The sequence below is a fragment of the Geodermatophilus sp. CPCC 206100 genome (genome assembly GCF_048569675.1).
Lineage (GTDB): Bacteria > Actinomycetota > Actinomycetes > Mycobacteriales > Geodermatophilaceae > Geodermatophilus.
The window spans coordinates 112,896-169,198 of sequence record NZ_JAQISV010000008.1 but is presented as its reverse complement, the minus strand read 5'-3'; the positions used below and the strand labels follow the sequence as shown (position 1 = coordinate 169,198).

Sequence of the window (56,303 nt, the reverse complement as noted above, 5' to 3'; positions counted from 1 at the left end):
GCCACGGGGGACCTCCTGAGTGATCGAGAGAGCGGGCGATCACGGTAACCGGGACCAGCGGTGGCGCGCGACGTGAGAGGCCCTCCGCGGTGCGGGAGACGGCGTCGGGTACCCTTGCCGAGGCGCGCGGGTCCGTCCCGCCGGTCCCCCGTAGCTCAATTGGCAGAGCATGCGACTGTTAATCGCAGGGTTATTGGTTCGAGTCCAATCGGGGGAGCACCACCGCAGGTCGGGGCGACGTCGAGACGGTCGCCGACGATGCGGTCCCTCCCCCTCGCGCCGGTGACGCCCGGCCGGCCGACCACGCTGCTGATGGCGCCTCCATCTCTCGTGCGCCGGGTCGCCGGCGGCGGATCTGCTTGACCCTCGTGCGTCGTCCCGGACAGAGTGCGAGCCGCCCGCTGGTGGCTCGGCAGCTGGACTGCCTCGCCGGCCCGTCTCCCGAGGAGTCGACATGTCCCGTTCCGACGTCCCGAGCTTCGACTACGTCGTCGTGGGCGCCGGCACTGCCGGCTGTGTCCTGGCCCGGCGGCTGCTGGACGCCACCGACGGGACCGTGCTGGTCGTCGAGGCCGGCGGGCCTCCCGATGGGCTGCCGACCGTGGCCGACCCGACCCGCTGGGTCGAGAACATCGGCGCCGCCCACGACTGGGGCTACGTGTACACGCCGACCGAGCACACGGCGGGCCGCAGCCTCTTCCTGTCCCGCGGGCGCGTCCTCGGTGGGTCGGGCAGCACCAACGCCCTCGTGTGGGTGCGCGGGCAGCGGCGGGACTTCGACGGGTGGGCCGCTGCCGGGAACACCGGCTGGGACTACGAGTCGGTGCTGCCCTACTTCCGGCGCAGCGAGGACTGGCAGGGCGGCGCCTCGACCTACCGCGGTGCGGGAGGACCGGTTCGCCTCGAGCGGTCCGGGGCCGAGCACCCGGTCGCGTCGGCGCTGATCGAGTCGGCCCTCTCCTACGGGATGCCCTACCTCGACGACGTCAACGTGCCGGAGCCGGTGGGTGTCGGCCCCATCAACATGGCCGCCGTGGGCGGACGGCGGACCAGCACGTGGACGGGGCACCTCGAGCCGGTCCTGGGCTCGGACCGCCTCACCCTGCTCACCGGAGCGGAGGTCACCCGGCTGCACCTGGCCGGCTCGCGGTGCACCGGTGTGGAGTTCGTCCAGGACGGCCGCACGACGCAGGTGACGGCGACCCGCGAGGTGGTGCTCAGCGCGGGCGCGATCAACAGTCCCAAGCTGTTGCTGACCTCCGGGATCGGGCCCGCCGACCAGTTGCGATCGGTGGGTGTCGAGGTCCGGCACGACCTCCCCGGCGTCGGCGCCAACCTGCAGGAGCACCCCATCGTGGCGGGGCTCTGCTTCGCGGCGGCCGAGCCCCTGCCGCCGTTCCAGGACAACCTCGAGGGCAGCGCGGCGTTCTGGCGCAGCGACCCGGCCCTGCCGGTTCCCGACCTGCAGTTCGTCTCGGTCCAGATCCCCTACGTCTCGCCCGAGATCGCCGCCCGCTACCCGGTGCCGCCGAACGCGTTCGTCCTCGCGCCCGGGCTCATGGTCGTCCGCAGCCGCGGTTCCCTCCGCCTGACCGGCGCAGCCCCGGACGCCGCCCTGGACATCCAGCCCAACCTGCTCGCCGATCCGGCCGACGTCGCGGCCCTCGTGCGCGGCGTCGAGATCGGCCTGGAGCTGGCGGCGCAGCCGGCCTTCAGCAAGCTGATCGGTGCGTGGGTCGCCCCGGACCGGCCGCTGGACGCCGCCGGCGCCGAGGACTTCGTTCGACACGCGGCGATGCCCTACTTCCACCCGGTGGGAACCTGTGCCATGGGCGTCGACGAGGCCGCGGTCGTCGACCCCGAGCTGCGGGTGCGCGGGCTCGAGGGACTCCGCATCGCCGATGCCTCGGTCATGCCGACCATCACCTCGGCCAACACGAACGCCACGACCGCGATGATCGCCGAGCGGGCGGCGGACCTGATCGCGGCCGGCTGACCGGGGTGCCCGGCACGGGAGGAGAACGGTGCGCCACCAGCTGACCGTGAACGGGGAGCTCGTCGACGTCGAGGTCGCCGGCCTCGAGCCGCTGAGCACGGTGCTGCGCGGGCAGCTCGGCCTGACCGCCACCAAGGTGGCCTGCGGACGGGGGGAGTGCGGCGCCTGCACGGTGCTCGTCGACGGCGGGGTCCGGATGTCGTGCACGACGCCGGCCGCGCTCGTCCGGGGTGCTGTCTGGACCAGCGAGGGCCTGGCCGACCAGACCCGCGACCTGCGCGCGGAGTTCGCCGACCGCGGCGCCTTCCAGTGCGGCTTCTGCACGCCCGGGCAGGTCGTCTCGGCGCAGGCGCTGCTGCGCGAGGGGCTGCCCGCGGACGACGTCGAGCGGCGGCGGCACGTGCGCCACCGGCTCTCCGGCAACATCTGCCGCTGCACCGGCTACCAGGCCATCGTCGACGCCGTCTGCGCGGTCGCGGACCGGCGTGCCACGGAGCCGGCGTGAGCGTCGGCGAGCGGGTCCGGCCGCTGGACTGGGAGGCCCGCAGTCTCGGCACCCTCCGCTACACCGCCGACCTCACCGGGGAGCACCTGCACGCGGCGGTGCTGCGCTCGCCGCACCCGTACGCCGAGATCCGCTCGATCGACGTCCGGCCGGCGCTGCGGATGCCCGGGGTGCACGCCGTGATCACCGCTGCGGACTTCCCACCCGGCGTCACGTACCTCCACCGGGGCGCGCCACTGTCCGACCGCCCGCCCCTGGCCTCCGGCGTCGTCCGGCACGTCGGGCAGGAGGTCGCCGCCGTCGCGGCCGACACCCTTGAACTGGCGCGCGCCGCCTGCGCCGCGATCCGGGTGCGCTACCGGGTGCGCCGCGCGCCGGTGACCGTGCGCGAGGCCCGCGCCCCGGACGCGCGGCGCCTGCACGAGCGCACGACCGACGAGCCGAACGTCTCGATGCTGCTCGACGTCGAGTGGGGCGACGTCGCGGCCGGCCGCGCCGCGGCCACCGTGTCGACCACCGGCAGCTTCGTCTACCCGAGCCTGTCGCACGCCGTCATGGAACCCAACACGACCCTGGCGTCCTGGCAGGACGGCCGGGTCGAGCTGTGGACGTCGACCCAGGCGCCGTGGTTCATCCAGAAGGAGGTCAGCCACCTCCTCGGCATCCCGCACGACGACGTCGTCCTCCGCGAGGTGGCGGTCGGTGGCGGCTTCGGCTCCAAGTCGAAGATCTCCGAGCACGAGGTGCTCGCCGCGGCCCTGTCCCGCGCGGCGGGCCGGCCGGTCCTCCTCGAGCAGTCACGCGAGGAGGAGTTCGCCAGCAACAAGCCGCGGCACCGCTTCGAGACGACCCTGACGACGCACGCCGACGCGAACGGCGTCCTCCGCGCGCTCGAGGCCGATGTCACCGTCGACAACGGGTCCTACAACCACATGGGGACGTCGGTGATGCGCGTCGGCGTCATCACGCTCGGCTCGATGTACCGGCCCGACGGCGTCCGCTTCACCGCGCGGCTGGTCGACACCGCCACCCAGCCCGGCGGCCAGTTCCGCGGCTACGGCACCCCGCAGGTGTCGCTGGCCATGGAGAGCCAGGTCGACGAGATCGCCGAGCGGCTCGGCATCGATCCGCTGGAGCTGCGGTTGCGCAACCTGCCCGACGAGCACACCACCACCCTCTGCGGCTACGAGGTCGGCACGAACCGGCTGGGCGACTGCCTGCTCGCCGTCCGCGACGCGATCGGGTGGACGGCGCTCAAGACCGAGCGGCGGCCCGGCCGCGGAGTCGGTGTCGCGGCCGGCTCGCACGGGTCGGGTGCCTACGCCTACGAGTTCGCCAACCGCGCCGACGCCGCGATCGACCTGTTCGACGACGGCCGGGTGCGGGTGCGCTACGGCGGCGCCGACGCCGGCACGGGCCAGAGCACGATCCTCGCCCAGGTGGCCACCGAGGAGCTCGGTGTCCCGCTCGACCGGGTCGAGGTCTTGTCCATGGACAGCGACCGCACGCCGTTCGAGCTCGGCGCGTGGTCGTCCCGCGGCACCCACATGACCGGCTCCTCCGTCGGGCAGACCGCGCGGGAGCTGGCCGCGCAGGTGCTGGCCCTGGGGGCCGCCAAGCTCGGCACGACGGACGTCGCGCTCCGGGACGGCGCCGTGGTCTCCGACCAGGGGTCGGTCGCGCTCGCCGACCTGGTCCGCCTGTCCCCGGACACCCGCGACGGCGTCTGGTCGCACGAGTCGAGCTACCTGCTGGACGGCACCGAGCCGCTGTCGCCGGCGAAGAGCACGGCCAACCTCTCCCCGTCCTACGCCTTCGCGGCGCACGCCGCGGTGGTCGACGTCGACCGGCGCACCGGCGAGGTCTCCGTGGTCGACTACGTGGCCGCGCACGACGTCGGCCGGGCGATCAACCCGACGATGGTCGAAGGGCAGATCGTCGGCGGCGCCGTCATGGGCCTGGGGGGCGCGCTCGGCGAGGAGACCATCCGGCAGGACGGCCGGGTGGTCAACACCAGCTACCTGCACTACGCGATGCCGCGTTCGGCCGACGTGCCCTCGGTGCGGCCGATCATCGTGGGCAACGTCGAGCCGGCCGGCCCGTACGGGGCCAAGGCGGTGGGGGAGATGTCGATCATCCCGCCGGGTGCGGCGGTCGCCAACGCGGTGTACGACGCGGTCGGGGTGCGGATCCGCTCGCTGCCGATCACGCCCGACAAGGTGCTGACCGCGCTCGCCGAGCAGGAGGGGCGCCGGCGGCGGTTGCACCTCTGGCGGCGGCCGTCGACCTGGTGGGTGACGGCGATGCGGGCGCTCTACCCGCGGGGGCTGCACGCGGGACTGCACCGCTGGGGCACCAGGATCGGCCGTGGCGTGGTCCCGGTCGGCGTCCCCGTCCCGCCGGAGGTGGTCGTGCCGACCCGGCTCGACGGCGCGGTCGCCGCGGTCGCCGGCGGCGGGGTGCCCGTGGGCGGTGCCTCCGACGTCGTCGTCGAACGCCGCCGCCAGCCTCGCCCGGCGCCGGTCCTGGTGGCGCTGACCGGCGTGCCGACACTGCGGGCACTCCGCCGCGACGAGGACGGCGACCTCCACGTCGGCGCCGCGGTGACCCTGGCGGAGCTCGCCGCCGCGGCCCGCGAGCACGGCGTCCCCGCGCTGGCCGACGCGGTGGAGACCATCGCCTCGCCCCAGATCCGCAACGCCGCGACCGTGGCCGGCAACCTCGTGCAGGAGAAGCGCTGCTGGTTCTTCCGCAACGGCTTCCCCTGCTACAAGCGCAACGGGGTCACCTCGCCCTGCTACGCCGTCGAGGGTGACCACCGTTTCCAGCACGCGGCGATCGGCGGGCACCGCTGCCAGGCCGTGACGCCGTCCGACCTGGGCACCGTGCTGCTCGGCCTCGACGCCACCGTCGTGGTCGCGCACGGAGCACGGCGCTCACTGGTGCCGATGGCCGAGTTCTACACCGGACCCGGCGAGACCTGCCTGCGCGAGGGCGAGCTGGTCACCGAGGTCGTCGTCCCCGCGGCCGCGCTGGCCCGCACGTCCCGGTTCGAGAAGCTCGCGCTCTACACCGGCGACTTCGCCACCGCCGCAGCAACGCTCTCCGTGGCCCGGGACGGCGCCGGGACGTGGACCGACGTCCGCGTGGTGCTCGGCGCGATGGCGCCGACGCCGATCCGGCTGCCCCGTGCCGAGCGGGCGCTGACCGGACGGGCGCCGTCGGTCGCCGAGGTCCGGGCCGCGGTCGACCGCGCGCTGGACCGGATCGGGCACCCGCTGCCGCGCAACGGGTGGAAGCTCGACGCGGCCGCGGGGCTCGTCGAGCGGGCGGCCGACCGGCTGCTCGCCGGGTGAGGGCCTGACCGCAGGGGGAACCGCCGGCACCCGCGCCTCGCGTCAGGGATCCTGTCCGGGTGCCTGCCGTCCGTCGCCTCCCCTCCCGAGCCGCGCTCCTCACCGAGCCGCCGCGCGCCGGCCTGGACGTCGCCGCCCTCGCCGCCACGTGGCCGTTGTTCGCAGCCGCCCGCCGCGGTGACGGCCACCCGGTCCTGGTCCTCCCCGGGCTGATGACCGGCGATCCCGCCACCCTGGTGCTCCGGACCGTGCTCCGCGCCCTCGGACACCACGTGTCGGGCTGGGACCTGGGCCTCAACCGCGGCCCGACGAGCCGCGTCGTCGATGCGTTGCGCGCCCACCTCGACCGGCTGCACCGGACCTCGGGACGGCGGGTCAGCCTGGTCGGCTGGAGTCTGGGCGGGCGCTACGCGCAGGAACTGGCCCGGGCCGCGCCGGGCAGCGTCCGCGGACTGGTCACCCTCGGGACGCCGGTCGGGCGAGGGGCACCGTGGGTGCGCACGGCCTCGGGGGTCGTGGACCGCGGAACCCGACGCCTCCGCGGGGCTGCCGGGCTGCCCCGGCCCTGGGCCGAGCGCGGCGCCCTGCGGGTGCCCGCGACGTCGGTCTACACCCGGGCCGACGGGATCGTGCACTGGTCGTCGTGCCGGTACGAGATCCGCCCGAGGCGGGAGAACGTGGAGGTGCGCGGGAGCCACCTCGGCCTGGCCTGCAACCCAGCGGTGCTGTGGCTGCTGGCCGACCGGCTGGCGATGGCCGAGGGCACCTGGACACCGTTCCGCCCCCCGCTCGGACTCCGGGTGCTCTTCCCGCGCAGCCGCTGACACCGGGAGGCGCGCACTCTCCGCCCCGGCACCGTGGCTCTCTGTCGCTGTTCCCTCGCATTGGGGGTTGGGCGAAACCGGAGGTGCTCCGTCACGATGGCTGCTCAGGGGCATGGAGGAGTGGAACGTGCTGGAGCAGCGACACCCGGTCGGGGCCACGCGTCGGCGCCGGTTCGCCATCGTCGGCCCGGCGTTCGTGGCCGCCATCGCCTACGTCGACCCCGGCAACTTCGCGACCAACTTCTCGGCCGGCGCCGAGTACGGCTATCTGCTCCTCTGGGTCATCGTCCTGGCCAACCTCATGGCGATGTTCGTGCAGAGCCTGTCGGCCAAGCTCGGGCTGGCCACCGGGATGTCCCTGCCGCGGCACTGCCGGCAGCAGTACCCCCGGCCGGTCGTCTGGGGGCTGTGGGCCCAGGCCGAGCTGGTGGCGATCGCGACCGACCTCGCCGAGATCGTCGGCGGTGCGATCGCGCTGCACCTCATCTTCGGGATGGACCTGTTCGTCGGCGGGTTGGTCACCGGGGCCTGGGCGTTCCTCCTGCTCGCCCTCCAGGCCCCGGGGGACCGGCGCTACATCCACGCGGTGACCGCGTATCTCGGCCTGATCGTCTTCGCGTTCCTGCTGCTCGTCCTGACCGCGGACATCGACGCCTCCGCCGCGGTCAGCGGGCTGGTGCCCCGGATCGACGACCAGGGCAGCCTGTTGCTGGCCGCGGGGATCCTCGGCGCCACCGTGATGCCGCACGCCATCTACCTGCACTCGGCGCTGGTGACCGACTCGCCGGAGGCCCACACGGTGACGCAGCGGGTGAAGGCGCTGCGGGCACAGCGGATCGACGTCACGGTGGCGATGACCCTGGCCGGGCTGGTGAACGTGGCGATGCTGCTGGTCGCGGCCGCCCTGTTCGCCGGCACGTCGCTCGGCGACAACGCGCTGGAGGGCGCGTACGAGGGGTTCGGCCCCTTCAGCGCGGCCGCGCTGCTGTTCGCCGTGGCCCTGCTCGTGTCGGGTTTCGCCTCCTCGAGCGTCGGCACCTACGCCGGCCAGGTCATCATGGACGGCTTCCTGCGGCGCCGGATCCCGCTGTTCCTCCGCCGGGCGCTCACCATGCTCCCCGCGCTGGTGGTCCTGGCGCTCGGCGTCGACCCCACCTGGGCGCTGGTCGTGTCGCAGGTGGTGCTGTCCTTCGGGATCCCGTTCGCGCTCGTGCCGCTGCTGATGCTGACCCGGCGCCCGGACGTCATGGGAGAACTGGTCAACCGGCGCCGGACGACCGTGGTCGCCGGTCTGGTCACCATCGTGATCCTGACCCTGAACGCGGTGCTGCTGGTCCTGCTGTTGTCGTAGGGGTGCCGCCGGCGGCTGGGACCGGTGTCGCCCGACGTCGTGGCGGCTCGCCGCCGTCGGTGCGTCCTCACCCCTGCGGGTGACGGTGGGGTCACTCCACTTCCGAGTCCGGCGTCTCGGGCCGATCACCTGATCGTGGAGAGGTCCGGACAGGCGACGACCGCACAGCGGCGTCCCGTCCTCGCGGTGTACCTGACCATCGGTCTGGCGGCTCTGTTCGCCACCGGCGTCGGGGATCGCCCCGACGGCGCGGTGTGGGACAGGACCTACGACGTCGTCCTGTACAACCTGCCCTACCTGGCCGCTGCCGCGGCCTGCGTCGCGGCCGCGCGCCGGGTGCGGGCCGAGCGGATCGCCTGGGCGGGTCTGGGTGTGGCCCTGACGTTGAGCGCGATCGGCAACGCCCTGCGCGTGCTCGCCGCCGGCGTCGAGGGCACCGGCCCCTCGTCCGCGCTGGCCGACCTGTTCTCCCTGGCCGGCTACCTGACCATCTACGTCCACGTCGTCGGCCTCATCCGGGCCCGCGTGCCGCGCTTCCACTCCTCCATGTGGCTCGACGGGGTCGTGGGCGCCTTCGGCACCCTGGCCGCCGGCGTGGGCTTCCTGCTCGGCCCCTACCTGTACCCCGGCCCCGGCGAGCGGGCGGTGGGCGCCATCGAGCTGGTCGGCCCGGTGACCAGCGTGCTGCTGCTGGCCACCCTCGCGGCCGTCGGCTCGATCCTCGGCGTCCGCCTGGACCGCACCCTGCTCACCGTGACCCTCGGGCTGTGCTGCATGTGCGCCGCGGACATGATCCTGTTCACCCTCAAGGTCCGCGGCGCCTACGTCGACGGCGGGCCCCTGGAGCTGGGCTGGCTCGCGGGCATCGTCTGCGCCGCCGTCGCGGCCTCCGGGGCGCGCAACCGGCGCGCGCCGGTCAACCGCAACGGCGGCTCGCGGATCGGCTGGCGACTGCTCGCCGTGCCGCTGGCCTGCATCGTGGCCAGCCTCGTCGTCCTCGGCTCGGGGTGGACCCACCCGATGCCGCCGGTCTCGGCCTGGTTCGCCATCCTCTGCGTGCTCGCCGGGATCGCCCGCATCGCCGTGACCTTCCGGGAGGTGCGTGCCTTCAACGAGGTCAAGCAGGAGGCCCGCACCGACGAGCTCACCGGCCTGGCCAACCGCCGCGCCCTGATCGAGCGCGCCCAGGAGATGGTCGACGCGTCCAGCGCCGGCCGCCCCGGTGCCCTGCTGCTGCTCGACCTCGACGGGTTCAAGGAGGTCAACGACAGCCTGGGCCACGCCGCCGGCGACGACCTGTTGCGGCAGGTGGGGCCGCGGCTGCAGCGCGCCCTGCGCGGCGACGACGTCCTCGCCCGCCTCGGCGGTGACGAGTTCGCCGTCCTGCTGCCCGACACCACGGCGCCCCAGGCGCAGCTCCTCGCCGAGCGGCTGCGCGACCTGCTGCTCGAGCCCTTCACCGTGGGCGGCACGCGGCTGCACGTCGGCGTGAGTGTCGGCGTCGCGACCATCCCGGTGCCGGCGACCGGCGTCGAGGACCTCCTGCACTGCGCCGACATCGCCATGTACACCGCCAAGAGCGCCCGGGGCGGCGTGCAGCTGTACGTCCCGGACCCGATCACGGGCAAGCCGGGCGGCGACCGCCTCCGCACCATGGAGGAGCTGCGGACCGCCCTCCACGAGGGCCAGATGGCCGTCCACCTCCAGCCGCAGCTGGACCTGCGGGACGGCGGCGTCTCCGGCGCGGAGGCCCTGGTCCGCTGGAACCACCCGACCCGCGGGCTGCTCGCCCCCGGCGAGTTCCTCCAGGCCGCCGAGCAGGCGGGGCTGCTGCGCACGCTCACCGACACCGTGCTCGAGCTGGCCCTCGAGGCGGCCGGTCGGTGGTGGGGCGAGCACCGCGTCCCGGTCTCGGTCAACCTGTCGGCCGCCAACGTGACCGACCTCGACCTGCCGCAGAAGGTCGTCGCCGCGCTGAACCGCCACGGGCTGCCGGCGCAGGTGCTCACCCTCGAGCTGGTCGAGGACACCCTCATGGCCGACCCCGAGCGGGGCCGCGCCGTGCTGGGCAGCCTGCGTCGCATCGGCGTCCGGACGTCGATCGACGACTACGGCACCGGCTACAGCTCGCTGGCCTACCTGCGGACCCTGCCGGCCGACGAGCTCAAGCTGGACCGCAGCCTCACGGCGGACGTCGATCGCGACCCGCGCGCCGCGTCGATCGTGCAGCACACCGTCGCGCTCGCCCACGACCTGGGCCTCAGCCTCGTGGCCGAGGGGGTGGAGACGGTCTCGACCAGCGCCGCGCTCGCCCAGCTGGGCTGCGACGTCGCCCAGGGCTACGCGATCGCCCACCCGATGCCGGTCGACGCCTTCCTCGCCTGGCTCGAGGCCGCCGACTCGGCGCTGCTCGACGCGACCCTGCTCCCGCAGCTGAGCCGGGAGGGCGCTGCCGACTGACGCCGACACGCGGCGTCGTGCAGCGCTTTCCGCTGTCACTCGGACACGATGGGTGTGTGTGCCCTCCTCCTGCTGCCAGTGAACTGCTCCGTCCCCGCCTCCTCGGGGACACCCTCATCCCGCCGCAGGGCGCCGCCGAGCACTGGCGTGACCTCGCGCCGGGCATCGTTCGCCAGCGCTTGGTGATCGAGGGCATCCCGGCCCGCCCGATCGGCGACGAGCAGATCCGGCGCTACCTGTCGGCGCTGTCCCGCGAGGTCGACATGGTGCAGCTCCTCGAGCCGGTGACGCACCGCTCGGACCTCTACGGCTGGGCCGGCTGGATCCACTGGGAGACGTCGGGCGCGCACTTCTACGCCTGGGAGCAGCCGCAGCTGTTCTTCTCGGTGGACCTGTACACGTGCAAGGCCTTCGACGTCGACACCGCCGTGTCCTTCACCCGCCGGTTCCTCGACGCGGGCACCGTCGTCGCCAAGTCCTTCTGACGTGCCCGTCCGCCTGCTGGTCGCGCACACCCCCGCCGAGCGGGACGCCGCACGCACGGTCGAGGGGCGGGTCTTCCTCCAGGCCTTCGGCAACACGCCGGAGGTGATGGAGCAGGAGTACGGCCCGTTCGAGGCGCGGTCCCGCTTCGTCGTGGTGCTGGACGAGGACTCCGGGACCGCCCTGGGCGCCGCCCGGCTGATCCTCCCGGACCCCTCGGCCGGCCCGGTGAAGACGCTGGCCGACGTCGCCGGCGATCCCTGGCGCGTCGACGTCGCGGACGCCCTCGGACGGGCGGGGCTCACCGGCGGGCCGGTGTGGGACGTGGCGAGCCTGGCCGTGGACCGGCGGTTCCGCAGCGGTGCCGGCGGCGCCGAGCTCACCCTGGCCCTCTGTCACGGCATCCTCGAGCACCCGCGGATCTGCGGCGCCGAGGGGCTGGTCACCGTCCTGGACGACAAGGTGCTCCGGCTGCTGCGGGTCATGGGGGTGCCGTGGGCTCCGCTGCCCGGTGCGGCGTCGCGGCCCTACCTGGGGTCGCCGGCCAGCACGCCGTGCGTCATGCGCGTCGACGCCGTGGGGGAGAGCATCCGCGCCCGCCGGCCCGACGTCGCCCCGGCCGTGGTGGACGGCGTCTTCGGCTCGATCCACCTCGACCCGGCGGACCTGGCGCCCGGCCGCGGCGCCCTCCTCCCGGAGGTCGACCCACTGGTCCCGCCGGGGCACCCGCTCGTGCCGACCGCCTGAGCGGCCCGGCCCCGCGAGCGGCGCCGCCCCTCAGTCGCGGTGGCCGTCGACGCCGGGCAGGTCCAGGCGGCGCACGCGCGCGGGGTCGGCGACGACGTCGATCTCGGCGATCCGGTCCTCCTCGGTGACGGTGAAGCCCATGACGGCGAACGGTCGGCCGTGTGGCCCGAGCACGGCGCCCGCCGACCCGTTCACCAGCACCGGCCGGGCCGTCCGGGCGGGTCCGGAGAAGTCGAGGGCGCGTGCGGCCACCGCCCGGGCTCCGCGGACCTCCCGCGGCGCTCCCGGAGGGACCTCGCGGTCGGCTCGGAGCACGACGGTGGGGTCGAGCACGGCCAGCAGCGCGTCGAAGTCGCCGTCGCGCGACGCGGCGAGGAACGCGCTCACCACCCGGCGCTGGCCGGCCCGGTCCGCCGCCGGGACGGGCGCACCCCGGACGCGCCGGCGCGCCCGGCTCGCGAGCTGGCGAGCCGCCGCGGGCGACCGCTCCACGATCGGGGCGATCTCGTCGAACGGGACGGCGAACACGTCGTGCAGGACGAAGGCCAGCCGCTCGGGCGGAGCCAGCTCGTCGAGCACGACGAGCAACGCGAGTCCGACCGAGTCGGCCAGGAGCGCCTCGGACTCGGGATCGGTCCCGTCGTCGCGGGCGACGACGGGCTCGGGCAGGTGCGGGCCGAGCGGCTCCTCGCGGCGATGCCGGCGCGAGCGCAGCGCGTCCAGCGAGATCCGGGCGACGACGGTCGTCAGCCAGCCCCGGAGGTCGTCGACGCCGCGGACGTCCGAGCGGCTGAGCCGCAGCCACGCCTCCTGCACCGCGTCGTCGGCCTCGCTCGGGGAGCCGAGCATCCGGTAGGCGACCGCGCGGAGGTGCTGCCGGTGCTCCCCGAAGCGGTTCACGAGCTCCTCGGACTCGTCCACCACCACCTCGCCTCCCCCGTGCGACTCGGTCCCCACGGAGAGGAGACGCCGCCACCGCGACGGATGTGACAGCGGTGCGGGACCGCGGCGCGACCGGGCCGGTCACATCCGCCCGACGGCCACCGTCCTCCAGTCGACCGTTCGTGCGGAGGAGGGCACCGATGGATCGTTCCCGCGCCACGTCGACCTGGCGTCCCGAGGGACCGCGCGCCTCGAGCGCAGGGGGCCGGCCCGCTGCCGGCAGCGGACGGGCCGAGCGGTGAGTGCCGCCGCGGTCGCGGTCGTCGTCGTCACCGCGCTGGTCAACGCCGCGGTGGCCGTCGGCGATCTGGTGCGTGCGCAGTTCGTGCTGGCCACCGCCGCCGATGTCCGCGTGCCGACCTCGTGGCTACCCGCCCTGGGAGCGGCGAAGATGGCGGGCGCCGCAGGACTGGTCCTCGGGCTGCTGGGGGTGCGGCTCATCGGCATCGCCGCCGCGGTCGGGCTCACGCTGTTCTTCGTCTGCGCGATCGGCCGCCACGTGCAGACCGGCGTCCTGCGCAGCACCCCGTTCCCGGGGGCCTTCCTCCTGCTGGCCGTGGCCTCCCTGCTGGTCCTCGTCGACAGCTGACGACCGCCGCCGCGGGGCGGCGCGGCGAGAGTCGGACTCCCACCCCGAGCCCGGTTGACGGCGCACGCCCGCGCGGCCAGAGTATGACGTGCGACACTAGTTCGGACGCGGACGAACGACGGCTCGTCCAGGCTGGCGGGCACGGGGCGACATCGTCCGGGCGGCTCGTCACCGGGGGTGCCCGTCCCGATCCGCGGCCCGTGGTGCGCGTCGAGTCCAACGGCGAAAGGACACTCCCACGTGACGACCCTCTCCAGGGCGGACAGCCTGCGCGCGGTCAGCCACCCGGTCTACAGCGACCGGAAGCTGCGGCTGGGCACGTTCTCGACCAACGTCAGTGGCGGCTGCACCATGACCACCATCGACGGCGTGCTGACCGCGGACTGGGACAGCACCAGGACCCTCGGCCTCCTGGCCGACGAGATGGACTTCGAGGCCATCGTGCCGGTGGGCCGCTGGCGGGGCTTCGGCGGCCAGACGGACTTCAACGGCTCCGGCTTCGAGTCCTTCACCTGGGCGGCGGGCATCGGCGCGGTGACGTCACGCTCGGGTGTGTTCGCGACCTCGCACGTCCCGACCATCCACCCGGTCATGGCGGCGAAGCAGGCCGCCACGATCGACCACATCACCTCGGGACGCTTCGCGCTCAACGTCGTGACCGGCTGGAACACCCCCGAGATCGAGATGTTCGGGGCGCCGCTGCTCGACCACGACCTGCGCTACGAGGTCGCCGTCGAGTGGCTGGACATCATCAAGCGGCTCTGGACCGAGGACGAGCCGTTCAGCCTCGAGGGTCGCTTCTTCACGGTGAAGGACGCCAGCCTCTCCCCGCACCCGGTGCAGCGGCCGCACCCCGTCGTCATGAACGCCGGGGGGTCCCCGGCCGGCATGCACTTCGGGGCCAAGCACTGCGACGTCACCTTCATCACGCCCGGAGGCATCACCGAGCCCGCGGCCATGGCCGAGAAGGTCGCCCACTTCAAGCGCCTGGCCCGGGAGGAGTACGGCCGCGAGCTGCTCGTCTGGACCATCGCCTACATCGTCCAGGGCGAGACGGAGAAGGCGGCGAACGACTACTACGACCTCTACGTGAACCAGAAGGGGGACTGGGAGGCGGTCTCCAACCTGGTCGCCACGCTGGGGATGAACTCCGGGTCGCACCCCCCGGAGACGATCGAGGCGACCAAGCGGCACTTCGTCGCCGGATGGGGCGGCTACCCCCTCATCGGGACCAAGGAGATGGTGGTCGACCAGCTCGCGGCGCTCGCCGGGACGGGGCTGGACGGCGTGCTGCTGTCGTGGCCCCGCTACATCCAGGACATGCAGACCTTCCAGAAGGAGACCCACCCCTTGCTCGTGGAAGCCGGGCTGCGATGAGCGCCCTCTCCGAGACCGACAACTGGGCCCGCGTCGAGGAGCTGCTGGCCCAGGACTGGCGGCTGCTCGTCGACGGCGAGCTGGTCCCCGCCACGGGCGGGCGGACCTACGAGGTCACCAGCCCGGTGAACGGGCAGCGGATCGCGTCGGTGCCCGACGCCGACGCCGCCCAGGTCGAGGCCGCGGTGCGGGCGGCCGCGGCGGCCTTCCCGGAGTGGCGGGCGACCGACCCGATGGACCGGGCCAGCCTCGTCCTCCGGATGGCGGACGTGGTCGAGGCCCACATCGAGGACCTGGCGCTGCTCGACGCGGTGGACGGCGGGGCGCCGATGGCGGTCATGGCCGGCGACGTCCAGCTGGCCGCGGCGTACTGCCGCTACTTCGCCGGCCTGGCGCTGGAGATGAAGGGCTACTCGCTGCCCTCGACCAGCGGAGCGCACTTCACCGTGCGCCAGCCCTACGGCGTGGTCGCCCGGATCATCCCGTTCAACCACCCGATCCTGTTCGCGGTCAAGACGCTGGCCACCCCGCTGATCGCGGGCAACTGCGTCGTCCTCAAGCCGGCCGAGGTGACCCCGCTGTCGGCGCTGCACCTGGCGCGGCTGCTCCAGGACGTCTTCCCGCCGGGCGTGGTGCAGATCGTGCTGGGCAACGGCCCCGAGGTGCCCCGCGCGCTCGTGCGGAGCCCGCTGGTCCACCGCATCGGGTTCACGGGCAGCGTGCCGACCGGGCAGCACATCCTCCGCGACGCCGCCGACAGCGGGGTCAAGGAGGTCAGCCTCGAGCTCGGCGGGAAGAACGCCCTGGTGGCCTATCCCGACGCCGACCCCGAGGAGGTGGCCGCCGGCGCGGTCCAGGGGATGAACTTCACCTGGTCGGGCCAGTCCTGCGGGTCGACCTCGCGGCTGGTCGTGCACGAGTCGATCGCCGACCAGGTCGTGGCGGGGATCCAGCGGATCCTCGACAAGCGCACCATCGGGTCCCCGCTCGACCCGACGATCGACCAGGGGCCGCTGGTGAGCGAGCAGCACTACCGGCGGGTCCTCGGGCACATCGCGACCGCGGTGGACGAGGGGGCGGTCGTGGTCACCGGGGGAGGCCGCCCCGAGCACCTCGACCGGGGGTACTACGTGGCACCCACCGTCCTCGACGGGATCGGCCCGGAGTCCACCGTGGCCCAGCAGGAGATCTTCGGCCCGGTCCTGTCGGTGATCCGGTGGACCGACCAGGACGACCCGGTGGCCATCGCGAACTCCGTTCCCTACGGGCTGACCGCCAGCGTCTACACCAACGACGTGCGCCGGGCCCACCGGGTGGCACAGGCCCTGGACGCGGGCTACGTGTGGGTCAACGAGACCTCGAAGCACTACATGGGCATGCCCTTCGGTGGCTTCAAGTCCTCCGGGCTGGGCCGGGAGGAGTCGATCGAGGAGCTGCTCAGCTACACCCAGACGAAGTCGATCAACATCGTCCTGTGACCTCTGAGGGAGCCGGCGGCGCAGGTCCGCCGCCGGCTCCCTCGGCGGGCGGACCGCGCACGGAGAGGGCGGGGATGACCTCCATCCTGGGCATCGGCGGGGGACCCGAGGCCGGGGGGCGGACCAGCACCGCGGTGGCGGCCGTCCTCGCCGGCGCCGAGCGGCAGGGGGCGAGGACCCACCTGCTCGAGCTCAGCGGAACGGACCTGCCGGAGGTCCTCCGCGCCGTCGACGCGGCGGACGCCGTGGTGGTCGGCAGCCCGGTCTACCGGGCCACCTACAGCGCTCTCCTCAAGGGGGTGCTCGAACGGCTGGAACGGGGTCTGTGGGGTGAGACCACCGCGCCCCTGCAGGGGAAGGCCGCGGCGGTCGTCCTCACCGGCGCCGACGGACACCACTTCCTGGCCGTCGACGACCTGCGCGACGTGCTGGCCGGCTTCTTCGCCGTCCAGGTGCTCTCACCCGGGCTGTACCTGGACCACACGGCCTACGTCGACCGGCGGACGCTGACGGCAGGGGCTGCTGCGCTCGCCGCAGCGCACGGAGCCGCCCTGGCGGACCTGACCGCCGCGGTCCGTGCGTCCGGAGCCCTGGCCGCCCTGAGGCCGCAGGTCTGAGCGGGACGACCTGCGGTGAGTCGTCGCGACACCGCAGCGTCAGCGAGCTCGGCTCCTCACCCGTCGTGCCGGCGGCGCACCATCTCGGCGATCCAGACGGGGGCGAACGGCGACGTGCAGTTGGGGGGAGTCGGGTGGTCCTCGAGCACCCGCAGGCGCTCCCCGATGTCGATGGCACGGGCGCGGTGCCCGGCGTGCTCGATCCCGATCTGCGCCAGGCAGTGGTTCATCGCCCACTGCAGGCGGTCCGGGGCGTCCCGCATCTCCGCCTCGATGGTGTCGAGCAGCCCGGCGAGGTCGAGGCCCGCCGGCTTCTTCGCCACCCGTTCGGTGGTCAGCGCCCAGCCGGCACTGGCGACGACCGGATCCGGGTCGGCGGCCCAGGCCACGCGCAGCGCCTCGGCGTGCGGGCTCTTCTTCACCACGTAGTTGACGAGCCAGTCGTGCACCTTCGGCGTGCGCGCCTGGCGCAGCATGGCGTCCAACTCGTCGCGCTCGAACGCCCGCGGACGGCAGATCAGGGTCGCCAGCAGCCTCGCCGCGCTGTCGCCGGTCGCCCAGAGCCGACGGGCGAGGTCCTGCTGGGTCTTCAGCCGCTTGGCCAGCGCGCGCAGCTCGCCGAGGTTCACGCCGTGGTCGTCACCGTGTCTCTCGTTGACCCCACGGGTCTTCGCGTCCTCGAGCGCGGCGAGCTCGGCCATCACCTCGGCCACCGTCGCCGGGGCCACCGTCGTCTGGGTCACCGGGGTCTCCTGTCCGGAACGGGCGGGATCGAGCTCGAGACGGTACAGCCGCGGTCGGACCTCACGCCTCCCTCTCGGGCGGCGCCCCCGACGCCTGCGGGTCCGTGCGCTCGAGACGCTGACGGATCGCCGCGACGTTGAGCGCGAGGTCCTCGAGCGCCTCGACGGCGCGGGTCGCGAGCGCGAACGTGAGGTTCTCGCGCTGCCGCTGGGCGCTGGGCTCGCGGCTGCCGGCCTCGGCGCGCTCGCGCGGACGGCGGGTCGCCTCCGCCCACGGCTCGCTCGCGCTCCGCTGGTCGCCGAACAGCTCGCGCAGCATGCGCTGGGCCATCTCGAGGAACTCGCCCGGGTCGGGCCGGTCGCTCGCCATCGGTTGCCTCCACCTCGTCGGGGACGTCGCCCGCACCTGCGGAGGTCCGGCGACGACGCGACCAACGTACGGCCAACGGACCGCCCTCAGCAGGAGTCCTGCGGAGGTGCGCGTCCTCGGGCGGGTGCGATGAGCTCCGACGGCCGGGGGAGTCTGGGTCGTGTGACGACCACTCAGACCGACCTGTGGGCGCTGGTCCACGCCGAACGCGGCGCGCTGGCCGCCGACCTCGCCGGCCTCGACGAGGACCGCTGGGCCACGCCGTCGCTGTGCAGCGGGCTCACCGTCCGGGAGGTGCTCGCCCACCTGACCGCGGCCGCCAGCCTGAACGGCCTGCGGTGGCTGGCCGGGGTGGTGCGGTGCCGGTTCGACTTCGACCGGCAGGTCGCGATGCGGCTGGCGGAGCACCTGGGCACGTCCGGCGCGGACACCCTCGCCCGCTTCCGGCGCGTCGTCGGCAGCACCACCGCACCGCCGCTGCCGCGGATCGCCCTGCTCGGCGAGGTGGTCGTGCACGGGGCCGACATCCGCCGGCCGCTCGGCCTGACCCGCGACCTCCCTCCGGACACGGTCACCCGCGTCGCGGAGTACTACAGCCGCACCGACCAGGTCGTCGTCGCGAAGGGGCGGATCGGCGGCCTCCGCCTGGCCGCCACGGACGGGCCGTTCAGCACCGGCGCCGGGGCGCTCGTCAGCGGGCCCACGCTCGCGTTGGTCATGGCCATGACCGGCCGGGCCGCGTTCCTCGAGGAGCTCACCGGGGACGGCGTCGAGGTCCTGCGCACGCGCTGCTGACCCCGGGCGGCGTTCACCCGTCGGAGCGGTCCCGCCGGACGACGGGCCGGCGTCCCTTGATGGTGGCCTGGCGCAGGGCGGCGATCACCTGGTCGGCCGCGGGCTCGGGGACCTCCACGACGGAGAACCGCTGCGCGATCTCGATGGCCCCGATCTCCCGGCCGCGCAGTCCGGCCTCCCCGGTGATGGCGCCCACCAGGTCGCCGGGCCGGATGCCCGCCTCGCGGCCGAGCCCCACGAACAGCCGGGTGGCCCGGCCGCCGGCGGCACCGCGGCCCCGGTCGTCGGTCCGCCCCCGCCGGTCGTCGCGTCCGCCGCCGGGCCGCCGGGGATCGGGCCGGTCCGGCCGCAGCGGCACGTCGGGGATGTCCTCGTCGTCGGCGGACACGCCGCCGGCCTCGTGGGCCAGCTTGACCGCGGCGAGGGCGACCTCCATGACGTCGAACTCGTCGGTGAGCGTCTCGACGACGGCCCGGAAGGGCTCCAGGTCGTCCTCCAGCAGGCTCTCGCGCAGGGCGGCGCGGGTGAGCTCCAGCCGCCGGGCGCGCAGGTCCGCGACGGTGGGCAGCTTCTCCACGCGGATCGGGGCACCCGCCGTCCGCTCGATCGTCTTGAGCATCCGGTGCCCGCGCGGCTCGACCAGCGTGATGGCCACACCCTCTCGCCCGGCCCGGCCCACCCGGCCGATGCGGTGGACGTAGGTCTCCGGCGCCGAGGGGACGTCGTAGTTCACGACGTGCGTGAGCTGGTCGATGTCCAGCCCGCGCGCGGCGACGTCGGTCGCTACGAGGAGGTCGGCGGTCCCCGCGCGCAACCGGCCCATCACGCGGTCGCGCTGCTCCTGGCTCATCCCGCCGTGCAGCGCCTCGGCCCGGTAGCCGCGGCCGTTGAGGGTCTCGGTGAGCTGGTCGACCTCGTCCCGCGTCCGGCAGAAGACGAGGGCGGCGCTGGGTGCCTCCACGTCGAGGACCCGCCCCAGTGCGGCCGGCTTGCTGGCGCGGGGGACGACGTAGGCGGTCTGGCGGACCCGCGGTGCCTCTCCGGCGGCCGGCCGCTCCCGGGCGACCTGGATGTGCACCGGGTCGCGCAGGTACCGGCGGGCGAGGGTGTCCAGGCGCCGCGGCATGGTGGCCGAGAACAGCACGGTCTGCCGGCTCTCCGGCGTCTCGTCCAGGATGGCCTCGAGGTCCTCGGCGAACCCCATGTCCAGCATCTCGTCGGCCTCGTCCAGGACCACGGTGGTCACCGCCCCGAGCCGCAGCGTCGAGCGCTGGACGTGGTCCAGCGCCCGCCCCGGCGTGGCGACGACCACGTCGACGCCGTCGTCGAGGGCGCGCAGCTGCCGGCCGATCGGCTGCCCGCCGTAGACGGGCACGACGCGCGCCCCCAGTTCCCGGCCGTAGCGGTACAGGGCCTCGGAGACCTGGATGGCCAGCTCGCGGGTCGGGACCAGGACCAGGGCGGCCGGCTCCGGACCCCTGCGGCCGGCCGGCAGCCGCTCCAGCAGGGGCAGCGCGTAGGCCGCGGTCTTGCCGGTACCGGTGGCGGCCTGCCCCTGCAGGTCGCGGCCCTCGATCAGCGGGGGGATCGCCTCGCGCTGGATCGGCGTGGGCTCCTCGTACCCGAGGCCGGTGAGCGCGGTCAGCAGCTCGGGACGCAACCGCAGGTCGGCGAAGGTGCTCCCGTCCCCGTCGTCCCGGCCCGCACCGGGCGCCGCCTCCGTCGTGAGGGAGTCGGCTGCCCCTGCGTTCCGCTGCCCTGCCTCGCTGCTCACCGCGTCGCTCCTCGATCCTCGGCGTCCGACGACGGGCCGACGATGGCTGACGGACGCAGGGCAGCCCTACCCCCCGGGATCTGGGCCGGAACCGCTGCGGCCACGCTGGTGGGGGCGGGCACCGGCTGCCATCGTTCGTCATCTCCGTCCCGATGACGGCCACGCCGACCCTCCAGGAGATCCGCCATGTCGCAGGACCGCGCCCTCCGTCGAGCCACCGCTGCCCGGGCCGGTGCGGAGGCGGGGGACCCCCCGGCCGAGGGAGCACCGGTGAGCAGCGTCGCGACCGCCGGCAGCAGCGCCGTCGTCGGCAGTGCCGCCACCGCGCGCAGCACGGCGGTGGTCGGCAGCGCCGCGGTCACGCGCAGCACGGCGGTGGTCGGCAGCGCCGCGGTCACGCACAGCGCGGCGGTGGTCGGCAGCGCCGGCAGCGCCGCGTCCGTAGGCGTCGTCGGCAGCGCGGGCGTCACCGGCAGCGCCGGGGTGATCGGCAGCGCGGGCGTCGCCCTCAGCGCCGGCGTCGTCGGCAGCGCCGGGGTCCTCGCCGGGTTCGCCAACGTCGGCTGCACCGCGTGCGTCGCCTGCATCGGCTGCGTGGACTGCGTCGGGTGCGTGGGCTGTGTCGGCTGCGTCGGCCTGCGCGGCGCCGTGGGTGCCGTGGGCGTGCGCCGGCGATAGCCCACGGCGCAGGAGGGTCGAGCTCCGGGCGGCGTTGGCGGTCCAAGGCTTGGGCCACCACGTCCTACGCTGGGGAGGTGACGACCGACCGGGTGCCCCCGTCGCCCCTCGACTCCCCGGACGTGCTGGCCCTGGAGCGGCAGGTGTGCTTCGCGCTGTCGGTGGCCGCCCGCAACGTGGTCGCCGTCTACCGGCCGGTGCTGGAGCCGCTCGGGCTCACCCATCCGCAGTACCTGGTGATGCTGGCGCTGTGGCAGCACGGTCCGCTGTCGGTCAAGGAGCTCTCCGGCCTGCTGCAGCTGGACCCCGGCACGCTGTCCCCGCTGCTCAAGCGACTGGAGGCCGCCGGCCTGCTGCGCCGGGAGCGGAACCCGCAGGACCAGCGCAACCTCGCACTGGCGCTCACGGACAAGGGCCGGGCGCTGCGCGCGGAGGCCGAGAAGATCCCGCCCGGCATCGTGGCGCGGCTCGGCATGCCCGTCGAGGAGCTGGTGGCGCTGCAGGGCGCGCTCACCCGGGTGATCGCCGCCTCGCAGCACGCCCTGGCAGCCCCTCCCTCGGAGAACGCGGACGAGCGGCAGGCGACCGTCGCCTGACGGCCGGCAGTCGCGCCGGCGTTGTTACCCTGCTGACAGTTGGTGCCCCAACCTTTTGTCCACCTGGCATCGGGGGGACCATGAGAGTGTGAACCTCATCGACCAGGAGAGTGCGGTCATGGCAGTCCCCGCAGAGCGCGACGAGCCGGCGCAGCCGGTCATCCGGCCGGCTCCGCACCGGTGGATCTGGTACGCCTTCGGTGGCTCGTTGCCCCAGCGCCACTGGGGGTGGGTGCTGCACGACACGACCACGCCGACCTGGTGGGTGCGCCACATCGCCCGCATGCTGGTCCAGCTCGCCGTGCCGATCATCCTGATCATGGTGCTGCTGCCGGCGCCGTGGGGGCTGCGCGCCGCGTGCGCCGGCGGCGGGCTCGCCCTCGCGCTGTTCTACTCCGTGGCCTACATGCCCGAGAGCACCGAGAACCGGGTCGTGAAGGCGGGCTACCCGGTCGGCACCGCCACCGCGCACCGCGAGCGCGCCGGACTGCGGCGCCAGCAGAAGGAGAGCGAGCGCAAGCGGACCGCCGCCGCCCAGCGCGCCGCCCGCTACCGGGAGCGCCAGGGGCACTGACCGCACCGGCCCGGACACGCGGAGGCCCTCCCCGACCCGATCAGGCGCCCGCGTCCCTACGGTGGGTCCCGCCGCGGGAGCACCTCCGCGGTCCGGTCTCGTCGAAGGGGAGGCATGGCAGGCCCGCTGCTCACGACGAAGCTCCACGTGCCGCGCCGGCGACGCGGCGTGGTCCCGCGCCCGCGCCTGAGCCGGGTGCTCGACCGCGGCGGCGAGGGCGCGCTGACCCTGGTGTCGGCTCCGGCCGGCTTCGGCAAGACGACGCTGCTGACGGAGTGGCTGGCCACGGACGGACGCGCGGCGGCGTGGGTCGGCCTCGACTCGCGGGACAACGACCCGGTCGTCTTCTGGACGTACCTCGTCGAGGCGCTGCGCACGGCGGTGCCGGACGTCGGTGCGACCGCGCGGGCCCTGCTGCAGGCGTCGCACCCGTCGATGGACGAGGTCCTTCCCGCCCTGGTCAACGACCTGGACGCCGTGCCGGACGACGTGACCCTGGTGCTCGACGACTACCACGTCGTCGAGGCGCACGCCGTCCACGACGGGCTGGTCTTCCTGCTCGACCACCTGCCTCCCCGGATCCACCTGGTCATCGCGACCCGCGCGGACCCGCCGCTGCCGTTGGCGCGGCTGCGGGCCCGCGGCGAGCTCGTCGAGGTCCGCGCCGCCGCCCTCCGCTTCACGGCCGAGGAGGCCGCGGCCTACCTCGGGGAGGCGATGGGCCTCGCGCTGACGGCACAGGACGTCGCCACGCTGGAGAACCGCACCGAGGGGTGGATCGCCGCGCTGCAGCTGGCGGCGCTGTCGATGCAGGGCCGGGACGACGTCGCGGCCTTCATCGCGGGCTTCGCCGGCGACGACCGGTACATCGTCGACTACCTGGCCGAGGAGGTCCTGCAGCGGCAGCCCGACGACGTCCGGGACTTCCTGCTGCAGACGTCCGTCCTGACCCGGCTGACCGGCTCGCTGTGCGACGACGTCGTCGACCGGGACGGCGGAACGGCGATGCTCGAGGCCCTCGAGCGCGCGAACCTCTTCGTGGTGCCCCTCGACGACCGCCGACACTGGTACCGCTACCACCACCTGTTCGCCGACGTGCTGCACGCGCGGCTGCTGGCCGAGCGGCCCGACCGGGTCCTCGAGCTGCACCGGCGGGCGAGCGGCTGGCACGCCCGGCACGGCGAGCCGTCCGAGGCGATCCGCCACGCGCTGGCCGGCGGGGACGCCGAGCGGGCCGCGGACCTGGTGGAGCTCGCGATGCCGGCGGCGCGGCGCAACCGCGAGGAGACCACGCTGCGGCACTGGTTCCGGCAGCTCCCCGAGGAGGTGCTCCGGGACCGGCCGCTGCTCCGCGCGGGGTACGCGGGCGCCATCCTCGTCCACGGCGAGCTGGACGGCGTGGAGGAGCACCTCCGCGAGGCCGAGCGCTGGCTGGACGCCGCCCAGTCCGGGACCGCGCCGTCGCCTCCCGGCGCCCCGGTGGACGACGCCGTCGTCCGGGCCGTGCGGAGCCAGGTCGCGGTCTACCGCGCCGCGCAGGCCCGGATGACCGGCGACCTGGCCGGTGCGATGACCCACGCCCGGCGCGTGCTCGACCTGGTCGGCGAGGACGAGCACCTCCTGCGCGGCGCGGCGTCCGGACTGCTGGGGCTCGGCCACTGGACCGGCGGAGACCTCCGGACCGCGTACGGTCGGTGGTCCGACGCGCGCGCTCAGCTGGAGCGCGCCGGGCACCACTCCGACACCCTCGGCGTCGCCCTCGCGCTCGCCGACATCCGGATCGCCCAGGGCCGGCTCCGCGACGCGATGGCCACCTACCAGCAGGGTCTGGCCACCGCGACGGCGCACGGCGCGTCCGTGCTGCGGGGCACGGCCGACATGCACGTGGGGCTGAGCGAGGTGTTCCTCGAGCGCAACGACCTCGAGCTCGCGCGGCAGCACCTGGCGGCCGCCGCGGAGCTCGGCGAGCACGCTGGGCTGCCGCAGAACCGGCACCGCAGCCGGGTCGCGCTGGCCCGGGTGAGCCAGGCGGACGGCGACCTCGCCGGTGCGGTCGAGCTGCTCGACGAGGCGGAGCGCCGCTACGTGAGCGACATGTTCCCCGACGTGCGGCCGATCGCGGCGGTGCGCGCGCGGGTCTGGATCGCCCAGGGCCGGGTCGCCGAGGCGCTCGACTGGGCGCGCGGGCGCGGGCTGTCCGTCGACGACGACCCGTGCTACCTGAGCGAGTTCGAGCACGTCACGCTGGTCCGGGCGCTCCTGGCGTCGCAGGGGACGCCGGCCGACCGGGCGGCCGACCTCCTGGCCCGCCTGCTGCGCGCGGCGGAGGACGGCGAGCGGACCGGGACCGTCATCGAGCTGCTGGTGCTGCAGGCCCGCGCGCGGCAGGCGAGCGGCGACGTCCCCGGAGCGCTGGCCTCGCTGGAGCGGGCGCTGACGCTCGCGGAGCCCGAGGGCCACGTGCGGACCGTCGTCGACGAGGGACCGCCGATGGCACCCCTGCTGCGCGTCCTCGCCCGGCAGGGGAGCGCTCCCGCCTACGCCGGCCGGCTGCTGGCCGCGGTCGTCGGCACCGGGGACGGCGCGCCGGCGCGGCAGGGCCTGATCGAGCCGCTGAGCGTCCGCGAGCTCGAGGTCCTCCGCCTGCTCGGCACGGACCTGGACGGCCCCGGCATCGCCCGCGAGCTGGTGGTGTCGCTCAACACCGTGCGGACCCACACCAAGAACATCTACGCGAAGCTCGGCGTGACCAACCGCCGCGCGGCCGTCCGCCGGGCGGCCGACCTGGCTCTGGGATCGCGCGCGCCCCAGCGCTGACCGACCAGGATCACCACCTCGATCACCACACCTGGTGATCCGCGCTCACCACGTCGGCTCCTAGCTTTCGGTCACCGACGAGAGCGAGCACCCGATGACCGCACCCCCCGCCGACCGTCCGACCGGTCCTCCGCGGTACGAGATCCGGCTGGCGGGCCACCTCGGCTCCCGCTGGGCTGCCTGGTTCGACGGGCTCAGCCTCACCAACGACAGCGACGGCACCACCGCCCTCCGCGGGCCGGTGGTCGACCAGGCCGCGCTGCACGGCGTGCTGCAGAAGGTGCGGGACACCGGACTCGCACTCATCTCGGTCACCCTGCTCGGCCCCGGGCAGGCGCACCGCTCCACTCCCCACCCCGCCGGCCCCTGGAGGGACGCGACATGAGCACCACCGTGCACACCCCCGAAGCGATCCGACCCTCGATCGACCCGATGCGCCGGACCTCCCTGGCCGCCGGCATCCTCTACGTGGTCACGTTCGTCTCGATGCCCACGCTCATGGTCTTCCGGCCGGTGCGGGACGGCTCCGGCTTCGTCCTGGGCGCCGGCAGCGACACCGGCGTGCTGTGGGGCGCCTTCTCCGAGGTCGTCGTCGCCCTGGCCGGCATCGGCACGGCCGTGGTGCTGTTCCGGGTGGCGAGGCGGCAGAGCGAGACGGCGGCCCTCGGCTTCGTCACGGCCCGGGTGCTGGAAGCGGCGCTCATCCTCGTCGGCGTCGTCAGCATGCTGACGCTGGTCACCCTGCGCAACGACGTCGCCGGAGCCGACGGCACGGACCCGGCCGCGCTGGTCACCGCCGGGCACACCCTCGTCGCCACCTACGACTGGGCGTTCCTGCTCAGCCAGAGCCTGATGCCGGTCTTCAACGCGCTGTGCCTGGGCACCGTGCTGTACCGCTCCGGCCTGGTGCCGCGCATCCTGCCCACCATCGGGCTGATCGGCGCCCCGCTGCTGCTGGCCTCCGACGTCGCGATCTTCTTCGGGCTCTACGACCGGATGGCCCCGGTCGCCGCGGTCGCCGCGCTGCCCATCGCGGCGTGGGAGATCTCGCTCGGCGTCTACCTGATCGTCAAGGGCTTCCGGCCCGCGGCCGTCGCCGCGCTGCCGCCCGTGCGATGAGGACCCCGGAGGGGCGTGGCCCCGCGGCTGCCGGGAATCCCGGCGGCCCCGCGGCTGCCGGGAAATCCCGGTGCGGCGGGCCGCGTCCCTCCCGGACCATGGGCGGACCGATCCGATCAGGAGGTCCCCGTCATGGCGGCGCTGCCGCGCGCCCTGGCGCCGTTGCGGCGCCGGCACTACCGGTTGCTGGCGGCGTCGATGGCGCTGTCGCTCCTGGCCGCCGGGCTGTGGGCCGTCGCCGTCGTCTGGCAGGTCGTCGCCCTCGGCGGCGGCCCGGCCGCCCTGTCCCTGGTCACCGGCCTGACCGCCGGCGGGATGCTCGCCAGCACCCTGCTCGGTGGGGTGCTCGCCGACCGGGTCCCGCAGCGGCACGTGCTGCTGGCGGTGGCGCTCGTCCAGGCCGGTGCGGTCGCGGTGGTCGCCGTCCTCTCGCTGCTGGGCGTGCTGGCCCTGTGGCAGCTGGCGGTGGCGGCCCTCGCGGTGGGCCTGGCGACGGGGCTGTACTACCCCGCCTACTCGGCGCAGCTGCCCGCCCTCGTGTCGCCGGGTGACCTGCTGGCGGCGAACGGGCTGGAGGGCGCCGTCCGCCCGGTCCTGCAGAACGCGGCCGGTCCCGCCGCCGCCGGGTTCGTCGTCGCGGCGCTGTCCCCGGGCGCGGCCCTGGTCGCGACCGCGGCCGCCTCGCTGCTCTCGGCCGCCTACGTCCTCGCCCTGCCGGTCACCCCGGTCCGGCGCGGGACGGCGGCCGGCGGCGGCGCTCCCGTCGGGGTGCTGACCGACCTGCGCGAGGGCTTCTCCTACATGGCCCGCACGCCCTGGCTGCTGGCGACGCTGCTGTTCGCGTCGTTGATGGTGCTGGCCTTCCTGGGTCCGCTGGAGGTGCTGGTCCCCTTCGCCATCCGGGACGCCGAGGGTGGGCCGACGCAGCACGCGTACGTGCTGGCCGCCTTCGGGATCGGCGGGGCGGTGGGTTCGCTCGTCGTCGCGTCCCTGCGGCTGCCGCGCCGGTACCTGACGGTGATGCTGCTGCTGTGGGGGCTGGGCTGTGTGCCGATGGTGGTGTTCGGCCTGACCACGGACCTCTGGCTCATGGTCGCCGCGGGCGCCTTGATCGGTGCCACCTTCGAGGCCGGCACCGTCATCTGGGGCACGCTCCTGCAGCGGCGCGTGCCCCCGGCACTGCTGGGGCGGGTGTCCAGCCTCGACTTCTTCGTCTCGCTGAGCCTCATGCCGCTGTCCATGGCGCTGGCCGGCCCGGTGAGCGGGCTGATCGGGCCGGTCGCGACGTTCCTCGTGGCCGGTCTCGCGCCACCGGTCCTGGCCGTCGTGGCGATCCTGGCGGCGCGGCTGCCGGCCGACGAGGTCACGCACCCGCTGGACCGCGTCCCCCCGGACGCCGTGCCGGACGAGGAGGTGCCGGAGTGGGAGGTCCTCGACCCGGCGTGAGCCGCTACGACCGCATCGGCCGGAGCTACGCCGACACCCGCCGGGCCGACCCGCGCATCGCCGCCGCGATCCACCGCCCGCTGGCGGGCATGGTCAGCGTCGTCGACGTCGGGGCCGGCACCGGTTCGTACGAGCCGGCGGCGACGATCGCCGCGGTGGAGCCCAGCGCGGTCATGATCGCCCAGCGGCCGCCCGGGGCTGCCCCGGTGGTGCAGTCCGTCGCGGAGGCGATCCCCCTGCGCGACGGTGCGGCCGACGCCGCGATGGCAGTGCTCACGCTGCACCACTGGCGCGACGTGGACGCCGGCCTGGCCGAGCTGCGGCGCATCGCCCGTCGCCGCGTCGTCGTCCTCACCTCCGACGTGGAGGTCGCGAAGCGCTACTGGCTGGTCCGCGAGTACCTGCCGCGGCTGGCGGAGGTCGAGGTCGACGCCGCCCTCGCGCTCGACCACGTCGTGGCGGAGCTCGGTGCGAGCTCGGTGACCCCGGTCCCCGTGCCGCACGACTGCACCGACGGCTTCGCCGCCGCGTACTGGCGACGCCCGGCCGCCTACCTCGACCCGCGGGTCCGGGCCGGCGCGTCGGTGCTGGCCTCGGCCGGCGCGGACGAGCTGCACGCCGGGCTGGAGGAGCTGGCCCGCGACCTGCGCAGCGGCGCGTGGCAGCGCCGGCACGCCGACCTGCTCGACCGGGCCGAGCTCGACGCCGGCTACCGGCTGGTCGTCACCGACCTGCCCTGAGCGGGGGCGGCCGTTCCCGGCCGGGACGGCGGCGCGGACCCGGGAACGCGCACGGGGGCCGCGGCGCGAGGTGCGCCGCGGCCCCCGCGGGTCAGCCGATCAGGTCAGATCGCGCGGACGTTCTCCGCCTGCGGGCCCTTCTGGCCCTGCGTGACGTCGAACTCGACGCGCTGCGCCTCGTCCAGCGAGCGGTAGCCGTTGCCGCTGATCGCCGAGAAGTGGCAGAAGACGTCGGGGCCGCCGCCGTCCTGCTCGATGAAGCCGAAGCCCTTCTCCGCGTTGAACCACTTCACAGTGCCCTGAGCCATGTCGTTCTCATTCCGTGCTGGGGGTGTCAGGAGCGACAGGCGCCGGTCCCGGGTCGCCGCACCGACCGGCAGGACCGAGAGGAACGTCAGGCAGAGACGACTGCGGACGTTCGGGAACGAAGCAGAGGCACGACAGCGACCGACAGCAACAGTACGGGACGTCCCCGGATCAGGGACGTGACCCTCGTCCCCGGCAGCCCAGTCCAGGATGTGCGTCCACGGAGGAGGCTCGGCGGATGGACATCACCACCGTCAACGACCGGCACCTCTACCTGGGGCAGGTCGTGGTCCAGGACCCCGCGGACCCGTCCCGTCCGATCGTGCTGCGGCGCAGGATCGTCCGGTTCGGTCCCGCCGGCTGGCTCACCGTGACGGCAGCAGCGACCGAGGACGCCGAGATCGAGCTGTACCCGGCCGGCCGCGTCCTGGCGGTGACCGATCTCCGTGAGGTGGGAGAACCCGGCCACCGGCCGGGCGGAAACGGCTGATCGGACCCTCAGAGCCCGGCGGTCACCAGCGCAGGGGGTTGGTCAGCCGGGACTGCGCGGTGCGGCAGACCCGGCAGTTGCCCCAGGTGACGATGGCCAGCGGCGTCGTCGGGGCGCCGCACTCGGGGCAGTCGACGGACTCCTCCGAGCGGGCGCGGGCCTCGGTGATCTCGCGGGACCGTTCCTCGTGGATCTTCTCGTCGCCCCGGCAGGGGCACCCGAGGTGTGCTTCAGCGCAGCGTCCGCGGTGTGTGGTGATGGTGCCCCCTCATGTCTCTCGTGGACGCTACCCGCTGGACGCGCTCCCGGGTGGGACGCGGTCGTCCCGCAGCGCTCCCGGGGACGGGCGGTCCGCGGCGGACCGACGGCTACTCGCGGACGACCCACACCTCGGCCGGGCCCTCGGCGGTGTCGCGCACCTGCACGGGCTCGAAGCGCTGGTAGACGCCGAAGTACCGGGGCCCGTCGTAGACGAGCACCGAGGACGCCAGCAACTCGGCGGGCACGTCGTCGATCTCGCCATGACGTGGGCCGCCCCAGTGGAAGACCAGTGGCACGGACCGACCGTAGTGGAGGGCGCCGGGGCGGCGGTCGGCCCGGGTCCCGCACCGGCCCGGGCGCATGGTCCCCGGGCGCCGCCACCGGTGCGTTCGTGCGGCCGGTCGGCGTCCTCGGCCCGCACCGCCGGGAGCGTCAGTCCCCGGCGAGGGGGTGCCACTCACCCAGCCACGGCCGGCGGCTGTGCTCCAGCCGGAGCCGGCCCGGCCCGGCCTCGATGAGCTCGCCGAAGACCGTCGCGAACACCAGGCCGTCCTGCTCGTGCCGGACCACCAGCGCGCCCGGGTCGTCCCGCGGCGGCTCCGCCTGCACCAGCTGCCGCCAGCCGTCCGGGTGGCCGGCCGCGGTGAACAGTGGCAGGAACCGGTCGGCCTTGCGGTCCTCCGGGCCGCCGGAGGTGACCATCCAGGTGCCCTCCGGGTGCTCCGTCGTCCGCAGCTGCCCGCCGTCGAAGTCCCAGGTGGTCAGCCGGTCCGGCGCGGCCAGGACGAGCAGGAAGCTCGCCATGCCGTCGAGGTCGACCGCCGAGAGCCAGTCCGCGCCGCGCTCCGCGCCGAGCAGCGGCAGCACGCCCCGGCTCGGCGCGCCCGGGTCGGCGGCCCGCTTCTGCGGGCGGTTGAGCACGAGGGCCGTGACCCCGGTGTCGACGCGGGTGGCGCACCACGTCCCGCCCGCGAGCCGGTCCCGGCCGCCGACGACGTCGGGGTGCTCCGGCCACCACCGCCCGGGGTCGTCGAACTCCCGGCTGGTCAGCTCGTCCCGCAGGGCGAGGATCCGCACCGGTGCGCCGGAGGCCCACCGCACGACCACCGTGCACATGCCGCCGATCGTCCCAGCCGGGACGTCAGGGCCGCCGGACGGCTCGCACCATCGACCGGGTGAGCAGGCCGGCCGCGGCCACCGCGGCGGCCGCGATCGCGGATCGGAGCAGTCGGGGCCCGGGGCTCATGGCAGCCATCCTGGCCCGGTGGACCGCGCGGCGGGACGGCGGCCGCGACGTCAGGCGGATGCCTCCCCCGGGACGGTGGGCGGCTGGCGCCGGGGCCCCGCCTCGTCGGGCCGCGGGCGGTCCTGGCGGTGCAGCCGGATGGCGACCAGCGCGACGTCGTCCTCGGGCGTGCCCTCCACCAGCCGGTCGATGAGCTGGTCGCACAGGTCGTCGAGCGGACGGTCGGCCAGCTCCCCGGCGGCGGCCCGCAGCCGGCTCATGCCGTCGTCGAGGTCCCGGTCGCGGCGCTCGATGAGGCCGTCGGTGTAGAGCAGGACGGTGGCGCCGCGGTCCAGGGTGACCACGGACTCGGTCCGGCGGGTGCGGTGGTCGACACCCAGCATGAGCTCGCCCTGCCAGGAGCCGAGCTCGGCGACGGTGCCGTCCGGGTGGATGACCAGCGGCGGCGGGTGGCCGGCGTTGGCCCACCGCACGCGGGTGACCCCACGCTCCAGCTCGGCCTCGGTCTGCTCGAACCGGGCGATCGCCACGGTCGCGTAGGTGGGCAGCTGCAGCTGGGTGATCGCGAAGTCCAGCTGGGCGAGCAGCCGGGCCGGCCCGGCCTCGGTGGTGACGGCGATCCCGCGCAGCATGCTGCGCAGCTGGCCCATGGCGGCCGCGGCGGCGGTGTCGTGCCCGACCACGTCGCCGATCACCAGGCTCGTCGCCCCGTCCGGCTGCAGGAACGCGTCGTACCAGTCGCCGCCGACCCGCGCGGCCTCGACCGCGGGCAGGTAGCGGACCACGACGTGGGAGTGGTCGGGCTCCGGGGGCTCGCTGAGCATGCTGCGCTGCAGCTCCTCGGCCAGGCGGCGCTGCTGGTCGTAGAGGCGGGCGTTGTCGAGGGCCTGGCCGACCCGGTCGGCGACCTCGGTCGCGGTGGCCACGTCCGCGGCGGGGACGACGCGGTGCCGGTCGTGGCCCAGGACCAGGACGCCCAGGCCAGTCGCGCGTCCGCGCAGCGGCAGCACGGTGAGCCTGCTCGGCGCGAGCAGGGACAGGAACCGCCGGGCGGGGCCGGTGGCCACCGCGTCCAGCCGGGGGCCGGTGAGCTCGGCCGCCGAGAGGGTGACCGGTTGCGCGGTGTGCAGCGCGCGCAGCACCGGCGCGGTCGCGGGGGAGGACTCCAGCGTGGCGCGGGCGTAGCCGCGGACCAGGGGGACCTGCGCCGGGTCGACGTGCCATCCGCCGGCGTCGTGCAGGCCGCCGTCCTCGGCGACCACGATGATCGTCGCCCAGCTGGCCAGCGCGGGGACGAGCAGGCGCGGGAGGCGCCCGGCCGCGGCCCGCGCGTCCAGCGTGCTCACCAGCACGTCGCCCACCCGGGCCAGCAGGGCCAGCCGCTCCTGGGCCTGCCGGCGGGCGGTGACCTCGGTGAAGTACAGCCACAGGCCGTGCCGCGTGGGGACGGCGCGCACCTCGAACCACTGGTTCAGCGGCTCCGGGTAGAAGCCCTCCACCGTCCGCGGCTCACCGGTGGTGACGGCCTCGCGGTAGGCCTGGCCGAACTCGTTGCGGGCGTTGGCCGGGAACGCCTCCCAGTACGACCGCCCCACGAGCTCGTCGCGGGCGTAGCCGACCATCGCCTCGCCCGCGGCGTTGACGAAGCGCACCACCCAGTCGGTGTCGAGCTCGATGAGCCCCACGGGCATCGACTCGAGGGTCTGCGCCCCCTCGTCGCCCTCCTCGTCGATCGGCCACCAGCGCGCCACAACACCCCTGCCTGTCGAGGCCCGCCGGTCGGCGGGCCGTTCGCGTGCTCGCGGGGTGCCAGCCGTCGAGACGGACCAGGCAGGTCTGTCGGTACCCGCGCCCACGGTGCCGTGGGCCCATGAGAGGCGAGCAGTCGCTCGCTCACTTGACGATATCTGCAAGTGACCGGCAGTCAACGGCCGGGGACGAGCTCGGTGCCGCCGGGCGTGTCGGCGCTCGCGCGGCGGTCAGCGAGCGGGGTCCGCGCCGAGCGCGGAGGCGTCCCCGATGAGGTCGGCCAGGAGCTCGTGCGTCGTCGTCAACTCGGTGACCAGCAGCTGCCGGGCGACGGCGAGCAGCTGCGACGTCCGGGGGTCGCGGAGGGAGTAGCGCACCGCCGAGCCGGCGCGGGAGGCGACGACGACCTGGGCGCGCCGGAGGACCGCCAGTTGCTGGGAGAGCTGCGCCATCTCGACCTCGAGCCGGTCCGCCAACTCGCCGACGGTCAGCTCGCCCTGCGTCAGCTGCTCGAGCACCAGCACCCGCAGGGGGTGACCCAGGGCCTTGAAGAGCTCGGCCTTCGCGACGGCGACCGGGACATGGCGGTAGGGCACCTCCGAACTCTACGAGCCCGGGGATCCGGCCGGTTCCGTACCGGGTCCGACACGGCGGGCCCGCCGGGGCCGGCCGGTCCTCCCGGCCGGCCCCAACGACCGGTCAGCGCAGGTCGAACCGGTCGAACTCCGCCGTCGTCGGCACGTCCGGAGTCTGGCCCCAACCCCTGGAACGGATCAGGAAGATGGATCGCCGTCCCGAGGGCGGGTGTCCCCGGGACCCGGGAGGATGCGGGCGTGTCGAGGAGCGCGTCCGAGTGACCCGGGAGCGGGCCGACCGCCGCTTCCCGCAGCGGGTCTACGGGACCGGGCAGGAGCCCGACCCGCGGTTCAGCCTGGCCAACGAGCGGACGTTCCTGGCCTGGATGCGGACGTCGATGGCCCTGCTCGCCGCCGGCGTGGCCGTCGAGGCGCTCGACCTGCCCATCGCCGGGGGCCTCCGGCTGGCCGGTGCCCTCGTCCTCGTCCTGCTCGGGCTGCTGGCCCCGGTGCAGGCGTGGTTCGGCTGGGTCGCCACCGAGCGCGCCCTGCGCGAGTCCCGGCCGCTGCCGGCGCCGTTCCTCGGGCTGCTGCTGGCCGCCGGCGCGACGGTGGCCGGCGTGCTCCTCGCCATCGGGCTGCTCGTGCGATGAGCCGGCCCGACAGCGGACTCCCGGCCGAGCGGACGGCGCTGGCCTGGCGCCGCACCGCGCTCGCGATGGCCGCCGCCGCGGTCGGCGCCGGGCGGCTGGCCGCGCCCGTCCTGGGGTCGGCGGCCCTCGTCGTCGCCGCCGCCGGCCTGCTGCAGGCGGCCCTCGTCGCCGGGACGGCGCGGCGGCGGTACCGGGGCGTCACCGCGTCGCTGGCCGACCGGGGCGACCTCACCGGCCTGCGCCGGGGCGGGCTGCCCATGGCGGGCCTGGCCTGTTCCGGTGTGCTGGTCGGGGTCCTGGTCCTGGCCGTGGTCCTGGGGGGCTGACAGCCCGGGCGGGCGGCCGCCGGTCGCGGCGGACGGTCGCGCGGCCGCCGGTCGCGGCCGCCGGTCAGCTCCCGGCGAGGACCGGCTCCACCCGGCCGGCGACCGCGAGCAGCACCCCGTCGTCCCCGGGCAGCGCCTCCAGGGAGACGCCGATCGGCAGCCCGGTGGCGGTCGCCCCCGCCGGCAGGGAGATCGACGGCATCCCGCCGGTCGAGCCCGGTCCGGTGTTGCGGATCGTGGTCAGGAAGACCGGTACCTGCCGCCCGTTGAGCTCGGTGGTGTCGTCGTCCCCGACCGGTGGCGCCGGCAGCGGCACGGTGGGGTAGACGAGGGCGTCCAGCCGCGGGCCGTCCTCCGGCGCCAGGGCGGCGGCGTAGGAGGCACGCAGCCGCTCGCGGACGGCGAGGTTCTCCCGGTAGACCTCCTCGGTGACCGAGCCCCCGGCGGCCAACTCCAGCGCGCCGCGGACGTCGGGGGAGGCGACCTGCGCCAGGACGTCGGCGAGGGTGAGCCGGCGTTCCGGTCCGGGCAGCGTGGCGAGGTAGGCGGGCAGCTCGCGGGCGATCTCGAAGAACACGATCGGGAAGCCGCACATCGCGTCGAGCTCGTGGGCGTCGGCGACGCGGACCTCGACCAGCTCCGCGCCGGCGTCGGCGAGCCGGTCCAGGGCCCGCTGCGCGGTCGCCGCGACGTCGGGGTGCAGGTCGTCGTAGTAGCCGGTCCGCGGGACGCCGAGCCGCAGCGGCCGGTCCCCGAGGTGGGCGGCCGGCTCCCCGGTGACGAGCTCGTCGACCAGGGCGGCGTCGGCGACGCTGGTCGCCAGGACGCCCGCGGTGTCGCGGGTGCTGGAGATCGGGACCGTGGCGCCGGTGCCCCACCGGCCGACCGTGGGCCGGAGGCCGACCAGGCCGCAGTGCGCCGCGGGCACGCGGACCGAGCCGCCGGTGTCGGTGCCGAGGGCGACGGGGACGACGCCGGTGGCGACGGCGACCGCGGAGCCCCCCGACGACCCGCCGGCCGAGCGGCTCGGGTCGTGCGGGTTCCGGACCGGGCCGAAGGCGGCGTTGTTGCTGGTGATCCCGAGCGCCAGCTCGTGCAGGTTCGTCTTGCCGATCACCGCGGCCCCCGCGGCGCGCAGGCGGGCCACCGCGTGCTGGTCGCGGCCGGGCCGCGAGCCGCGCAGTGCCGGGGTGCCCCCGGTGGTGGGCAGGTCGAGGGTGTCGAGGTTGTCCTTGACCGCGAGCGGCACCCCGGCCAGCGGGCCGGCGCCGCCCTCGGCGCGGTCGGTGAGAGCGGTGAACGCGCCGAGGTCGGCGATCTCGCGGGCCCGCGCGAGGGCCGCGTCGACGACCTCCGCGGCGGAGGAGGCGGCGATGCGCTGCCGGACGGCGTCGATCCCGGTGGTCATGTCCTCACCTCTCGCCGAGCGGCGGAGTCTCCCGCACGGCGGCACCGACCGGCAAGGCCCGGCCCTCGTTCCCGCCGAGCGCGGACCGCCGCCGTCCGTATCCTGGACGGGGTGACCGTCGCACCCGCACCGAGCGTCCACCTCGACGACACCTTCGCCCGGGAGCTGCCGGAGCTCGCCCTCCCGTGGCAGGCCGACCAGGCACCGGACCCGCGCCTGCTCGTGCTCGACGACGCGCTGGCCGTCGAGCTGGGCCTGGACCCCGACTGGCTGCGCAGTGACGAGGGCGTGCGGCTGCTGGTGGGCACCGCCGTGCCCGACGGGGCGACCCCCGTCGCGCAGGCCTACGCGGGGCACCAGTTCGGCTGGTACTCGCCGCGGCTGGGCGACGGGCGAGCGCTGCTGCTCGGTGAGCTGCGCGGGCCCGACGGCCGGCCGCGCGACCTGCACCTCAAGGGGTCGGGGCGCACGCCGTTCTCCCGCGGTGGTGACGGGCTGGCCGTCGTCGGGCCCATGCTGCGCGAGGTCGTGGTGAGCCGGGCGATGCACGCCCTCGACATCCCCACCACCCGCTCGCTCGCCGTCGTCGCGACCGGACGCCCGGTGCGCCGGGAGACCGTGCAGCCGGGGGCGGTGCTCGCCCGCGTCGCCGCCAGCCACCTGCGGGTCGGCACGTTCCAGTACACCCGGGCCACCGGCGACGTCGACCTCCTGCGCCGGCTCGCCGACCACGCGATCGCCCGGCACCACCCCGACGCCGCCCAGGCCGAGCAGCCCTACCTCGCGCTGTTCGAGGCGGTGGTCGCGGCGCAGGCGGAGCTGGTGGCCCGCTGGATGCTGGTCGGCTTCGTCCACGGGGTCATGAACACCGACAACACGACGATCTCCGGCGAGACGATCGACTACGGGCCCTGCGCCTTCCTCGACGCCTTCGACCCCGCCACGGTCTACAGCTCGGTCGACGAGGGCGGGCGCTACGCCTACGGCAACCAGCCGGCGGCCGTGGAGTGGAACCTGGCCCGGTTCGCCGAGGCCCTCCTCCCGCTGCTGCACGACGACCAGGAGCAGGCGGTGGCCCTCGCGGTGGCGGCGCTGGGCGGGTTCCGTCCCCGGTACGACGAGGCCTGGGCGGCCGGGATGCGCGCCAAGCTCGGCCTGCCCGAGGGCCTGGACGACGGCGTGGTCGCGGCCCTGGCCGACGACTGGCTGACCCTGCTCCGGAACGACCGCGTCGACCTCACGTCGTCCTTCCGCGCCCTCGGTGCCGCGGCCCGCGGGGACGTCGACCGCGCGCGCAACCTGTTCCTCGACCTGGCCGGGTTCGACGCCTGGGTGCAGCGGTGGCGGGCGGCCGGGCCGGACCCCGAGCGGATGGACCGGGCCAACCCCGTCTACGTCCCCCGCAACCACCTCGTCGAGGAGGCCCTCACCGCGGCGACCGACGGCGACCTGGCGCCGCTGCACCGGCTGCTCGAGGTGCTGGCCCGGCCGTTCGACGAGCGCCCGGGGCTCGAGCGCTACGCGGCTCCCGGGCCGGCCGGTCCCTACCGGACGTTCTGCGGCACCTGAGCCGGCGGGGCTGCCGTCTTCCGGGCTGAGGCCAACCGGGCCGCGTAGCGGTCGCGGAGGAGGCCGACGAGCGGGCCCAGCCCCGGCGGCGGGCTGTCGGCCCACCAGGCCAGCCACACCGGGACCGGCGGGGCGTCGCGCACCCGGCGGTAGACGACGCCCGGACGGGGGTGCTGCACCGCGGTGCCCTCCGCCGTGAGGCCGACGGCCTGACCGGCCGCGATGAGGGTCAGCCACTCGTCGACGCCGCGGACGGCGCGCGTCGCCGCCGGGGCGGTCGGCGGGGACCACAGCTCGGAGGTCGTCGTCCCGGTCAGGCCGTCGACGGCGACCGTGCGGCCGGCGAAGTCGGCGAGGCGCACCGAGCGCCGCCGGGCAAGGGGGTCGTCGGCGGCGAGGGCCGCGTAGCGCTGCTCGGTGCCCAGGAGGGCGGTTCCCAGGCGGGGGTCCTCGACGGTGCGGCGGAGCACGCAGACGTCGGCGCTGCCCTCGGTCAGGCCCGCGGTCGGGGTGTTGGACTGGACGAAGACCAGCGCCGACCCGGGGTGGTCGGCGGCCCAGTGCCGTTGGACGGCGGTGGTGTGCCGGCCGAGGGCGGCCCAGGCGTAGCCGACCCGCAGCTCGCCGCGGGCCTGCTCGGCGGCACGCTGCATCGCGGCGACCTCCTCGAGGACCCGGCGGGCGTGCCCGACGACGCTCGTCCCCACGGTCGTCAGGGCCAGCTCGCGGGTGGTGCGCCGGAGGACGCGGGCGCCCAGCGCGCGCTCCAGGGCGGCCACCGTCCGGGAGACCGACGCCTGCGACGTGTGCAGGACGGCCGCGGCGCCGGTGAAGGTGCCGGCGTCCACGACGGCGAGGAGGGTGCGCAGCTGCCGCACCTCGGGATCCATACGGCAACCGTATCGATGGTCCCGTGATCGGCATTTCCCTCGGACGCCGGCCGTGCTGATACTCGGCCAGGTGGTGGGGGAGGAGAGCCGGCCGGTCCGGCCGGTGCGCGGGATGGCGACCATGTCCGGCAGCGCGCTGAGCAACCAGCTCGGTGCGGCGGTCGGGGCCTCGGCCTTCGACGCCGTGGGACCGGCCGGCGTGGTGGCGGTGCGCCAGTGGGTGGCGGCCGCGGTGCTCGTGCCGCTGGCCCGCCCGTCCCTGCGTCGGATGACGTGGCCGCAGTGGTGGCCGGTGCTCCTGCTGGCGGTCGTGTTCGCGGTGATGAACCTGTCGCTGTACACGGCGATCGACCGCATCGGGCTGGGCTTGGCCGTGACCCTGGAGTTCCTGGGCCCGCTGGGCGTGGCGCTGGCCGGATCGCGGTCCCGGCGCGACCTGCTGATCGCCCTGGTCGCCGCCGGTGGTGTCTACGTCCTGGTCCTGCCCGGGTCGTCGAGCGACCTGCCGGGGCTCAGCGCGGGCGTGCTCGCGGGGGCCTGCTGGGCCGCCTACATCGTCCTCAACCGGGTCGTCGGAGCCCGCCTGCCCGGACTCCAGGGGCCGGCCGTCGCGACCTCGCTGTGCGCGGTCGCCCACCTGCCCGTCCTGCTGGTGCTGGGCGCGCAGGGGCGGCTCACCGGGGCGCCGCTGCTGTACGCCGTCGCCGCGGGGGTGCTGTCGTCGGCGGTGCCGTACGCCGCCGACCTCGCGGCGCTCCGTCACGTGCCGCCGAGGTTCTTCGGGGTGTTCATGAGCGTCCACCCCGTGCTGGCCGCGATCGTCGGCACGGTCGTCCTGAGCCAGGTCCTCGTGCTGCGCGAGTGGGTCGGCATCGCCGTGGTGGTGCTCTCCAACGCCGCAGCCGTCGCCTTCCGGCGTCCGACTGCCCCTGATCCGGCCGATCCGGCCCCCGGGCCGGCGCTGGGGGTGCGTCCGACGGCGGGGGCCGTCGCGAACTCGTCCTGAGGAACGTGCCGCCGCGTCCTCCCACACGTGCACACCCGTGCGCGCCGGGGCGCACGGGTGTGCGAGATCGCGGTGGCTCAGGCTGCGGTGGCGAGGCGTTCGGGTGGGAGGAGGATCTCGGTGCCGTCGGGTCGCCAGGTGCGCCGGTCCGCCGCTCAGGCGCCGCCGGCGACCGCCTCGTCCCACGGCACGCCGTCAGCGACCATCCGCCGGTAGGGCAGCAGTGCGCGCGTCGCGCCGAACCCCACGGCGGCGGACAGCCGGCCGGCGTCGCCGGTGAGCGCGACGAAGGCGCCGTCGAGGTCGCCGTGCACGACCCGGACCTCGTCGCTCGGCCGCACCCGCCCGACCACCTGCAACCGCGCGCCCAGTTGGTCGCTCCACACGTAGGGGACGGCGTCGTGCACGGTCGGCGTCCCGGTCAGGTTGGCCGCGACCACGCCGGCGGTCTCCACGGCGTTGGTCCAGTGCTCCACGCGGACGTCCTCCCCGTAGCGCGGGTGGTGCCAGCGGGCGAGGTCGCCGACGGCGAAGACGTCCTCGGCGCCGCGGGCGGCGAGCCGCTCGTCGCAGACGACGCCGTCCCGCAGGTCCAGCCCCGAGCCCGCGAGCCAGTCGGTCGCCGGCACCGTCCCCAGGCCGAGCACGACGACGTCGGCGGGCAGGACGGAGCCGTCGGTCAGCGTGACCCCCGTGACCCGCTCGTCGCCCCCCTCGACCGACGCCACGGACGCGCCCAGTCGGACGTCGACTCCGGCGGCGGCGTGCCGCCGGGTCACGGCGGTGCCCAACTCGGGTCCCAGGCCGCGCACCAGCAGCGCGGGCAGTGGCTCGACCAGGGTCACCGGGCAGCCGGTGTGGTGCAGGGTCCAGGCGACCTCCGTGCCGATGAAGCCGCCGCCCACCACGACCACGCGCCGGCCGGGGAGCGCGGCGGCCCGGATCGCCACCGCGTCCGACGCCGTCCGGAGCAGGTGGACGCCGGGCCGGGGCTCCAGGCCCGGGAGCGTCCGGGCCGTCGATCCCGTGGCGAGGACGAGGGCGTCGTAGGACAGCTCGTCGCCGCCGTGCAGGACGACGGCGCGGCGCCCGAGGTCCAGGTCGGTGGCGCGGGCGGTCACGAGCCGCACGTCCAGCTCCGCCAGGGCCTCGGGGGAGGCCAGCGGAGCGGGCGCCGCGGCCGGGTCGGCGAGCACCTCCTTGCTCAGGGGCGGGCGGTCGGCAGCCACGCCGTCGGGGGAGCCGGGCTCCTCCCCGACGAGGACCACCTCGGCGTCGCTGCCCCGGCGCCGCAGGCCCTGGACCGTCCGGACGCCGGCCAGCGACGCCCCCACCACGACGATCCGCACCGCGGCCTCAGCGCTCCGTCGCGACGACGGCGTCGGCGGCTCCCCACGGGGTCACCGGGCCGGTGCGGTCGGCGTACCGCTCCGGGAGGTCGTCGACGATGTCCCAGGTCGCCGACAGCCGCCCGAAGCCGACGAACACGGCCAGGTGCACGCCGAGCTCGACGACCTCCGGCTCGCTGAAGTGGCGCCGGAGCCGGTCGAACACCGCGTCGTCCACGGCCAGGTGGTCGGTGGCGACCAGGTCGGCGTAGTGCAGCGCGGCCTTCTCGGCCGGGGTGAGGTCGGGGGCCTCCTCGGGCCGCTCCAGCGAGCAGACCAGTTCCTCGGTGACCCCGTCGTCCACGCCGCTGGCCTGCCGCAGCGCCATGCAGCTGCGGCACTGGTTGTGGAAGGCCACCCGCAGCCGGACCAGCTCCACCAGCCGGGCCGGCAGGCACGACGCCGCGGTCAGCTCCCGCCGGAACGCCAGGAACGCGGTGGTGAGGTCGGGCCGCTGGGCGAGGACGCGGAGCAGGCCCAGCCCCTGGGGGTCGGCGAGGGCGCCGGGCCCCAGCTCGGCCTGCACCGAGGGGGCGAAGGCCTGCGGCTCGACCGCGGCCAACCGTGCCATGCGGACCTCCCGGCGTCGGTGGGCTCAGGCGCCCAGGACGTGCAGCATCGACAGGACCGTAGTGTGCACCGGCGCCGGCACCCCGCCGGCGGCCGCGAGGTCGGCCACGGCGCCGGCCATGGCCGACAGCTCCGTGCGCCGCCCGGCCATGACGTCGCTGCACATCGACGTGTGGTGCTCCCCGGTCCCCTCGAAGACCCGGCTGGCGTGCGCCCAGGCGGCGTCGCGGTCCAGCGCGACGCCCTGGGTCCGCGCGACCGCCACCACCTCGTCGAACATCCGCTCCACCAGGGCCCGGCCCTCCGGGTGCCCCCAGACGGTCCCCACCGTCGCCCGCAGCACGGAGCTGACCGGGCTCATGACCGCCATGGCCAGCTTCCCCCAGATCGCGACGTCGACGGGGCGCGCGTGCACCGCGGGGAGGCCCGCCGCGTCCAGGGCGGCCACGACGTCGTCCGCCCGGTCCCCGGCCTGCGCCTGCCCCGAGGCGCCGACGTGGGTCAGGGACCGCCGCTCGGCGGTGGACCCGGTGATGCTGATCGTGCCGGGGGACCGCACGGTGGCGCCCACCGTCGTCACGCCGACGAGGGCCCGCCGGCCGCCCACCGCCCCCGCGAGGACGGCGTCGTTGCCCAGCCCGTTCTGCAGGCTCACCGCCACGCCGCCCGGGGCGAGCGCGGGGGCGGCGGCGGTGACGGCCGCGGCGGAGTCGTAGGTCTTGGTGAGGACGACGAGCACGTCGACCGACCCGGGCGACAGGTCGGCCGCGGTGACCGCCACCGGGACGGCCACCTGCCAGGCGTCGTCCCCGGGCGGGACCACCCGCAGCCCCCGGTCGGCCACGGCGCGGACGTGCTCGCCGCCCCGCCCGACCAGGACGACGTCGGTGCCGGCCCGCGCGAGGAACGCGGCGAACGCCGAGCCCATGCCACCCGCGCCGACCACGGCGATGCGCCCGACCACGTGGCCTCCTGCGGTGTCTGCCGACGATTCGTAGTGAAGACCCTAGCGACGAAAAGTGTGACCTTCTACACTCCCGGCAGTGGTCGTGCCGGCGACCGACCGGCAGCCGCGGAGGAGCCCTGATGAGCCTGGTCCAGGACGTCGCCGCCACCCGCGTGGTCTCCGAGAGCGACCCGCGGTTCCAGATCGCCGCGGCGCGGCGGATCCTGCACCGCGAGGGCCTCGACAGCCAGGTCGGCGGGCACGTGAGCCTCCGGGTGCCGGGGGAGGACGCCTTCCTCGTCACGCCGTTCCAGTACTTCGACGAGACGCTCCCCGAGCACGTCAGCAAGGTCGGCTTCGACATGCAGGTCCGCGAGCCGGGCACCCTGCCGGCGTCGGTCGGGATCACCTTCCACGCGTCGATCTACCAGGCCCGCCCGGACGTCAACTGCGTGATCCACACCCACGCGAAGAACATGGCGGTGCTGTCGACGACCGACGTCCCCTTCGGCGTCTACTACGACTACGCGGCGCTGTTCCTCGACGAGGTCGTCGCGTGGAAGGACGACCCCGACCTGGTGCCCAGCGAGGAGGGCGAGATGATGGCGCGCGCCCTCGGCCCGCGCCGCGCCCTGCTCATGGGCCACCACGGCTCGCTGCACGTCGGGGACTCCCTCGAGCACACGACCATCGAGGCCCTGCTCATGGAGCTGTGCGCCGGGTACCAGCTCGCGGCCATGGCCGTGGGCGGCAAGCCCCTCGACGAGCACACGGCCCGCAGCTACCGCAACGCCTACCTCAAGTACGGCTTCCGCGAGCAGATGTGGCTGGCGAACTACCGGCGCCTGCTGCGCAGCGACCCCGACCTGTTCGCGACGCTGGCCCGCGACTGACCCGGCTCGGGCCGGACCCGGCGGCACGCGGGCACGTGCGCGGCAGGAGGAGCGCGGTCACCGTCGCCGACCTGCGCGAGCAGGCGCGGCGGCGGCTGCCGCGGATGGTGTTCGACTTCGTCGACGGCGGCGCCGAGGACGAGGCGACGGTCCGGGAGAACCGCCGGGCCTTCGCCGACGTCGCGCTGCGCCCCCGCGTGCTGGTCGACGTGAGCACGCGGCCCCAGGGGGTCCGCGTGCTGGGCCAGGACCTGGCGCTGCCGGTGGTCCTCGGACCCACCGGGCTGGCCCGCATGGTCGACCCCGCGGGTGAGGCCGCGGCGGCCGTGGCCGCCGAGCGGTTCGGCACCGTGTCGGTGGTGAGCTCCGGCTCCAGCGTGTCGTTCGAGGACGTCGCCGCGGCCGTGCGGGTGCCGCAGTGGTTCCAGCTGTACCCGTGGGGCGACCGGGCCACGATCGAGGCCCTCATCGACCGCGCCCGCGCCTGCCGGTACCGGACGATGGTGGTGACCGTCGACGTCCCGGTGGTGGGCGCCCGGGAGAAGGACCTGCGGAACGGGCTGACCGTCCCCCCGCGGGTGAGCCCCCGCACCGGGTGGGACGTGCTCAGCCACCCGCGCTGGCTGGCCGGGCTGCTGACCTCGCCCAAGGTCACCTTCGCCAACTTCACCGGGCTGCTGCCCGACGCCCGGGGGACCAGCGGCCTCGCCGCGGCCACCCAGGGGCTGCTCAACCCCGGCCACACCTGGGACGACCTCGCGTGGATGGTCGCGCAGTGGGACGGGCCGGTGCTGCTCAAGGGCGTCATGACCGCCGAGGACGCGCGCCGGGCGGTCGACGTCGGCTGCGCCGGGGTGGCGGTGTCCAATCACGGCGGCCGGCAGGCGGACTCCCTGCCGGGGGCCCTCGACGTCCTCGGCGAGGTCGTCGACGCGGTCGGCGAGCAGGTCGACGTCCTCCTCGACGGCGGCGTGCGCCGCGGCACCGACGTCGTCAAGGCGCTGGCCCTCGGCGCCCGGGCCTGTCTCGTCGGGCGGCCGTGGCTCTACGCGCTCGCCGCCGGGGGACCGCGGGGGGTCGAGCGCCTGCTCGAGGTGCTGCGGGACGAGGTCGACCGCACGCTGGCGCTCCTCGGCCGGCCGGGCGTGCACACCCTCGACCCGTCGGCGGTCTGCGTCCGCCCCGGACGGGGCTGGGTGCCGGCCGGGAAGCCGAGCTAGCGGCGGGGGCGGGCCGCCGCTGGGCGCCCCGCCCCCGCCGGCGGCTCACTGCGGTGCCGCGACCTCCCGGTGCCAGGCCCGCGAGGCGGCCCGCTCGGCCAGGTCGAACCGGTAGAGCTCGCAGGCGTTGCGCCAGGTGAGCTTCTCGATGACCGGCTCGGACAGGAACCCGAGCTGCCGGTGCATGTACTCCTGGGTGTCCGGCCAGGTGGAGTCCGCGTGCGGGAAGTCGCACTCCACCGTCACGCGGTCCTCCCCGATGCGGTCCAGCATCTCGAAGCCGGCCGCGTCGTCGAGCGCGCAGAACCAGAAGTTGCGCCGCAGCACGTCGTTGGGGTGCATCTCCTCGTCGGTCCAGCCCCCGGTGAAGTCGCGGTAGCGGAAGCAGTGCTCCACCCGGTCGAGCAGCGAGGGCACCCAGCCGATGCCGCCCTCGGAGATGGCGATGCGCAGCCCGGGGAAGCGGAGGGCCACCTTGGAGAACAGCCAGTCCGCCGTCGTGATGATCGAGCCGACGAAGAACAGGGACGTCGTCACCTCCGGCGGCGCGTCCGAGGAGCCGCCGACCAGCGCCGACGCGGAGCCCACGTGCAGCGACAGCGTCGTGTCGGTCTCCTCGCAGGCCCGCAGGACCGGGTCCCAGTAGCCGGTGTGGATGCTGGGCAGCCGGAGCCGCTCGGGGATCTCCGGGAACGACAGCGACCGGAACCCCCGCTCGGCGTTGCGGCGGATCTCCGCGGCGGCGATCTCCGGGTCCCGCAGCCAGGTGATCTGCTGGGGGATGAACCGCTCGGGGTCGGCGCCGCACCAGGACTCCAGGTGCCAGTCGTTCCAGGCGCGCATCGCGGCCAGCCCGAGCTCGGGGTCCTTGGTCTCGGCGAACCGGGCGCCGGCGAACCCGGCCACCATCGACGGGAAGCACAGCGAGGCCCAGACCCCGGCGACGTCCATGTCGGCCAGGCGGGCGTGCGGGTCCCAGGAGCCGCGGCGCATGTGCTCGAAGCGGGTCGGCTCCATCGAGTACTCCGACGGCGGGCGGCCGGCCACGGCGTTGGTGCCGGCGTTGGGGATGACCCGGTCCTCCATCACCCAGACCTGGCCGCCGTCCTGCTCGACCACCCGGGGGCCCTGCTCGACGAAGCGCTGCGGCAGGCGGCCCTCGAAGGTGTCCGGGGGCTCCACGAGGTGGTCGTCGACCGAGACGATCGTGTAGCGGCGTGGCCGCGGTTCGGGTTCGGGCAGGAAGGTGACCGTCGAGCTCCGCGACGCCCCGATGGACAGGCCTTCGAGTGTGGTCATGGCTCCTCCGAGTTCCAGGACGGACCGGGGTGGGGAGTGCCGGGCTCGTGTGAGGCCGGTCACGCGACCGTAGGAGGCGGCGGAAAGCGGGTCAAGCACCCGTCGTCAGGCGGCTGACGACGGATGGTCGGCCGACGGGCCGCGGCCCCGCGCACCGCCGTGGACGCCCGTAGCCCACCGCCGGGAGGTGCCCCGTCCCCGTCGCCGGATCGTTATGCCGCCGAGCGTCGCTAGTTCATTGACCACGGAATCGGCGCGCTTCTATCCTGCGGCGACCTGTGACGGCGATCACCGGACCAGTCCCCCTGGAGGCCAGCCATGTCCCGTCGGAACCGACTCCTCAGCGCGGCGGCGCTGGCGCTGCTCACCGTGACGGCGTGCGGCAACGTCGCCAGTGACGACGGGGGAGGGGGCGGCGGGTCCGGGGGCGAGGCGCCGCCGGGCATCAGCGACGAGACCATCACGCTGGGCGCGACGCTGCCCCTGACCGGGACGGCCGCGGTCGCCGGGCAGGGCCTCGAGGCCGGCCTGCGGATCGCCGCGGACAAGATCAACGAGGCGGGCGGGATCGGCGGCCGGCAGGTGGAGCTGGTCCTGCTGGACGACGGGTTCACCCCCGACCGGGTGGTCACCAACGTCCGCCGCCTGGTCTCGCAGGAGAACGTCTACGCGCTGGTCGCGCCGGCCGGCTCGCAGGGCCTGCCCGGCGCCTGGCCGTTCATCGCCGAGAACGGGACGCCGGTGTGGGGGCCGGTCTCCCCGTCGGACCCGCAGCAGCAGGAGGTCTACCTCCTCGGGCCGACGCGGACGACGCAGGACCAGGTCGCGATCGACTACTTCGCGGCGCAGGGGGCCACCCGGCTCGCGGTCATCCAGCAGGACAACGACCTGGGCCTGTCGGCCGAGGAGGCGCTGGACCTGCAGCTGTCCAAGCACCCCGAGATGGAGCTGGTCGCCCAGGAGGTCACCCAGACCGGCGGTACGGACGTCTCCTCCGCGGTCAACAACGTCGTCGCCGCCAACCCCGACGCCGTCCTGCTGGCGACCGACAACACCCAGGTGGCCCTGGTGCTCCAGCAGCTGCGCAGCCGCGGCGTCACCGTGCCGGTCTTCGCCGACCAGGGCGGCGCCGGCACCGGCGGCCCGAGCGCGGTCGGCCCGGCGGGGGCGGCGGCCGAGGGCTTCATCGGCGGCCTGCAGGTGAACCTCACGACGGCCGAGGCCGAGCAGGTCGCCGAGTGGCGCGAGCTGGCCGAGCAGTACGACGGCGAGCAGGGCACCAGCGGCTTCTCGCTGCAGACCTACAGCTACCTGCTGGCCTTCGCCGAGCTCGTGGAGCGGATGGGCGACGACCTGTCCTACGAGAACTTCCACGCCACCGCGGAGGGTCTCGCCGACGACCCGATCGCGCTGGGCACCGTGCCGGACATCGAGTGCGGGGAGCTGCCCGAGGGGCACACCTGCGTCCAGTCCGCCGGTCTGGCCGTCTACACCAACGGTGCCTGGTCGCTGCTGCAGGACTTCCAGGCCCCCGAGTGACCCGGGGCGGTCCGGCCGGTGCCCGCGCGGGCGCCGGCCGGACCGTCGCTAGCTCATTGACGACGCCTGGACCGCGTCCCTACCATGCGAGCACAGACGTGACGTGGCTCACGGAGGCCGCCATGGCCGGGGAACGCAGGACCCGGGGTGCCGGCCCGTCTCGCGGCCGGTGCCGCACCCCTTCCGCAGCCCGGCGCCCGCCGGCCGCACCCATCCCCGCGGGGAGCCGAGTCCCCGGGAGCGGCTCCCCGACGCCGCCCGGACACCCAGACAGGAAGGGCCCATGCTCCAGTCGATACTGAGCGGCCTCGAGGCGGGTAGCTGGTTCAGCCTGCTCGGGCTGGCCATCGTCGTCGTCATGAAGGCGGCGGACGTGCCCAACTTCGCGATGGCGGAGATCGGGCTCGTCGCGACCTACATCGGGACCTCGCTCGCGGCGGCCGGGGTCGACTTCTGGGTGGCCGTCGTCGTGACCCTGCTCGCCGGGGTCGTGGTGGCGGTGCTCATCGACGTGGGCCTGATGCGCCGCCTCGCCGGGCACGGGCACTTCCCGCTACTGCTCATGACGATCGGGCTGTCGCTCGCGCTCAACGCGCTCATCGGCCGGATCTGGGGTCAGGAGGCCCGGCGCTTCGACGCCCCGTGGTCGGGGTCGTTCGTCAGCATCGGCGGGGTCGACGTGAGCGTCGCGCAGATCGTCACGATCGTCCTCGGCGCCGGAGGTGCGATCGCGATCACCGCCTTCTTCCGCACCTCCCTCGGCGCGCAGATGCGGGCGGTCGCGGAGAACCGGGCGACGGCCCGGCTGGTCGGCGTCCGGGTCGGGCGGGTCTCGGCCATGGCGTGGGCGCTCGGCGGCGCCATCGCGACGCTGGCGGTGATGCTGCAGGCGCAGTCCACGCTGGTCTCCACCCACTCGGCGGCCTCGCTGATCGTGTATGGGTTCGTGGCCGCCACCATGGGCGGCTTCGTCTCCCTCATCGGGACGTTCTTCGGCGGGCTGGCCCTGGGCCTCATCCAGTCGCTGGCCGGCCTGTACATCTCGACCAGCATCGAGTTCGCGGTCGCCCTGCTGGCCGTCGTCCTGGTGCTGCTGGCCCGTCCGTCCGGCTTCACCGCGGGATTGAGGTTGCGCGATGTCTGAGCTGTCCACCCGCCTCGAGGTCGAGCTGGCCGACGAGGCGGGCATCGAGGCGACCGTCGCCACCCCCGTCGAGGCGCCCCGCCGGCGGCGTCCGCTGCTCACCCTCGCCGTCCTCGCCGTCGTGGTGGTGCTGCTCTACGCCCTGCCGTTCGTGGTCAACAGCTACGTGCTGTTCGTGGCCAACCTGACGCTGGTCTACGCCATCGCCACGCTCGGCTTCGACATCCTCATCGGCTGGTCGGGGCAGATCGGGCTGGCCCACGCGGCGCTGTTCGCCGTCGGCGCGTTCGGCAGCACGATCGCGGTCGAACGCGGGCTGCCCTTCCTCGTCACCCTGCCGCTGGTCGCGGTGCTCGCGGCGCTCATGGCCGTGGTCATCGGCTTCCCGGCCATCCGGCTCACCGGGTTCTTCCTCGCCATCGCCACGCTGGCCTTCGGGTTCGTCATCATCGAGGCGCTCACCGCCGCCGACGGGCTCACCGGTGGCGGTGCCGGCAAGGCCGTCGACGTCTGGACGATCCCCGGCATCACCGGGAGCGCGTCGACGTACTTCCTGACCGCGACCATCGCCCTGGTCGCGTTCCTCCTCGCCCGGCGGGCGCTGTTCGGCCGGTTCGGCCGGACGCTGCAGACGGTGCGCCACCTGGGCTCGCTCACCGGCTCGCTCGGCGTCTCGACGCTGCGCTACCGGCTGGTGGCCTTCGGCGTCTCCGGCGGCATCGCCGCGATCGCCGGCGCCCTCTACGCCCAGCTGCAGACGTTCATCTTCCCGGCGATGTTCGACTTCAACCTGCTGGTCCCGTTCCTCGTGATGGTCTTCGTCGGCGGTGCCGGGTCCCTGTACGGGCCGATCGTCGGCGCCGCCTTCGCCGTGGTGCTGGTCGAGGTGTTCCAGGACCTCGGCGACTTCCAGGCGATCGCCTACGGGCTGGCGCTCATGCTGGCGATCACCGTGCTGCGCGGCGGGCTGGTGTCGCTGGGCCGCGAGGCCCGCGACTCCCGCCTGGTGGCCAGACTCACGGGCCGCTCGGCCGCGCGGAAGGGAGCGGTGCGCCGTGGCTGACCCCGACCGGGCGGCGGTCGCCCCCGTCGACCTCGCCGGCATCCGCGTCGCCTTCGGCGGCAACGTCGTCCTGGACGGCGTCGACCTGGCCGTCGGCCGCGGCTTCACCGGGCTCATCGGGCCCAACGGCGCGGGCAAGACGACCTGCCTCAACGTGATCTCCGGCTACCTGCGCCCCGACGGCGGCACGGTCCGGGTGACCGGCGAGGAGGTCACCGGGCGCCCGCCGCACCGGATCGCGGCCCTCGGGGTCTCCCGGACCTTCCAGTCGCCGCGGCTGGTGCCCAACCTCTCCGCGCTGTCGAACGTCATGGTCGGGGCGCACCGCCACTTCCGGCACGGCCACCTCGCCGAGCTGTTCGGCCTCCCCTCGGCCCGGCGGGAGGAGCGGCGGCAGGAGGAGCGCGCCCGCGAGCTGCTGACCACCTTCGGCCTCGGCGACGTCGTCGAGCGGGACGCCGGCTCGTTCCCGATCGGCACCCAGAAGATCATCGAGGTGGCGCGGGCGCTGCTCAACGACCCCGCGGTGGCCCTGCTCGACGAGCCGGCGGCCGGGCTCGGGGCGGAGGACGTCGAGCGCCTGGTCGCCGGGCTCACCGCGTGGGTGACGGCCTCCGACAGCGCCGTCCTGATCATCGAGCACGACCTGGGGCTGATCTCGCGGCTGTGCCCGCAGGTCGCCGTGCTGCACTTCGGCCGGATCATCCAGTTCGGCCGTCCGGACGACGTCCTGCACGACCCCGTGGTCGTCGAGGCCTACCTGGGAGCGGACTTTGCTGTTGACGGTTGACGGGGTCACGGCCGGCTACGGCCGCCTCGAGGTGCTGCACGACGTCTCGCTGCAGGTCGCCGAGGGCGAGATCGTGACCGTCCTGGGCCCGAACGGCACCGGGAAGACCACCCTCCTGCGGCTGCTGTCCGGGGCGCTGCACCCCTGGTCGGGGTCGGTGACCTTCGACGGCACGACGCTGGGCCGCATGGTGTCGGAGCGGCGCGCGGCCCTCGGCCTGTGCCAGCTGCCGGAGGGCCGCGGCATCTTCCAGACGCTCACGGTGGGCGAGAACCTCGACCTCGGCACGGTCAGCGGGCGCGGCTCGGCCGAGGACCGGCGGCGCGACAAGGAGCGGGTGCTGGGCCTGTTCCCCGAGCTGTCCGGCCGGCTGGACGCGCCGGCGGCGTCGCTGTCCGGCGGGCAGCAGCAGATGCTCGCGCTGGGCCGGGCCGTGATGAGCCGGCCGCGGCTGCTCATGGTCGACGAGCTGTCCTTCGGCCTGGCGCCGCGGGTGGTGAGCGACCTGTTCCAGGTCATCCTCGACCTGCGCGAGGGCGGGGTCACCTTCCTCGTCGTCGAGCAGCAGGCGGCCGCCCTGCGGATCTCCGACCGCACCTACGTGCTGCGCAACGGGCGCAACCAGCTCGAGCGTGCCTCGGCGGACCTGCTGCGCTCGGAGGACCTCGTCTCGTCCTACCTGAGGGGCTGAGCGCGGTGCCCGACCCCGCGGGCGAGCTGCACCTGGAGCCGCTGCCCGACCGGCTGCGGCGGCGTGACCCGCCGGTGCCGCCCGACGTGCTGGCGCTGGTGGAGGCCGAGCACGCCCGGTGGCGGACCCTGCACGACCGGCTGGTCGGCCTGATCGCCGCGCTGCTCGACGTGGCCGCCGACGACGGGCGGCCGGTGCGCGAGGTGGTCGACCGGCTGCTGGCCGGCACCCGGGTGTCGCTGGACACGCTCGTCGACGCGCGGATCGACCCGGCGGAGATCGCCGCGCTCCTGCGGGCGCACGGCTCGACCGGCACGGTCACGGCCGAGGACGGCGCCACGGTGTTCCGGCACCGGTGCGGCAGCGGCCAGCGCTACTGGGCCGACCACCCGGAGACGCCGACCGTCGCCGACGGCGAGGTGCCGGGGGTCCCGGGCGGCCGGCCCCGGTACTGCGCCCGCTGCATCGCCACGATCTCCCGCCACGGCGGCGAGCGGTGGCGGGTGGACCCGCCGGCCGACCCGACGGGGCACTGCACGTGGACCGTGGCCGCCGGCGGGTGAGCGCTCAGGTCCCGGCGAGGCCGGCCACCACGGGAGCCAGGGACGCCGCGTCCGAGTCGTAGACGGTCACGTAGGAGAACCCCCACCGCTCGCGGGCCTGCAGCAACCGCTCGGTGACCTGCGCGCGGGGGCCGATCAGGCAGTGCGGGGAGGCGAGCAGCTCCTGCGGGGCGAGGTCCAGGCCGGCCGCCGCGATCCGCCGCGCCGCCACCTCCTCGGGGTCCTCGGTCACCTCGGCCCAGTAGGCGACCAGGTGCAGCTCGGGGGCGGCCGGCCGCCCGGCGGCGGCCGCGCGGACCCAGCCGACCTTCTCGTCGACGGCGTCGGCGAGGGCCGAGCGGGTGGCCTGCGGGCCCACCCGGCCCTCCCGGACGTCGATGTTCACGCTGACCACGTCGGCCAGCCGCCCGGCCAGCCCCAGCACCCGCGGTCGGGCGCCGCCGACCAGCAGCGGAGGCCGGGGCCGCTGCCGGGGGACCGGGACGCTGCGCAGGCCGGTGACGCGGGCGTGCTCGCCGGTCCACGTCACCGGACCGGAGCTGCCGAGCACGGCGTCGAGCAGCTCCAGGGTCTCGGCCAGCCGGTCCACGCGCAGGCCCGGCGGGTCGAACGGCAGCCCGGAGACGGCGTAGTCGGCGGGCATCCAGCCGGCGCCGATGCCGACCTCCAGCCGCCCGTCGCACAGCACGTCGAGGGTCGCCAGCTCCTTGGCCAGCACCGCGGGGTGGCGGAAGTCGTTGTCCAGGACCAGCGTGCCCAGCCGGATCGAGGAGGTCGCCTGGGCGGCGGCGGCCAGCGTGAGCAGCGGCGAGGCGGGGGACCGGTCGAAGTGGTCGCTCACCTGGAACGTGCCGAAGCCGTCGTCCTCGGCCCGGCGGGCGCGGTCCAGCCACTCGGCACGCGTCGCGGCCGGCCGCATCGCCAGGACGCCGAACCGGAGGGGGGTGCTCACCGCGGGGGGCCCGGCCGGTCCAGCACGTCGCCCAGCCGCTCGCGCCAGGTGGCGAGGTCGACGTAGTCCCGCACCTCGGCCAGCAGCCCGCGCGCCGGGTCCACGATGTAGACGCCGTTGCACTCGATGGCGTACTCCCGGCCGTCGATCCAGAACCGGTCGACCCGCTCCAGCCAGGCGCGGTCCCCGTCGGAGGCGGTGCTGACCACGTCCCAGCGGACCCGCTCGCACCGCGCCAGGATGCGGGCGAAGACCGCCCGGATGGCGGCCGGGCCCACCGCGGGCGGGTGCGGCACGTTGGCGTAGCGGGCGTCGACGGTGAAGCAGGCGGCGACCGCGTCGGGGTCCCGGCTCTCGACCGCGCCGAGGAAGCGCCGGACGGCGGCGTCGACGCCGCCGGCGGGTTCCGGCTCGCCCCGCGGCACCCAGACCCAGGCGGTCCCCGGCATCCCCTCGACCACCGTCACGGCCACCGTGCGCGCGGCGATCCGCCACCCCGCGGGGGTCCGCCGCAGCCGGTCGAGGTAGCGCAGGTGCACCCGCGAGCGCGCGCCGTCCCGGTGCTCGTGGGTGGCGGTGACGTAGGTGGTGGCCGCGGCGGTGTCGCCGTCGAGGCGCACCCGGCTCTGACCCAACTGGTGGTGGGTGCGGCGGAACTCGGCCTGCCCGCGGGCGATCCGGGCCTGGACGGCGGCCAGCCCCGACACGGGGCCGCCGCGGCCGGGCCCGTAGTCGGTGGCGCAGTCGGCGGTGAAGACCGCGTCGAGGCCGGCGATGTCGTACTCGTCGACCCGCTCGCAGAAGGCGGCCAGCACGTCGGCGATCGCGGTCCGGTCGCGGAGCTCGGTGGGGGCGGCTGCGGGGTCGACGTCGTCCATGCCACTCCTCGGTGGTGAGACGTGTGCGTGCCGCAGTCGTTACCACACCAACGACTAATGCGACAAGCCGTTGCCTGGACGTCGGACGGTGCCGTAGGAAAGGGCCTGCACGATGTCGGCTGGGTCACACACCGAGGTGGGCACATGGGCGTCGAACTGCGCGGGCTCGAGGGCAAGGTCGTGCTCGTCACGGGAGCCGGACGGGGTCAGGGGGCCAACCACGCGCGGGAGTTCGCCCGCGCCGGGTGCGACGTGGCGGCCGTCGACATCTGCCGGCCCATCGAGGGGCTGTACGACACCGCCTCCGCCGAGGACCTGGCGCTGACGGTCACACAGGTCGAGGAGCACGGCCGCCGGGCGATCGGCCTCACCGCCGACGTCCGGGACGAGGCCGAGGTGCAGGCCGCCGTCGAGGCCGCGCTGCAGGAGTTCGGGCGGATCGACGTGCTGGTCAACAACGCGGGCATGGCCGCGCTGGACACCATCCACGACATGAGCGCGGCGACGCTCGACGCGGTCATCGACACCAACCTCAAGGGGCCGATGCACGTCGCCAAGTTCGTCGTGCCGCAGATGATCGGCCGCCGGGCGGGCAAGATCATCAACATCTCGTCCGCGGTGATCGGCAGCGGGCACGCGATGCTGTCGCACTACGTGGCCAGCAAGCACGGCGTCGTCGGGCTGACCCGGTCCTGGGCCACCGAGCTCGCCGAGTTCAACATCAACGTCAACGCGATCGCCCCGGCGACGATCAAACCGGGTCCCGACCGGCACGGCTCGGGCATGGTCACCGGGCTGTCGGCCGCGATGGGCATGGACCCGGACGAGGCCTTCGAGGTGTTCTCCGCCCAGGGCAACCTGCCCGGGGACCAGTGGCGGGCGCAGGCGCAGGACATCACCGACGCGGTGCTCTTCCTCGCCTCGGACAACGCGCGGATGGTCACCGGCCACGTGCTGCACGTCGACTGCGGCCAGGCGACGCGCTGATGGCGTCGATGGTCGGGGCGACCGTCGTCCGCAAGGAGGACCCCGCCCTCCTCACCGGCCGCGGCCGCTACGTCGACGACATCCAGCTGCCGGGCGCGGTCTCCATGGCCTTCGTCCGCAGCCACCAGGCGCACGCCCGGGTCACCGCCATCGACACGGAGGCCGCGCGGCAGCTGCCCGGCGTCCTCGGGGTCTGGACGGCCGCCGACCTCGAGGGGCTGCCCAGCACCCGGTCCATCCCGGGGATGGAGCGGCCGTGCCTGGCGTCGGACACGGTCCGCTTCGTCGGGGAGCCGCTCGCCGTCGTCGTCGCGCAGGACCGGTACCGGGCGGCGGACGCCGCGGCCGCCGTGGTCGTGGACTACGAGCCGCTGCCCGTGCTGGCCACCATCGAGGAGGCCATGGCCGAGGGCGCGGCGCCGATCGTGCCCGGGCAGGCGAGCAACGTCGTCATGGACCAGCCCATGACCGAGGACGACGCCGAGGCCGAGCTGGCCGCCGCCCCGCACCGCACCAGCCTGCGGATCCGCAACCAGCGCCTGGCCGCCGTCCCGATCGAGCCCGGCGGCTGCGTCGCCAGCTGGGACAGCACCGGCCTGACGCTGTACGCGACGGTGCAGGCACCCCACCCGGTGCGCAACGAGCTGGCGGTGATGTTCGGTCTGCCGCAGCACGAGGTGCGCGTGGTCGCCCCGGACGTCGGCGGCGGCTTCGGGGCGAAGGCCAGCTTCTACCCCGAGTTCATCCTCACCGCCGAGCTGTCGCGGCGGCTCGGCCGCCCGGTCAAGTTCGTCGAGACCCGCAGCGAGAACCTCGTCTCGATGACCCACGGCCGGGCGCAGCTGCAGGACATCGACGTCGGCTTCGACGACGAGGGCCGGCTGCTGGCGATGCGGGTGGCGATCGTGCAGGACTGCGGCGCCTGGCCGGACGCCACCGGAGCGGGGCTGCCGACGCTCACCATCTTCATGTCCGGTGGCTGCTACAAGGTGGGGAAGATCGCGGCGTCGTTCCGCAGCGTCACGACCAACACCACGCCCGTCGCGGCCTACCGGGGTGCCGGCCGGCCCGAGGCCGCCTACCTCATCGAGCGGGTCATCGACGTGGTCGCCGACGAACTCGGCCGCGACCCGGTCGACGTGCGCCGGGTGAACCTCATCCAGCCCGGGGAGATGCCCTTCGCGACCCAGTGGCCGGGGATCGTCTACGACGAGAGCGACTACCCGCGGCTCCTGGACACCCTGCTCGAGCACCTGGACTACGACGCGCTCAAGCGCGAGGCCGAGGAGCGCCGCCGCGATCGGCAGCGGCCGCTGCTGGGCATCGGCTTCTCCACCTTCGTCGAGATGGGCGGCTTCGGCCCGACGCCGCTGTTCGAGCAGTTCGGCTACATCGGTGGGTGGGAGTCCTCCACCGTGCGGATGAACCCGGACGGCTCGGTGGTGGTCTCGGTCGGGACCAGCCCGCACGGCCAGGGACACGAGACCGCCTTCGCCCAGATCGCCTCCGACGCGCTCGGCGGGATCCCGATGGAGCGGATCACCGTGCGCCACGGCGACACCCAGACCATCCAGGAGGGCATCGGCACCATGGGCAGCCGGGCGATCCCGGTCTGCGGCCCCGCCGTGCAGCGCTCCAGCGACAAGGTCCGCCAGAAGCTCCTGCAGATCGCCGCCCACCTGCTCGAGGCCAGCGAGGACGACATCGAGCAGGACGGCGAGCGGTTCGCCGTCCGCGGCACGCCCGGCGCCGAGGTCGCCCTCGCCGACGTCGCGCTCACCGCCTACAAGCCGCACAAGCTGCCCGAGGGGATGGAGATCGGGCTGCAGGTCATGGACTACTACGAGCCGACCAACCTCAGCTACCCCAGCGGAGCGCACGCCTGCGTGGTCGAGGTGGACCGCGCGACCGGCCGTGTGGGGGTGCTGCGCTACGTGGCCGTCGACGACTGCGGCACGGTCATCAACCCGCTGACCGCACGCGGCCAGGTGGAGGGCGGGCTCGCGCAGGGCATCGCGCAGGCGCTCCTGGAGGAGGTCGTCTACGACGGCGAGGGGCAGCCGGTCACGTCCTCCCTCATCGACTACCAGGTGCCGGGCGCGCCCGACGTCCCCGGCATGGAGACCCACCACATCGAGGTCAAGAGCAGCTTCAACCCGCTGGGAGCCAAGGGCCTGGGCGAGTCCGGGGCGACCGCGGCACCGCAGGCGGTGGTCAACGCCGTGGTGGACGCGCTGTCGCACCTCGGCGTCCGCAACCTCGACATGCCGTTGACCCCGTTCCGGGTCTGGACGGCGATGCGCGCCGCCGAGGAGGGCCGCCCCGCCCCGGCGCCCGACGGGTCGGCGCCACCGCCCGAGGCGATGCGGCCCGACGCGGACGCGCCCCCACCCCCGGAGGGCATGCCGACACCGCCGGCGGACGGCGACGACACCTGGAAGGTGACCCCGTGAGTGAGCATCGCAGCGAGCGCCAGCGAGCGAGGAGCGGAGCGAGCGGCGCCGCGGAGCGGGGGATGGACTCA

At 75.0% G+C, this 56,303-nt stretch carries 54 protein-coding genes, 1 tRNA gene and 1 pseudogene (2 of these 56 cut by a window edge); 38 read left to right on the top strand and 18 right to left on the bottom strand.

All coding sequences use genetic code 11. The features are described 5' to 3' along the window. A protein-coding gene (locus PGN05_RS04935) for a hypothetical protein (RefSeq protein WP_419751410.1) crosses the window boundary here: on the bottom strand, positions 1–5 show its beginning. Its footprint begins 319 nt before the window's first position; the window shows 5 of its 324 coding nt (coding positions 1–5); it begins with the start codon at positions 3–5; its stop codon lies beyond the left edge, outside the window. A gap of 139 nt (positions 6–144) precedes the next feature. Here PGN05_RS04935 and PGN05_RS04930 point away from each other — a divergent pair. The 9 genes from PGN05_RS04930 to PGN05_RS04890 all read left to right on the top strand — a co-directional run bounded on the left by PGN05_RS04930 (position 145) and on the right by PGN05_RS04890 (position 11,722). Then, positions 145–217: transfer RNA gene (locus PGN05_RS04930), tRNA-Asn, on the top strand. A gap of 237 nt (positions 218–454) precedes the next feature. Beyond that, positions 455–1,996 (top strand): GMC family oxidoreductase, encoded by a 1,542-nt coding sequence (locus PGN05_RS04925; RefSeq protein ID WP_419751409.1) that lies wholly within the window; start codon positions 455–457, stop codon positions 1,994–1,996. 28 nt (positions 1,997–2,024) lie between these two features. Continuing rightward, positions 2,025–2,501 (top strand): (2Fe-2S)-binding protein, encoded by a 477-nt coding sequence (locus PGN05_RS04920; protein ID WP_419751408.1) that lies wholly within the window; start codon positions 2,025–2,027, stop codon positions 2,499–2,501. Further along, positions 2,498–5,857: a molybdopterin cofactor-binding domain-containing protein gene (locus PGN05_RS04915; RefSeq protein WP_419751407.1), complete on the top strand. Its 3,360-nt coding sequence runs from the start codon at positions 2,498–2,500 to the stop codon at positions 5,855–5,857. The genes PGN05_RS04920 and PGN05_RS04915 overlap by 4 nt, the downstream gene beginning before the upstream one ends. A 59-nt stretch (positions 5,858–5,916) precedes the next feature. After that, entirely contained in the window at positions 5,917–6,681 is a 765-nt protein-coding gene (locus tag PGN05_RS04910; RefSeq protein ID WP_419751406.1) for an esterase/lipase family protein, read from the top strand. A gap of 127 nt (positions 6,682–6,808) precedes the next feature. After that, positions 6,809–8,032 (top strand): Nramp family divalent metal transporter, encoded by a 1,224-nt coding sequence (locus PGN05_RS04905; RefSeq protein ID WP_419751405.1) that lies wholly within the window; start codon positions 6,809–6,811, stop codon positions 8,030–8,032. Between the two features lie 186 nt (positions 8,033–8,218). Continuing rightward, on the top strand, positions 8,219–10,492 hold the full coding sequence (locus tag PGN05_RS04900) for a putative bifunctional diguanylate cyclase/phosphodiesterase (protein WP_419751404.1): 2,274 nt from the start codon (positions 8,219–8,221) through the stop codon (positions 10,490–10,492). Between the two features lie 56 nt (positions 10,493–10,548). Beyond that, positions 10,549–10,977 carry an S-adenosylmethionine decarboxylase gene (locus tag PGN05_RS04895; RefSeq protein ID WP_419751403.1) on the top strand — a complete coding sequence of 143 codons (429 nt, stop codon included), beginning with the start codon at positions 10,549–10,551 and terminating at the stop codon, positions 10,975–10,977. Between the two features lies 1 nt (position 10,978). Further along, positions 10,979–11,722: a hypothetical protein gene (locus PGN05_RS04890; RefSeq protein ID WP_419751402.1), complete on the top strand. Its 744-nt coding sequence runs from the start codon at positions 10,979–10,981 to the stop codon at positions 11,720–11,722. A 30-nt stretch (positions 11,723–11,752) separates the two neighbouring features. On the opposite strand, the gene PGN05_RS04885 is transcribed toward PGN05_RS04890, so the two are convergent. Next, on the bottom strand, positions 11,753–12,643 hold the full coding sequence (locus tag PGN05_RS04885) for a sigma-70 family RNA polymerase sigma factor (RefSeq protein ID WP_419751401.1): 891 nt from the start codon (positions 12,641–12,643) through the stop codon (positions 11,753–11,755). Between the two features lie 259 nt (positions 12,644–12,902). Here PGN05_RS04885 and PGN05_RS04880 point away from each other — a divergent pair, with 259 nt between their 5' ends. The 4 genes from PGN05_RS04880 (at position 12,903) to PGN05_RS04865 (ending at position 16,725) form a co-directional block, all read left to right on the top strand. Next, a complete protein-coding gene (locus PGN05_RS04880; protein WP_419751400.1) occupies positions 12,903–13,253 on the top strand; it encodes a DoxX family protein in 351 nt (116 codons plus the stop codon). 240 nt (positions 13,254–13,493) lie between these two features. After that, positions 13,494–14,630 carry an LLM class flavin-dependent oxidoreductase gene (locus tag PGN05_RS04875; protein WP_419751399.1) on the top strand — a complete coding sequence of 379 codons (1,137 nt, stop codon included), beginning with the start codon at positions 13,494–13,496 and terminating at the stop codon, positions 14,628–14,630. Beyond that, a complete protein-coding gene (locus PGN05_RS04870) occupies positions 14,627–16,108 on the top strand; it encodes an aldehyde dehydrogenase family protein (RefSeq protein WP_419751398.1) in 1,482 nt (493 codons plus the stop codon). Before PGN05_RS04875 ends, PGN05_RS04870 begins: the two co-directional genes overlap by 4 nt. Positions 16,109–16,182: 74 nt before the next feature. After that, a complete protein-coding gene (locus tag PGN05_RS04865) occupies positions 16,183–16,725 on the top strand; it encodes an NAD(P)H-dependent oxidoreductase (RefSeq protein WP_419751397.1) in 543 nt (180 codons plus the stop codon). Positions 16,726–16,781: 56 nt separating this feature from the next. Here PGN05_RS04865 and PGN05_RS04860 read toward each other — a convergent pair whose 3' ends face one another. Both PGN05_RS04860 and PGN05_RS04855 read right to left on the bottom strand, forming a co-directional pair. Continuing rightward, entirely contained in the window at positions 16,782–17,468 is a 687-nt protein-coding gene (locus tag PGN05_RS04860; RefSeq protein WP_419751396.1) for a DNA alkylation repair protein, read from the bottom strand. Between the two features lie 61 nt (positions 17,469–17,529). Next, positions 17,530–17,838: a hypothetical protein gene (locus PGN05_RS04855; protein WP_419751395.1), complete on the bottom strand. Its 309-nt coding sequence runs from the start codon at positions 17,836–17,838 to the stop codon at positions 17,530–17,532. 162 nt (positions 17,839–18,000) lie between these two features. On the opposite strand from PGN05_RS04855, the gene PGN05_RS04850 reads away from it, so the two are divergent. Then, the gene (locus PGN05_RS04850; protein WP_419751394.1) at positions 18,001–18,633 is read left to right on the top strand and encodes a maleylpyruvate isomerase family mycothiol-dependent enzyme; all 633 of its coding nucleotides are present in this window, start codon (positions 18,001–18,003) and stop codon (positions 18,631–18,633) included. 13 nt (positions 18,634–18,646) lie between these two features. Here the strand turns inward: PGN05_RS04850 and PGN05_RS04845 are convergent, their stop codons facing one another. Then, positions 18,647–20,407 carry a DEAD/DEAH box helicase gene (locus PGN05_RS04845; protein ID WP_419751393.1) on the bottom strand — a complete coding sequence of 587 codons (1,761 nt, stop codon included), beginning with the start codon at positions 20,405–20,407 and terminating at the stop codon, positions 18,647–18,649. A 270-nt stretch (positions 20,408–20,677) separates the two neighbouring features. Between PGN05_RS04845 and PGN05_RS04840 the strand changes: the two genes are divergently transcribed. The 8 genes from PGN05_RS04840 to PGN05_RS04805 all read left to right on the top strand — a co-directional run bounded on the left by PGN05_RS04840 (position 20,678) and on the right by PGN05_RS04805 (position 28,377). Beyond that, positions 20,678–21,085 (top strand): hypothetical protein, encoded by a 408-nt coding sequence (locus PGN05_RS04840; protein WP_419751392.1) that lies wholly within the window; start codon positions 20,678–20,680, stop codon positions 21,083–21,085. Between the two features lie 77 nt (positions 21,086–21,162). Further along, positions 21,163–21,681, top strand: a complete 519-nt coding sequence (locus PGN05_RS04835) for a MarR family winged helix-turn-helix transcriptional regulator (RefSeq protein ID WP_419751391.1) — start codon at positions 21,163–21,165, stop codon at positions 21,679–21,681. 118 nt (positions 21,682–21,799) lie between these two features. Next, positions 21,800–22,255, top strand: coding sequence for a DUF5313 family protein (locus PGN05_RS04830; RefSeq protein ID WP_419751390.1), 456 nt, complete (start codon positions 21,800–21,802; stop codon positions 22,253–22,255). A gap of 114 nt (positions 22,256–22,369) precedes the next feature. Then, entirely contained in the window at positions 22,370–25,072 is a 2,703-nt protein-coding gene (locus tag PGN05_RS04825) for a LuxR C-terminal-related transcriptional regulator (RefSeq protein ID WP_419751389.1), read from the top strand. A gap of 94 nt (positions 25,073–25,166) precedes the next feature. Continuing rightward, positions 25,167–25,457: a hypothetical protein gene (locus tag PGN05_RS04820; protein WP_419751388.1), complete on the top strand. Its 291-nt coding sequence runs from the start codon at positions 25,167–25,169 to the stop codon at positions 25,455–25,457. Continuing rightward, positions 25,454–26,191, top strand: a complete 738-nt coding sequence (locus tag PGN05_RS04815; protein WP_419751387.1) for a DUF4386 domain-containing protein — start codon at positions 25,454–25,456, stop codon at positions 26,189–26,191. The genes PGN05_RS04820 and PGN05_RS04815 overlap by 4 nt, the downstream gene beginning before the upstream one ends. A 132-nt stretch (positions 26,192–26,323) precedes the next feature. Beyond that, positions 26,324–27,637, top strand: coding sequence for an MFS transporter (locus PGN05_RS04810; protein ID WP_419751386.1), 1,314 nt, complete (start codon positions 26,324–26,326; stop codon positions 27,635–27,637). Continuing rightward, on the top strand, positions 27,634–28,377 hold the full coding sequence (locus PGN05_RS04805) for a class I SAM-dependent methyltransferase (protein WP_419751385.1): 744 nt from the start codon (positions 27,634–27,636) through the stop codon (positions 28,375–28,377). The genes PGN05_RS04810 and PGN05_RS04805 overlap by 4 nt, the downstream gene beginning before the upstream one ends. 104 nt (positions 28,378–28,481) lie before the next feature. Here the strand turns inward: PGN05_RS04805 and PGN05_RS04800 are convergent, their stop codons facing one another. Beyond that, entirely contained in the window at positions 28,482–28,685 is a 204-nt protein-coding gene (locus tag PGN05_RS04800) for a cold-shock protein (RefSeq protein WP_419751384.1), read from the bottom strand. A 236-nt stretch (positions 28,686–28,921) separates the two neighbouring features. Between PGN05_RS04800 and PGN05_RS04795 the strand changes: the two genes are divergently transcribed. Further along, the gene (locus tag PGN05_RS04795) at positions 28,922–29,173 is read left to right on the top strand and encodes a hypothetical protein (RefSeq protein WP_419751383.1); all 252 of its coding nucleotides are present in this window, start codon (positions 28,922–28,924) and stop codon (positions 29,171–29,173) included. Between the two features lie 368 nt (positions 29,174–29,541). Here PGN05_RS04795 and PGN05_RS04790 read toward each other — a convergent pair whose 3' ends face one another. From PGN05_RS04790 to PGN05_RS04775, 4 genes are all read right to left on the bottom strand, one after another. Next, positions 29,542–29,730 carry a hypothetical protein gene (locus PGN05_RS04790; protein WP_419751382.1) on the bottom strand — a complete coding sequence of 63 codons (189 nt, stop codon included), beginning with the start codon at positions 29,728–29,730 and terminating at the stop codon, positions 29,542–29,544. 136 nt (positions 29,731–29,866) lie between these two features. Further along, on the bottom strand, positions 29,867–30,550 hold the full coding sequence (locus PGN05_RS04785; protein WP_419751381.1) for an NRDE family protein: 684 nt from the start codon (positions 30,548–30,550) through the stop codon (positions 29,867–29,869). Positions 30,551–30,730: 180 nt separating this feature from the next. Next, positions 30,731–32,431: a SpoIIE family protein phosphatase gene (locus tag PGN05_RS04780; RefSeq protein WP_419751380.1), complete on the bottom strand. Its 1,701-nt coding sequence runs from the start codon at positions 32,429–32,431 to the stop codon at positions 30,731–30,733. Positions 32,432–32,659: 228 nt separating this feature from the next. Next, entirely contained in the window at positions 32,660–33,025 is a 366-nt protein-coding gene (locus PGN05_RS04775) for an ArsR/SmtB family transcription factor (protein ID WP_419751379.1), read from the bottom strand. A gap of 257 nt (positions 33,026–33,282) precedes the next feature. Here PGN05_RS04775 and PGN05_RS04770 point away from each other — a divergent pair, with 257 nt between their 5' ends. Next, entirely contained in the window at positions 33,283–33,657 is a 375-nt protein-coding gene (locus PGN05_RS04770) for a YidH family protein (RefSeq protein ID WP_419751378.1), read from the top strand. Continuing rightward, positions 33,654–33,983, top strand: a complete 330-nt coding sequence (locus tag PGN05_RS04765) for a DUF202 domain-containing protein (RefSeq protein WP_419751377.1) — start codon at positions 33,654–33,656, stop codon at positions 33,981–33,983. The genes PGN05_RS04770 and PGN05_RS04765 overlap by 4 nt, the downstream gene beginning before the upstream one ends. 64 nt (positions 33,984–34,047) lie before the next feature. Here the strand turns inward: PGN05_RS04765 and PGN05_RS04760 are convergent, their stop codons facing one another. After that, positions 34,048–35,391: an amidase family protein gene (locus PGN05_RS04760; RefSeq protein ID WP_419751376.1), complete on the bottom strand. Its 1,344-nt coding sequence runs from the start codon at positions 35,389–35,391 to the stop codon at positions 34,048–34,050. A gap of 111 nt (positions 35,392–35,502) precedes the next feature. Here PGN05_RS04760 and PGN05_RS04755 point away from each other — a divergent pair, with 111 nt between their 5' ends. Further along, positions 35,503–36,960, top strand: a complete 1,458-nt coding sequence (locus PGN05_RS04755) for a protein adenylyltransferase SelO (RefSeq protein WP_419751375.1) — start codon at positions 35,503–35,505, stop codon at positions 36,958–36,960. Here the strand turns inward: PGN05_RS04755 and PGN05_RS04750 are convergent. Next, positions 36,936–37,850, bottom strand: coding sequence for a LysR family transcriptional regulator (locus tag PGN05_RS04750; RefSeq protein WP_419751374.1), 915 nt, complete (start codon positions 37,848–37,850; stop codon positions 36,936–36,938). The genes PGN05_RS04755 and PGN05_RS04750 overlap by 25 nt on opposite strands. A gap of 52 nt (positions 37,851–37,902) precedes the next feature. On the opposite strand from PGN05_RS04750, the gene PGN05_RS04745 reads away from it, so the two are divergent. Continuing rightward, positions 37,903–38,856, top strand: a complete 954-nt coding sequence (locus PGN05_RS04745) for an EamA family transporter (protein ID WP_419751373.1) — start codon at positions 37,903–37,905, stop codon at positions 38,854–38,856. 155 nt (positions 38,857–39,011) lie between these two features. Here the strand turns inward: PGN05_RS04745 and PGN05_RS04740 are convergent, their stop codons facing one another. The 3 genes from PGN05_RS04740 to PGN05_RS04730 are packed head-to-tail and all read right to left on the bottom strand — an operon-like array spanning position 39,012 to position 41,778. Further along, positions 39,012–40,205, bottom strand: coding sequence for an NAD(P)/FAD-dependent oxidoreductase (locus tag PGN05_RS04740; RefSeq protein WP_419751372.1), 1,194 nt, complete (start codon positions 40,203–40,205; stop codon positions 39,012–39,014). 7 nt (positions 40,206–40,212) lie between these two features. Next, a complete protein-coding gene (locus tag PGN05_RS04735; RefSeq protein ID WP_419751371.1) occupies positions 40,213–40,815 on the bottom strand; it encodes a carboxymuconolactone decarboxylase family protein in 603 nt (200 codons plus the stop codon). A 24-nt stretch (positions 40,816–40,839) separates the two neighbouring features. Then, positions 40,840–41,778, bottom strand: coding sequence for a ketopantoate reductase family protein (locus PGN05_RS04730; RefSeq protein WP_419751370.1), 939 nt, complete (start codon positions 41,776–41,778; stop codon positions 40,840–40,842). 122 nt (positions 41,779–41,900) lie between these two features. On the opposite strand from PGN05_RS04730, the gene PGN05_RS04725 reads away from it, so the two are divergent. Both PGN05_RS04725 and PGN05_RS04720 read left to right on the top strand, forming a co-directional pair. After that, complete coding sequence (locus PGN05_RS04725) at positions 41,901–42,653, top strand: class II aldolase/adducin family protein (protein ID WP_419751369.1); 753 nt, start codon at positions 41,901–41,903, stop codon at positions 42,651–42,653. A gap of 35 nt (positions 42,654–42,688) precedes the next feature. Next, positions 42,689–43,873, top strand: coding sequence for an alpha-hydroxy acid oxidase (locus PGN05_RS04720; protein WP_419751368.1), 1,185 nt, complete (start codon positions 42,689–42,691; stop codon positions 43,871–43,873). 45 nt (positions 43,874–43,918) lie between these two features. Here PGN05_RS04720 and PGN05_RS04715 read toward each other — a convergent pair whose 3' ends face one another. After that, on the bottom strand, positions 43,919–45,172 hold the full coding sequence (locus PGN05_RS04715; RefSeq protein ID WP_419751367.1) for an amidohydrolase family protein: 1,254 nt from the start codon (positions 45,170–45,172) through the stop codon (positions 43,919–43,921). Positions 45,173–45,490: 318 nt separating this feature from the next. On the opposite strand from PGN05_RS04715, the gene PGN05_RS04710 reads away from it, so the two are divergent. The 6 genes and pseudogenes from PGN05_RS04710 (at position 45,491) to PGN05_RS04685 (ending at position 50,962) form a co-directional block, all read left to right on the top strand. Continuing rightward, positions 45,491–46,711, top strand: coding sequence for an ABC transporter substrate-binding protein (locus PGN05_RS04710; RefSeq protein ID WP_419751366.1), 1,221 nt, complete (start codon positions 45,491–45,493; stop codon positions 46,709–46,711). 283 nt (positions 46,712–46,994) lie between these two features. Further along, positions 46,995–47,855 (top strand): branched-chain amino acid ABC transporter permease, encoded by an 861-nt coding sequence (locus PGN05_RS04705; RefSeq protein WP_419751365.1) that lies wholly within the window; start codon positions 46,995–46,997, stop codon positions 47,853–47,855. Further along, positions 47,848–48,918: a branched-chain amino acid ABC transporter permease gene (locus PGN05_RS04700; protein WP_419751364.1), complete on the top strand. Its 1,071-nt coding sequence runs from the start codon at positions 47,848–47,850 to the stop codon at positions 48,916–48,918. Before PGN05_RS04705 ends, PGN05_RS04700 begins: the two co-directional genes overlap by 8 nt. Then, positions 48,911–49,708, top strand: coding sequence for an ABC transporter ATP-binding protein (locus PGN05_RS04695; protein ID WP_419751363.1), 798 nt, complete (start codon positions 48,911–48,913; stop codon positions 49,706–49,708). Before PGN05_RS04700 ends, PGN05_RS04695 begins: the two co-directional genes overlap by 8 nt. A gap of 19 nt (positions 49,709–49,727) precedes the next feature. Continuing rightward, positions 49,728–50,399 (top strand): annotated as a pseudogene (locus PGN05_RS04690) (ABC transporter ATP-binding protein); the annotation flags it as partial. Between the two features lie 5 nt (positions 50,400–50,404). After that, complete coding sequence (locus tag PGN05_RS04685; RefSeq protein ID WP_419751362.1) at positions 50,405–50,962, top strand: hypothetical protein; 558 nt, start codon at positions 50,405–50,407, stop codon at positions 50,960–50,962. A gap of 4 nt (positions 50,963–50,966) precedes the next feature. Here PGN05_RS04685 and PGN05_RS04680 read toward each other — a convergent pair whose 3' ends face one another. Together PGN05_RS04680 and PGN05_RS04675 are read right to left on the bottom strand one after the other, a co-directional pair. Then, positions 50,967–51,914 (bottom strand): TIGR03621 family F420-dependent LLM class oxidoreductase, encoded by a 948-nt coding sequence (locus tag PGN05_RS04680; RefSeq protein WP_419751361.1) that lies wholly within the window; start codon positions 51,912–51,914, stop codon positions 50,967–50,969. Then, positions 51,911–52,792: a nuclear transport factor 2 family protein gene (locus tag PGN05_RS04675; RefSeq protein ID WP_419751360.1), complete on the bottom strand. Its 882-nt coding sequence runs from the start codon at positions 52,790–52,792 to the stop codon at positions 51,911–51,913. Before PGN05_RS04675 ends, PGN05_RS04680 begins: the two co-directional genes overlap by 4 nt. Positions 52,793–52,936: 144 nt before the next feature. On the opposite strand from PGN05_RS04675, the gene PGN05_RS04670 reads away from it, so the two are divergent. The 3 genes from PGN05_RS04670 to PGN05_RS04660 form a co-directional block, all read left to right on the top strand. Further along, on the top strand, positions 52,937–53,779 hold the full coding sequence (locus tag PGN05_RS04670) for an SDR family NAD(P)-dependent oxidoreductase (protein ID WP_419751359.1): 843 nt from the start codon (positions 52,937–52,939) through the stop codon (positions 53,777–53,779). Beyond that, a complete protein-coding gene (locus tag PGN05_RS04665) occupies positions 53,779–56,232 on the top strand; it encodes a xanthine dehydrogenase family protein molybdopterin-binding subunit (RefSeq protein ID WP_419751358.1) in 2,454 nt (817 codons plus the stop codon). The genes PGN05_RS04670 and PGN05_RS04665 overlap by 1 nt, the downstream gene beginning before the upstream one ends. Before the next feature lie 70 nt (positions 56,233–56,302). Beyond that, position 56,303 carries a 1-nt sliver of a (2Fe-2S)-binding protein gene (locus PGN05_RS04660; RefSeq protein WP_419751357.1) on the top strand. 518 nt of this gene lie beyond the right edge of the window, so a 1-nt sliver of its 519-nt coding sequence is all that appears in the window; its start codon straddles the right edge of the window (only 1 of its three bases is visible, at position 56,303); its stop codon lies off the right edge, out of view.

What these genes read in the sequence shown, in the direction of transcription:
- PGN05_RS04925 (WP_419751409.1), top strand. Translation starts at nt 455, where the DNA reads ATGTCCCGTTCCGACGTCCCGAGCTTCGACTACGTCGTCGTGGGCGCC.
- PGN05_RS04870 (WP_419751398.1), top strand. Translation starts at nt 14,627, where the DNA reads ATGAGCGCCCTCTCCGAGACCGACAACTGGGCCCGCGTCGAGGAGCTG.
- PGN05_RS04865 (WP_419751397.1), top strand. Translation starts at nt 16,183, where the DNA reads ATGACCTCCATCCTGGGCATCGGCGGGGGACCCGAGGCCGGGGGGCGG.
- PGN05_RS04855 (WP_419751395.1), bottom strand. Translation starts at nt 17,838, where the DNA reads ATGGCGAGCGACCGGCCCGACCCGGGCGAGTTCCTCGAGATGGCCCAG.
- PGN05_RS04830 (WP_419751390.1), top strand. Translation starts at nt 21,800, where the DNA reads ATGGCAGTCCCCGCAGAGCGCGACGAGCCGGCGCAGCCGGTCATCCGG.
- PGN05_RS04825 (WP_419751389.1), top strand. Translation starts at nt 22,370, where the DNA reads ATGGCAGGCCCGCTGCTCACGACGAAGCTCCACGTGCCGCGCCGGCGA.
- PGN05_RS04820 (WP_419751388.1), top strand. Translation starts at nt 25,167, where the DNA reads ATGACCGCACCCCCCGCCGACCGTCCGACCGGTCCTCCGCGGTACGAG.
- PGN05_RS04815 (WP_419751387.1), top strand. Translation starts at nt 25,454, where the DNA reads ATGAGCACCACCGTGCACACCCCCGAAGCGATCCGACCCTCGATCGAC.
- PGN05_RS04810 (WP_419751386.1), top strand. Translation starts at nt 26,324, where the DNA reads ATGGCGGCGCTGCCGCGCGCCCTGGCGCCGTTGCGGCGCCGGCACTAC.
- PGN05_RS04800 (WP_419751384.1), bottom strand. Translation starts at nt 28,685, where the DNA reads ATGGCTCAGGGCACTGTGAAGTGGTTCAACGCGGAGAAGGGCTTCGGC.
- PGN05_RS04795 (WP_419751383.1), top strand. Translation starts at nt 28,922, where the DNA reads ATGGACATCACCACCGTCAACGACCGGCACCTCTACCTGGGGCAGGTC.
- PGN05_RS04785 (WP_419751381.1), bottom strand. Translation starts at nt 30,550, where the DNA reads ATGTGCACGGTGGTCGTGCGGTGGGCCTCCGGCGCACCGGTGCGGATC.
- PGN05_RS04765 (WP_419751377.1), top strand. Translation starts at nt 33,654, where the DNA reads ATGAGCCGGCCCGACAGCGGACTCCCGGCCGAGCGGACGGCGCTGGCC.
- PGN05_RS04760 (WP_419751376.1), bottom strand. Translation starts at nt 35,391, where the DNA reads ATGACCACCGGGATCGACGCCGTCCGGCAGCGCATCGCCGCCTCCTCC.
- PGN05_RS04750 (WP_419751374.1), bottom strand. Translation starts at nt 37,850, where the DNA reads ATGGATCCCGAGGTGCGGCAGCTGCGCACCCTCCTCGCCGTCGTGGAC.
- PGN05_RS04735 (WP_419751371.1), bottom strand. Translation starts at nt 40,815, where the DNA reads ATGGCACGGTTGGCCGCGGTCGAGCCGCAGGCCTTCGCCCCCTCGGTG.
- PGN05_RS04725 (WP_419751369.1), top strand. Translation starts at nt 41,901, where the DNA reads ATGAGCCTGGTCCAGGACGTCGCCGCCACCCGCGTGGTCTCCGAGAGC.
- PGN05_RS04715 (WP_419751367.1), bottom strand. Translation starts at nt 45,172, where the DNA reads ATGACCACACTCGAAGGCCTGTCCATCGGGGCGTCGCGGAGCTCGACG.
- PGN05_RS04710 (WP_419751366.1), top strand. Translation starts at nt 45,491, where the DNA reads ATGTCCCGTCGGAACCGACTCCTCAGCGCGGCGGCGCTGGCGCTGCTC.
- PGN05_RS04705 (WP_419751365.1), top strand. Translation starts at nt 46,995, where the DNA reads ATGCTCCAGTCGATACTGAGCGGCCTCGAGGCGGGTAGCTGGTTCAGC.
- PGN05_RS04700 (WP_419751364.1), top strand. Translation starts at nt 47,848, where the DNA reads ATGTCTGAGCTGTCCACCCGCCTCGAGGTCGAGCTGGCCGACGAGGCG.
- PGN05_RS04675 (WP_419751360.1), bottom strand. Translation starts at nt 52,792, where the DNA reads ATGGACGACGTCGACCCCGCAGCCGCCCCCACCGAGCTCCGCGACCGG.
- PGN05_RS04670 (WP_419751359.1), top strand. Translation starts at nt 52,937, where the DNA reads ATGGGCGTCGAACTGCGCGGGCTCGAGGGCAAGGTCGTGCTCGTCACG.
- PGN05_RS04665 (WP_419751358.1), top strand. Translation starts at nt 53,779, where the DNA reads ATGGCGTCGATGGTCGGGGCGACCGTCGTCCGCAAGGAGGACCCCGCC.